Raw genomic sequence first — 57191 nt, 5'->3', positions numbered from 1 at the left:
CGAGGAAGGCATGACCATGATCTGCGTGACCCACGAGATGGGCTTCGCGCGGCAGGTCGCGGACCGGGTGATCTTCATGGATGCGGGACAGATCGTCGAGCAGAACAAGCCGGAGGAGTTCTTCCGCAACCCACAGCATGAGCGCACCAAGCTCTTCCTGTCCCAGATCCTGCATTAGCCACCAGCGCTCGCCGGGAACCAACGCCCGGCGAGCGCGTCCGTCCGCTATCCATCGCCCGTGCGAGCGAAAAGGAACGCACGGTTCTCGCGGCAGTTACCTTCGAGGTCATGGAGGGTACCCGTGTGGTGGAACAAGTCGGCGTACGGGCGGTCTCGCAGTCTCAAACGGCATCGCGCGAGCCCATCCCGGACCTTCAGTCTGTCGAACTGCTCAAGGTTCACTCGGGCCGCCATTGGGCAATCACCGGGATCTTCTTCATCCTGTTGTTCGGCGCCCTGTATCTTGCCGCCAGCTTCGTCCTGCCGGTCGTGTTCGCGCTCCTGTTCATGCTGGTGCTCAGTCCGGTCGTGCGCTTCGCCAAGCGGCGGCTGCACATTTGGGAGCCCGTCACGGCCGGGGTTCTCGTCTTCGGAACGCTGATCGCGATCCTCAGCGCCTTCTATCTCACGAGCGGACCGCTGACACAGATCGCGTCGAGCGCACCGACTTACATCCGCGCTGTGAACGACGAGATCTCGCACGTGCGCGACCGCCTTGCTCGGTTTGCGGATGCGCGGGAGACCGCCCGGGAGGCGACCGGGGCGCCGGCACCTGCGGCGGCCGCACCGGAAAACGTGGTTCTCAACGGGCCAGGACTCCTCGATAACGCCGCCAGCGTCGTGCCGCAGGTCATCGCCAGCATCGGCTTCGCGCTGATCTTCCTGTTTTTCCTGCTATCGTCGGGCAACCTGTTTTATCAGAAGCTCATCGAGTCGATGCCGACCTTCTCCGACAAGCGAAAGGCACTGGCGATCGCCCACGAGATCGAGCGTGAGCTGTCGCGCTACCTCCTGACGATCACGCTGATCAATGCCGGGCTCGGCGTCGCCATCGGAACGGCCATGTGGGTGGCTGGCCTGCCGATGCCCGCCGTGTTCGGCGTCCTCGCCTTCGTTCTCAACTTCATTCCCTATCTCGGCGCGATCGTCGGTATCGGCCTCGTCGGGGTGGTGGGCCTTGCCGATAGCGGCATGTTGAGCGGCGCCATCCTGCCAGCGGTTCTCTATCTCGGCGTCACCTCGATCGAGGGGCAACTCATCACTCCGGTCCTCGTCGGCCGGCGCCTGGAAATGAACGCCGCTGCCGTGTTTCTGGCTGTTGCCTTCTGGGGCTGGATCTGGGGAGTGGTCGGCATGTTCCTCGCCGTTCCCCTGATGGTCGGTGTCAAGGTCTTCGCCAGCTACGTCGACGGCCTGCATCCGCTGGCGAACTTTCTCTCCGCCGAAAAGCAGGATCCTCCGGCCAGCGAGAGCGAATGAAACGCTGCGTCCGTGCGGCCTGACGCGTCCATCACCGATCCGAGTGCGTTCAAGACAGCAATAAGCCGGCCAGCGCTAAGCGTTGGCCGGCTTCTTCATTCGTTGCGGCTTAGTTGGCCTGCGATGTCTGGACCGGCTTCACCAGCGGCGTGATCCGGCGCAGCGTCACCCGGCGGTTCTCGCGGTTTTGCGATTGCGTGGCGACCTTCAGGTCCTCTTCGCCATAGCCCTGCGTGACCAGATTTTCCGAGGGGATCTCGAAATACTCGGTCAGCGCCGACGCGACGGATTCGGCGCGCCGATCCGACAGCGCGAGATTGGCGACATTGCTGCCGACAGCGTCGGTATGCCCCTCCAGAAGGAAGACTTCCGACGGGTTCTTGTCGATCACACGCTTCACGGCATCGGCCAGCGCCTGCAGGTTGTCGACCTCGGCCTGATCGATGTCGGACGATCCGAACCCGAAATTGATCGTGTTCAGGTCGATCCGGCGAACCTTGTCGCGGATGCGCGGCGAGCGCCGCACCTCGTCCAGCGAGTAGATGCGCTCGACCGTCTCGACCGGCGGTGCGACGATCGTATCGTAGTACAGGTCCTCGTCGGGCTCCGCGATGTCGACGATGTAGCGGTCGCGCGGGATCGTCAGCTCGATCGGCGGGAGATCCGCGCCGGCGTCCACATAATAGTCCGGACGCTGCGTATCTTCGGCATAGGGGTCGTAGAAGAGGACGTCCTCGCGGCCGTCCGGCAAAATCCGCGAGCGCTGGATCACGTCGCCGTACTCGTTCTCGATCGTCACGATCTGGACACCGTTCGGACGATCGATCGTCTGGCGCGTCAGCCCCCGGGGGAGCTGCTCGTAGCTGACGTCGCTCGAACCGCGGGCGAGTCGATCATTGTCGTTCGAGCGGATGAAGTAAGCCGCGAGGCCGCCGGCGGCAGCGCCCGCGACGCCTGCACCGACGAGCGAAAGGATCTTCCGGTTGCCGACCTTCTCGACCACCTGAACATTGGGCGGCAGGACCGCGACGGGTGCTGCCTCGACGCGCTGGCCCTGGACGGCCGTCACCGGCTGGATCTGCACGGGCTGTGCCAGTTGCTGCACGCGGGCGTCATTCGCGCCGACCTGTCCTTCCGGAACGGGCGCCGTCTGGATGTCGGCTGCCACCGGGCGCGGCTGCTCGGGCGGTTGAGGCGCGGCCGCCTGTGGCGCCGGGGCGGTCGGCGCAGCAGCGGGCGCTGGCGTGACGCCAGCGGGAGCCGGAGCGGGAGCCGGAGCCGTACCGGCGGGCGCCGGGGCGGTGGGCGCTGCCGGTGCGGGAACCGCCGAACCCGGAGCCGGGATGGGCGGTGCCGCCGGGGTGCCGGGAACCACAGGGACGGCATCGGGCGTTTCCGGTGCCACAGGGCTGACGGGGGCCGTCGGGGGAGCGGCCGGGGCAGCCGGCGCCGAAGGATCGGCATTCGGTGTTGCCGGCTCGGTGCCCGGAGCAGGTGGCGTCGGCGGCACGGGAGCCGTCTCGGCCGACGGCGCTGCGGGCGGTGTGCTTGCGCTGGCTGGCGGCGCCGGCGGCGTCACCGGCTCGGGGGTGGCGGCGGGCGCCGGGCTCGCGTCGGGCGCAGGTGCCGGGGCGGTCTTGCTTCGGGCGGCGGGCGGCGGGGGCGTTTCGGCAGCGGGAGCGGGAGGCGCTTCCACGGCTGGCGCCGGGGGTGCCTCCGGCTGCGGGGCCAAAGCCGGTGCCGGCGCGTCGGCATCGTTCTGTGTGCCGGCATCCACCGGAAGCTCGGCGGGGTCGCCCGCCGGCGCGTTGCGCGGTGCGCCCGTGTCGGGTGCCGACTGGACGCGCGCGGGCGCTTCGTCGGCAGGCGCTGGCGCTGCTGGCGGTTCGTCGGCCGGTGGCGGGGCTTCAGGCGCTGCGGGTTCGGGTGCCGGCGGCGCGGGCTCTGCCGGTGCTTCAGGCGCAGGCGCCTCAGAAGCAGGCGCCTTCGGTGCGGGGGCTTCCGGTGCCGGCGCGGGGGCTGCCTCGGGCGCCGGGATCTCGGGCGGCGCGTCCTGGATCTGCGGCGGCGGCTGCTCGGCCTCCTGCGCCAGCGCGGCCATAGGCCCGCTCAGCGCGGTGGAGGCGGCCAGCGCCGTCACCGTCAGGAAGCGGCTCGTTCTCTTCAAGTTCAACATCAGTCGACCTTTCAATCTGTCCCTTACAGATCCGGGGTCGGCGGTGGGCGTGGTCGTCTGCGACATCGTTCCCAGCGCCGGTCCGCCGAGCGATCGGCGGGCCACGGCCTCGTTTGCAAACTAGGCCGGCGATAGGGGAAGGGAATGACGGCCGCCGCAGCCTCGGCTCGTCAGGTGGGCCCGCCATCGAGCGGCGCCGCGGTCCAGTCGTAGAGCCAACCGAGGTCTGCCCGCAGCGAGGCCGGCGATCGTGCCGCCATCGCGGCGTTGCGGGCCCACGAGGCCGGCGGCGGCAGGTGATACACGAAGCGGTGAAACGCCGCGCGCTTCACGACCTTGGCGATGCGCGGCGCGCGAAGCGCGGCGAAGGCGGGTAGCGCCACTTCGGGCGGCGATACGAAAAGCTGGCAGGCAAGCACCCAGGCATCCTCGATCGCCATCGCCGCCCCCTGCGCCGCATAAGGCGGCATGGCATGAGCAGCGTCGCCGACGAGGACGATGCGGGCGCGAGGCACCATCCGCTCGGCATGATCGACGTCGAGGATCGGCCAGACGCCGACGGGATCGGCGCGTTCGAGCATGCTGCGGAGGCGCTGGTCCCACAGAGAGAAACCGTCGAGCCGCGTTTGGCCATCGGGCTGCAGGACAACGAGATTGCGAGAGCCATCGCGGCGGATCGTGTAGGAGACCGCATGGCGCTTCGTCCCGAGCCACGCTTCGATCTCGCCGGTCGCGGAGCCGTCCGTATCGGGCGGGACCGCGAAGCGCAGCGCTTGAACGCCGGTGTTCCGGGCAGGCGCGTAGTCGAGGAGCGCGGCGCCGGCCGAATGGACGCCATCTGCGATCACCAAGAGATCGGCGCTGACCGTGGAGGCGGTTCCGTCGATCGAGCGGAACGACGCGCAGACGGTCGGACCCTCGTCCTGCAAAGCCGATAGGTTTTGGCCCAGATGCAGGCGTATCCAACCGACCCGCTCGACCGCGTCGAGCAAGACCCGTTGCAGGTCTGCGCGATGTACGGACAGATACCCGCGGCCTGCCGTGCTCTCGACGGGGATGCGCGCCAGCACCGTGCCCGTTCGTCCGCTTCGAAGCGTCACGGAGCGCGCGGCGACTGCGACCTGCGTCAACGCATCGAGAACGCCGAGGCGAGCGAGCACGTCCAGTGCGTTCGGTGAGAGTTGGAGCCCGGCGCCGACTGCTTCGAGGCGAGGCGAGCGCTCGAAGATCTCGACCTCGTAGCCCGCGAGCGACAGGGCGAGTGCGCTCGACAGGCCGGCGATCCCGCCGCCCGCGACGATCGCGGTTCGGGATACAGACGCCCGCAAGCCGATGGCCTCGTCAGGCCGCCTTGTCGTGGAAGGCGCAGCCTGCCGGCAGCGTGTCGTGGCGGCCGAGCGTCCGGTTGAAGCGATAGAGGGTGGAGCAGTAGGGGCAGACCTTTTCGCCCTCGTCGCCCATGTCGAGATAGACATGCGGGTGGTCGTAGGGCGGGTGCGCGCCGACGCACATGAACTCGCTGACGCCGATTTCGATCACGTCATGCCCCGCGTCGTTCTGGAAATGGGGCGTTCCATAATCGGCCATGTGGAGGTCTCCGAGGGCATGTCGTTCCTGATCGCGGCGGACATTAGCGGGGCGATCGGCAAAAGAACAGGGTGGTTTCGGGGTCCCGCTTCGAGATAAGCGGGACGCATCGTTTTGCAGGAGGCCAGGACATGGCGCAGTTCAGCAATGCCGGCTTCCGGCTCGATTTCCTCGACGAAGGCGAGAGGGAGGCGCCGGCGATCGTGCTGGTGCACGGCTTCGCGTCGAACATGCGCGTCAACTGGATCGACCCAGGTTGGGTGCAGACGCTGGTGGCTGGCGGCTGGCGGGTGGTCGCCTTCGACCATCGCGGCCACGGCGGCAGCGACAAGCCGCACGATGCGAGCGCCTACACGCCCGATGCTATGGTGTCCGACGTGGTGGCACTCTGCGACACGCTCGGCATCGCGAGGGCGGCGCTCTTCGGCTACTCGATGGGAGCCCGGGTGTCCGCCTTTGCGGGGATCGCGCATCCCGACCGCTTTCCGCTCCTCGTCTTCGGCGGGCTCGGCATCGGTCTCGTCGACGGCGTCGGCGACTGGGACCCGATCGCCGCAGCGCTGCGGGCGCCTTCGCTCGACGATGTCACGCACGAGCGGGGCCGCATGTTCCGCGCTTTCGCGGACCGCACGCGCAGCGACCGGATCGCGCTCGCCGCCTGCATCGAGACCTCGCGGCGCGAGCCGAGCCGTGAGGTGGTGAGCACGCTGCGCCAGCCGGTGCTCGTTGGGGTCGGCACGCGCGACGACATCGCGGGATCGGCCGAAGAGCTCGTGGCGCTCCTGCCCCATGGCGAGGCGTTCGACATCGCAGGACGCGACCATATGCTCGCGGTCGGCGACCGGACGTTCAAGGCGGCGGTGCTGGCCTTTCTCGACCGGCATCGCGGGCGGCTCATGGGCTAGAAGGGCCCGGCATTTTCATCGTCGCCCCAATCGGGTAGGGACTAGGGCAACTGGCGCGGCGTCGATGCGATCCTATCTGTCGTGTGGACCTTTCGGGACGGCGCTTGCGAAGGCGGAACGACGATGACGATTTTGGGCATGGCGCAGGTGGATCGCTTTCCGACTCTCGACCCGATCTGGGTCCAGATCCAGGACGAGGCGATGGCGGCGAGCGAACGCGAGCCGGCGCTGAGCGGCTTCCTCTATGCGACCGTCGTCAACCAGCGTTCGCTCGAAGCGGCCGTCGGCCATCGCATCGCCCAGCGGTTGGATCACTCCGACGTGCCCGCCTGCCACATCGAGCAGGCGTTCGCCGACATGACGGCGGCGCAGGCCGACTGGCAGGGTGTGCTGCGGAGCGACCTGCAGGCCGTCTACGACCGCGACCCTGCCTGCGAGCGGATGATCGAGCCTCTGCTCTACTTCAAGGGCTTCCACGCGATCCAGACGCATCGGCTGGCGCACTGGCTCTGGTCGGCCGGTCGCAAGGACTTCGCGCTCTATCTGCAGTCGCGCTCTTCCTCCGTGTTCCAGACGGACATCCATCCGGCTTCGCGCATGGGCCGCGGCATCTTCCTCGATCATGCCACCGGGCTCGTCGTCGGCTTCACGGCGGTGATCGGCAACAACGTGTCCATCCTGCAGGAGGTGACGCTGGGGGGCACCGGCAAGGAGTTCGGCGACCGTCATCCGAAGATCGGCAACGGCGTGCTGATCGGCGCGGGGGCCAAGATCCTCGGCAACATCCGCGTCGGCGACTGCTCGAAGATCGCCTCGGGTTCCGTCGTGCTGAAGGAAGTGCCGCCGAACTCGACGGTGGCCGGTATTCCCGCCAAGATCATCGGCACGTCCGGCTGCGCCGAGCCGGCGCGTGCGATGGATCAGGATTTCAGCCGGGGCGACTGACAGTCTGTTCTGCTTTGCGCCGCCGCCCACGGATTTCGCCTCCGGGGCGGTATGCCTTTGCGACCGAGTAGGATACTGACCGCCTCCAGACGCCCAAGGAGCATGATGACGTGAAGCCCGACGAGATCCGCAAGCTGGAAGCCTATCTGAAGAAGACCTTCACGGGGGTCGAACTGCAGGTGAAGCCGCTGCCCCGACGGAACGATACGGCCGAGGTCTACATCCGCGGCGAGTTCGCAGGCCTCATCGCGAAGGACACGGAGGAGGGTGAACTCTCCTACCACTTCACGATGACGATCCTCGACATCGACCTCGACTGAACCGGTCCAACGGACCGACAAGACAGAAAAGGCCGGCTCTCGCCGGCCTTTTTTCGTTTCGAGGTCAGCGAACGCTGCCGACGAGCATGTCGCGGTCGTCGTCGATCGAAACCCAGCGCGAGGAGTCGGCCTCGGACTGGCGCTTGAGATAGCGGTAGGGCGTCAGGGTCCAGTCGAGCGCGCGCTGATCGAGATTGTCGAGAATGATGTCGCCGCGGCTGGTGCGGATGGTCAGGACGGCGTGGCCGTCGCCGTTGGGCTGGCGCACCACGGTGAGGAGCAGCGCCGAGCGGGGAAAGCCTTCGCGCTCCAGCATGAACTGCTTGAGGAGGGCGAAGTCCTCGCAGTCGCCTTCAGTGGTCGGGTAGGTCCAGAGCTCGGGAACGCCAAAGATCTCGTCGTCGGTGCGCGGCGTGATGCCGACGTTCACTGCCGAGTTGATCTCGATGATCGTCGCCCAGTTGCGATCGGTCATCTGGATCTGGGCGACCCCGCGGTTGGGACCGCATTCGCTCTTGTGCAGCTTGCAGAAGTCGTAGTGGCCGACCGGCTGCGATGTCGGCGTGCCCAGAAGCATGCCCGCCTCGGCGTCGACCATCGGCAGAGCGGCGAAGAAGACGCCGGCAACCAACAGCATCGAGCGAATGAATTCTGGCACGTTCGGTCTCCCATCGCGGTGATGGGAGATTGGCACAGGGCTTTTACTGCCAGTGGAAACGCGAGTAGACGATTTTCAGCAAAGAAGACTCGATGTGTTTAGACATCATACTTCCAGTTTTCTGAAAATTCGAGGTAAACGAGAGCTTGGGCTCGTTCATGCTTTGCTCACCGCGTTGCATCGGTGGTCATAGGCGTAAAGGACGCGGCCGGCCGATGCCCGATGGGGCGGGCTTGCGACGGCGACAGGTTAACGGCGGTCGTGGAAGGTCTTAACGGGCGATCGGGGCGCGGCGCGAAACAGCCTTACACCGGCGTTCACACCCGTGAACGAAGCGTCGCCGAGGCGTTAAGGGGCGCGGCTTGGTCGCAAGAGGGAGCGGGCGATTTGTCCCCGTTATCCACAGGGCGTCCGGCGGATCGGCCGGCTCGGCGGCCTTAGCGGAAGCGTTCGTCGAGGGTTTCGCGCGTCTGGAGCGTCGCGAACTCGACGGCGACGCCGTCCTCAAGCTGGCGCACCACGCGTCCCTGCATCGTGCCGAGCGTCAGGCGCGAGCCGATGGCGGGGCGCACGGCGCAGGCGACGGCGGCGCCCGACAGCGACAGATCGATGATGCGCACCTGATAGCGGCGCCCGTCGTCTAGGATCATCTCGAGGATGGGATGGCGCGGCTGGATGCGCTCGTGGCGCCGGTCCTCGGGCAGCGACAGCTCGTGGCGGTTGGCGAGCCAGGTCAGCTGCGCCGCCAGCTTCTCGCGCTTGCGCTCGGTCGCCTGCAGGATCATCGCGAATCCGCCGGGATAGGCACGGACCACGGAGCCTTCGAGCCGGCCGACATGATCTGCGTAGAGAATGACGCGCTCGTTCGCCCTGGGCTCGACCGGCGAGACGACACCGACATCGCCCGGCGACATGTTGTCGACGCGGCAGGGATACTCGGTCTGGTTCTCGAGCATGAAACGACCGAGCAGGTCGATTTTGACGCGCTTGAAGTGGCGGCGGTCTTCGACGACGAGCGGCGTCTTGGGCAAGGTGTTCAGCATGGGTCGCCGCGTCGGTTCCGTTCGTATCCACCTGCAGATTAGGCAAAGAGAGTTAACGAGCCCCTTTGTTTCCCGTCTTTTCGAAAGAGGTCGGCAAGGTTGAGGTGGCTCCCACCGTTGCTATCCCGGCCGCCGGCGATAGCTTGGCCTCGAAACAGGAGAAGATGCGTGTCCCCCGATCCCATGCCAAGATTGCAGGAGCCGACGCCGCCGCCGCGCGTGCGCGCCATCAACGTCCCCGGCGTCGTGCTGGCGCTGATCGCTCTTTTCGCCTTGGTCCACTGGGTTCGAACGAGCGTCCTGTCGGACGTGGATGCTGGCTGGGTTCTCCTGAACTTCGCCTTCATTCCCGGCTGCTACGGCGGCGGCGACGAGATCTGTTCCCTGCGCGACGCCTGGGCCGGCGTGGTGTCTCCGGTCTCGCACGCCTTCCTTCACGGCGATTGGACGCATTTCGGCGCCAACGCCATCTGGCTTCTCGCCTTCGGAACGCCTGTGGCGCGCCGGCTCGGCGTCCTTCGCTTTCTCGTCTTCTCACTCATCGGCGCGGTGGCGGGCGCGGGGCTCTTCTACCTTCTCAACACCGATCTCGTACAGCCGATGATCGGCGCCTCCGGCGTCGTCTCCGCCCTGATGGGAGCGGCGTCGCGTTTCGCGCTGGGTTCCACGGCCCGGCCGGGTTTGCGCGACGTGGCGTTTGCGCCCCGGCTCAGCATCGGACGCAGCCTCACCGACCGCACCATCCTCTTCTTCATCGCGATCTTCTTCGCCACCAACGTCGCGCTCGGCTCGGGCGCCGCATTCCTGTTCGGGGAGGTGGGATCGATCGCCTGGGAGGCCCATCTCGGCGGCTTCCTGTTCGGCTTCCTCTGCTTTGCCGCCTTCGATCCGCGTCACCAGCACGAGATCGGCCTGTCGGGCGGTCCGACGGCCTGACGGGGGCCGGAAACCCGATGTTTTCTGTTGCCAGCGTCGCGGTCCGGTCGCACGATGCGCCACAAGAAGACGACAAGGGAGGCTCGCATGTCCGTTCGCCTGATACTCGAGAGCAAGGGCCGGGAGGTCGCGACGATCGACCCCAGCGCCACGCTGGGCACTGCGGTGAAGACGCTGGCCGAGCGCCGGATCGGCGCGCTCGTGTCGGTGGGCGAAGGCGGCACGGTAATCGGCATCCTGTCGGAGCGCGACATCGTCCGCCGTATCGCGGAGGACGGAGCCTCCTGCCTCGACGAGCCGGTTGCCTCCGCGATGACGCGAAACGTCAAGACGGCGCAGGAGGACATGACGATCGACGAGGCGATGGATGTCATGACGCGGAACCGCTTCCGCCATCTGCCCGTCACCGAAGGCGGGCGGCTGGTCGGGATCGTGTCGATCGGCGACGTCGTCAAGCTGCGGATCGAGACGGTGGAGCGTGAGGCGGAAGACATGCGCAGCTATATCCACGCGGGCTGAGGTCGACCCTGGTCCCGTTCAGCGCGGGACGAGCGACTGGCACAGCCGCTCGATCTCGGCCATGCCGCGCATCGTCTCCTGATAGCCGTAGGCGATGCACTCCTTGGCCCGGAAGAACTCCGACAGGCCGATGTCGCGCACGCGCGGATGGATCGAATAATCAGGCGGGTCGCCCGCCAGCCGCGAACGCGAGATCCGGTCTTGGATGATGTTGAATGCATCGACCATGGACCGGGCGATGCCGACCTTGTCGCGCCAGCTTTCGGCCATGTTTTCCGAGCCGATCAACGGATCGGAAAGGTTGGCGGCGATCGTCTGCGCGGGCGATGACCCTTCCGCCTTCATGCGTAGCACCGCCGCCCGGCCGAACAGGTCGTAGTGCAGGTTCACCGCGACGACGAGCGGCTCCTCGAAGGCGCGGCAGACCGAGACCGGCACGGGATTGACCAGCGCGCCGTCGAACAGGCGCCGTCCCGCGCATTCCACCGGCTGGAAGACGCCGGGCAGGGCGTAGGACGCCCGCATCGCCAGGACGAGCGAACCCGAATCCAGCCAGACCTCGTGGCCGCTGCGGGCCTCCGTCGCCACGCAGACGAGCGGTCGGCTGAGGTTTTCGATGCGGACGTCCTGAAGCGTCGAGACCAGCCGCCGGTTGAGGCGCGCACCGCCGATGAGTCCGGCGCCGCCGAGGCGCAGATCGAGAAAGCGCATCATCCCGCGGCGCGTCAGCGACAGCGCGAAGGCTTCGAGCTCGTCGAGCCGTCCCGCCAGATAGCAGCCGCCGACGAGGGCGCCGATCGAGGTGCCGGCGATCATGGAGATGGGAACCTGCGCCTCGTCGAGCGCGCGGATCACGCCGATATGGGCCCAGCCGCGCGCCGCGCCGCCGCCGAGTGCCAGCGCGATGCCGCGCGGCTTGCGCGGTGCCGGCTGTTGCACGTCGATGACCGGCACGCCGGAGGGCGTCGCCGAGAGGCCGGCGGACCGTCTGAAAACCCTGTCCAACATCGTTGAGCGATCCCGTGCGGCCCAAGCCACGCGCATCTTGAGCGGGCCGACCTTTCGGCTCTGCTGCCGTTTATGGTGAAGACTTCGAAAACCTGCGCTGCGGCGCACGCGGGCGGGTGGTCAATCGAAGAGCAGCGCGCGCCCATCCCCGGCGGTGTCGATGCGCCGATAGAAGCACGTGGCGCGTCCGGTGTGGCAGGTATCCTCTGGCTTGGCGACGTCGACCTTCAGCCAGACGGCATCCTGATCGCAGTCTGTGCGGATCTCGCGCACGCTCTGCAGCGCGCCCGACGTCTCGCCCTTCTTCCAGAGGGTGCCGCGCGACCGGCTGTGATAATGGGCAATACCGGTGCGGATGGTCAGGTCCAGCGCCTCTGCATCCATATGCGCGACCATTAAGAGCATGCCGCTCTCGGCGTCGGTAACGACGGCCGTCACCAGTCCGGCCGCGTCGAAGCGGGGCCGCAGCACGGAGCCTTCCTCGTCGGCGGCTTTCGTCGTCGGGGCCTCGAAGGGCACGAAGGCTGCCGCGCTCACTTGATCATCGACAGGAAGCGCGCCTGCTCCGCGCGGTCGTCCTTGAACGTGCCGAAGAAGGACGTGGTGATGGTCGAGGAGCCCTTGGTGCGAATGCCGCGCATCGACATGCACATGTGCTCGGCCTCGATCATCACGGCGACGCCCCTCGGCGTCAGCGCGGCATCGATGACGGCGGCAACCTGTTCGGTCATCGCTTCCTGCGTCTGCAGGCGACGGGCGTAGATGTCGACGACGCGCGCGATCTTCGACAGGCCGAGAACCCGGCCGTCCGGCTGGTAGGCGACATGCGCCTTCCCGATGATCGGCACCATGTGGTGCTCGCAGTGCGAGATGAAGTCGATGTTGCGTACGAGAACCATCTCGTCGTAGCCCGCAACCTCCTCGAAGGTTCGCGTCAGGATCTCGGCGGGTTCCTGATCGTAACCGCCGAAGATCTCCTCGTAGGCCTTCACGACCCGGCGCGGCGTATCGAGAAGACCCTCGCGCGACGGCGTCTCGCCGATCCAGCGCAGCAGAACCTCGACGGCGGCTTCGGCCTCCTCACGGCTCGGCCGGGCGGTCACGGAGGAGGCGCTGGCCTCCTCGACGATTTTCCTGACGGTGGCGTCCATCTCAAACCCTGATCTTGGCGTCCGGCAACGCTGGACCGGCCGCGGGGCGTCCAAGGTAAGGATGCGCCCGAGCCGGTTGATGTTATATAGTTACAGCGCGGTCAAGTCGCGCGGCCGGCGAAGTCGGACGGATGCGCTTTCGACGCGGGACCGACGTCCCTATATACAGAACCCGAAGGCCGGTTTGTAGATCGCACCGACCGGAACGGACCTTCAACGGACACGGCCATGATCGACGATCTCTACAACACCCGCATTCTCGAACTCGCCGGCAACATTCCGCGCATCGGGCGGCTGGCCGCGCCGGACGGAAGCGCCACCGCCCATTCGAAGCTCTGCGGATCGACCGTGGTGGTCGACATCGCCGTCACCGACGGCGTCGTGACCGATTTTGCCCATGAAGTGCGGGCCTGCGCGCTCGGGCAGGCATCGTCGGCCGTCATGGCACGCCATGTCGTGGGTGCCAGCGCCGGGGAACTACGCGCGGTTCGCGATGCGATGCTGCGGATGCTGAAGGAGAACGGCCCACCGCCGACCGGTCGCTTCGAGGAACTGCGCTATCTCGAGCCGGTGCGCGAGCACAAGGCGCGGCATGCCTCGACGATGCTGACCTTTGACGCCGTCGTCGCCGCGCTTGAAAAGGCGGAGCTACGCGAGGCGGCATGAGCGCTGGGAGGCCGGTTGCCGGCCGCAACTACGATGGGCCCTGGCGGCGCACGCCGGGTCGGCTCCTCGGCGTCGGCTTCGTGCGCCTCTATCAACTGACCCTGTCGCCGCTCGTCGGCAGCCATTGCCGGCACGTCCCGACCTGCTCTGAATATGCCTACGAGGCGGTGGCGCGGCACGGCCTCTGGCGCGGCGGATGGCTGAGCGCCAAGCGCGTCGCGCGGTGCGGCCCGTTCGGCAAGGCCGGTCTCGATCCCGTGCCGCACGATCACGACTGACCCCGTTCCCACGCCATTTCCAACTTGCACGCTGTCGGGGCGCTGGTAGAAGTCGCCGCTTCGTGGCCCGAAGCGCCGCGACCTCGATCGAGACAGCTTTCCCGCATGGTAGGCGGGGGTGAGCGCGAAAGGACAAGCCATGGTCGACCTGACGTTTCCCGACAATTCCGTGCGATCCTACGAGCCCGAGACGACCGGCGCGCAGATCGCGCTCGGCATCTCCAAGTCGCTGGCGAAGAAGGCCATCGCCTACGCCCTCGACGGCGAGGTGCGCGACCTGTCGGATCCCGTGGGCCGTGCCGGCCGGGTCGAGATCGTCACCCGCGACGATCCGCGCGCCATCGAGTTGATCCGCCACGACGCCGCGCATGTGATGGCCGAGGCGGTTCAGGAACTGTGGCCGGGCACGCAGGTGACGATCGGTCCAGTGATCGAGAACGGCTTCTACTACGACTTCGCCAAGGAGACGCCCTTCACGCCCGACGACCTGCCGGTCATCGAGAAGAAGATGCTCGAGATCATCCGCCGCAACGCCGCCTTCACGAAGGAAGTCTGGTCGCGCGACGAGGTGCGCCGCGTCTTCGGCGACAAGGGCGAGACGTATAAGGTCCAACTCGTCGATGCGATTCCCGAAGGCCAGGATCTGAAGATCTACCGCCAGGGCGACTGGTTCGATCTCTGCCGCGGTCCGCACATGGCCTCGACGGGCCAGATCGGCGAGGCGTTCAAGCTGATGAAGGTGGCCGGCGCCTACTGGCGGGGCGACTCCAACAACCCGATGCTGACGCGCATCTACGGCACAGCCTGGGCGACGCCCGAGCAGCTGAAGTCCTACCTGACGATGCTGGAGGAGGCCGAGAAGCGCGACCATCGCCGCCTCGGCCGCGAGATGGACCTCTTCCATTTCCAGGAGGAAGGACCGGGCGTCGTGTTCTGGCACCCGAAGGGTTGGTCGCTGTTCCAGGACCTCACGGCCTACATGCGCCGCCGCCTGCTCGGCTCCTATCAGGAGGTGAATGCGCCGCAGGTGCTCGACAAGTCGCTCTGGGAGACCTCCGGCCACTGGGGCTGGTACCGCGAGAACATGTTCCAGGTGCAGTCGGCCGGCGACGAGACCGAGGACAAGCGCGTCTTCGCGCTCAAGCCAATGAACTGTCCAGGCCACGTGATGATCTTCAAGCACGGCTTGAAGTCCTACCGCGAACTGCCCATTCGCTTTGCAGAATTCGGCCTCGTGCACCGCTATGAGCCGTCCGGCGCCATGCATGGGCTGATGCGGGTGCGCGGCTTCACGCAGGACGATGCGCACGTCTTCTGCACCGAAGACCAGATGGCTGACGAGTGCCTGAAGATCAACGACCTTATTCTCTCGGTCTACGAGGATTTCGGCTTCGAGGAGATCGTCGTCAAGCTCTCGACGCGCCCCGAGAAGCGGGTCGGCTCGGACGAGCTCTGGGATCATGCGGAAGAGGTGATGACGAAGGTGCTCGGCCAGATCGAGGCGCAGTCGGGCGGGCGGATCAAGACCGGCATCAATCCGGGCGAGGGCGCCTTCTACGGGCCGAAGTTCGAATACACGCTGCGCGACGCGATCGGCCGCGAGTGGCAGTGTGGCACGACGCAGGTCGACTTCAACCTGCCCGAGCGCTTCGGTGCCTTCTACATCGACGCCAACAGCGAGAAGAAGACGCCGGTGATGATCCACCGCGCGATCTGCGGCTCGATGGAGCGCTTCCTCGGCATCCTCATCGAAAATTTCGCCGGCCACTTCCCGCTCTGGATGTCGCCGGTTCAGGTCGTGGTCGCGACGATCACCTCGGAAGCCGACAACTACGCGGTGAAGGTGGTCGAGGAGCTGCGCGAGGCCGGCCTTCGCGTCGAGCTCGACGTCCGCAACGAGAAGATCAACTACAAGGTCCGCGAACACTCGCTGGCCAAGATCCCGGTCATTCTCGTCTGCGGCAAGCGCGAGGCGGAAGAGCGTTCGGTGAACGTGCGTCGTCTCGGCTCGCGCGATCAGGAGGCGATGAGCCTCGACGCCGCGATGACGATGCTGGTCGACGAGGCCGTGGCGCCGGACCTGAAGCGCAAGTCGAAGGGTAGCAAGGCGCTCGCCGCCTGAGACGCAGCGAGAAGCGAACACAGTTGCCAAGCCCGGTCGGAGACGACCGGGCTTTTCTCGTTCGGTCAGTCGCCGGTACCGCCTTCCGGGCTGTCGGCGTCGATGAGGTCGCTGGTCAGCACCTCGACTTCCGAATCCTTGCCGGCCGTCACCTGAAACGGCCGCTGGAAGATGCGGTCGCGGTTCTTGGCGGTGATGATGTAGCCGCCTTCCTCCAGAACCATGGACGCGAAGGCCCCGACGCTTTCTCGGATGAGATCGCCCTGGTCCGAGGTGATCGACCACGCCGTATCGGCGAGGGCCTCGCCGCCATGCTCGCGAACGAGCTTCAGCGTCAGTTCGGCCGCATGGTGGGCGAGGGTCGCATCGGTGATCCGCGCGGCCTCGACGCGTACATCCGCGCGCACCACGGCGTTCACGTCGCCGAAATGCGAGATGATGTGGTAATCGCCGGCATTCAGGCGCACCACCACGCCGGGCTTGATGTCGGAGGCGATCAGCTGCCGATCCTGTTCGTCGGTCGCTTGCGCGTAGACGTCGAAGGTCAGCTTGTCCTCGATGAGGTGGTCGTCGGCCGACGTTGCGTGGAGGCGCAGCCCCCCGGCCTCGATCGCCACCATCTCGTGCGTCAATTGGCCCGTGAACTGAATGCGCTTCGTCATGCCGGCGCGCCCATAGCCGACATGCAGCAGGTAGTCGCCCGGTGGCACGTCGAACATGGCTTCGCCGCCCTTGGCCACCGCGATCACCGGCAGCTTGCCGTCCGGCGCGGGATTGGGCGAGAACAGGCGCCAGACCAGATCGCCGGGGATCTCCGGCCCATCCTTGCCGAGGCGCGCCTTGAGGATCAGCGCATTGAGCGGTCGGACCAGGCTCGGCGGCGCCTTTGGCTGGGGCGCCAGCGCGGGAAGGGCGGGAAGCGAGGTGGTCGTGGGCAGATCGCGGCCGGGATCGCGCGGCAATTCGATCGGCTCGAAGCGCTTGATGCCGCGTGCCGTGGGAATGCCGAGATCGACCGATGCCGGATCGTCGGGAATGGCGGACGGCGAGGCGTAAGCGCCCGGCATGTCGGGTCCGCCACCACCACCGGCGGGGCCACCGTCCTGCGCCAGTGCTGGCCCGGTCACGAGAGCAAGCAGAAGGGCACCGGATGTCGTCCAACTCCTCGTTCCCAACCGATTCCCCTTCTATCCGGCATCCATCGTCGCGTTGAATGACATCGCATGGACGATTTGATGGCGGAAGACGGGCCAAGCTCAGGTTACCCACCGGCGCGCTTTGCAAACCGGCCGCGCTGGACTAGCTCTCACCCAGACGACGAACAGGACCGAGTATCCCCCGTGACCGATGCCAAGACGCTTCTCGCCACCCGTCGCTCCGTGCCGATCCCGGCGCTCGTCGAGCCGGCGCCGACGGCCGACGAACTGACCGCGATCCTCACGGCGGCGACCCGCGTGCCCGACCACGGCAAGCTCGCTCCCTGGCGTTTCATCCTGTTTCGCGGCGAGGCGGCGGCGGCGATCAGCCTGAAACTGGCCGATCTCGCCGACAGCAAGAACGGCAGCCCGCTCGGCGAAGGCCGGCGCGCCTTCGAGGAACAGCGGTTCACGCGAGCGCCGCTCGTCGTCGGCGTGGTCTCCACCGCCAAGCCGCATTTCAAGGTTCCGGAGTGGGAGCAGGTCCTGTCGGCCGGTGCGGCGACGATGAACCTCATTCACGCCGCCCACGCCCATGGCTACGGCGCCAACTGGATCACCGAATGGGTGGCCTACGACGAGGACGCCAAGGCGCTGATGGGCATCGCGGCGGACGAGAAGGTCGTCGGCTTCATCTATCTGGGCACCCCAAAGGATGCCCCGAGCGACCGGCCGCGCCCCGAGCTTTCGGCCGTCGTCACCGAAGCCGCGATGCCGGGCGCCTGAGATGTTCTATCGCACCGACACGAACGATCACGGCCTGCCGCACGATCCCTTCAAGGCCATCGTCAGCCCGCGTCCTATCGGCTGGATCTCGACGCGCGCGCTGGACGGGCGCGTCAACCTCGCTCCCTACAGCTTCTTCAATGCGATCTCCGACAAGCCCAAGCTTGTGATGTTCTCGTCGGTCGGGATGAAGGACAGCGCCAGCTTCGCGATCGAAAGCGGCGAGTTCGTCGCCAACCTCGCGACGGCGCCGTTGGCCATGGCGCTTAACCGCTCGTCCGCGCCGGCACCTCGCGGGGGCAGCGAGTTCGCGATCTCCGGCCTGACGGAAGCGGACTGCGAGATCGTCGCCGCGCCGCGCGTCCGCGAATCGCCCGCCGCGCTGGAATGCCAGGTGACGCAAAGCTTCACGCCGATCGGGCTCGACGGCCGGCCGTCGGAGAACGTCATGGTGATCGGCGAGGTCGTCGGGATCCACATCGACGAGCGGATCCTGCGCGACGGCATGGTGTCCATGGAACTCGCCGAACCCCTCAGCCGTCTCGGCTATCTCGACTATGCCGTGACGCGCGAGGTCTTCCAGATGCGCCGTCCGCGCGAAGCGGATGCCAGCGATCTCCCGACCGCGCGGTAGAGGACATGGCCGGCTGCGCCGAGCCGGTGAACGATGCGCTTTGCCCAATGAAGCGCATCGGGGGGAACAATTGACCGGATAGGAGGGCGGGCGAACGGCAGCGGGCGACGCGCTGGACAGCTCGGGTGCCTTCAGCGACCTCGCATTTGCGTTGCCTGAATGGGTCCGCGGCCATTGGCATGTCCTCGCTCCGACAAGCGTACCGGTACGGCCCGGCGATCACCGTTCGCGAAAGACGCAATGCTCGCAAAAGCCTCCACAGCTTTTATCGCGTGTAAAGGACACGCTCCGCGACGATCGTTAAAATTTGATGTATTTCGCTGGGCCGTCCGAGACGAATTTCGAGGCTGGCCTGAGCATGATGCGTACTCGATTCCTGCGCTCGTTGAGCTGGGCACCGACCATTTCGCTGTCCTGGATGTGGGGGCTCGGGTTCTTCTACTCGATGCACATCGTCTGGATCCAGGGTTGGACCGGCTTCTGGGTCTTCGCCCTCGCGAACGCGATCGGCCTGGCCCTTTTCGGCTGCGTCCTCGGATCGGCCCGCCGCGATCCCGAAACGGTGTTCGGCCGGATCGGCCCGCGCTTCGTCTCGATCTTCCTGCTCTGCCAGATCGGGGCCGTTGCGATCACCCTCTTCTCCATCGGCGCCTATGTCTGGCCTCTTCTGCTGCCCGGCGAGAGCGCCAGCACGGGGCTCGCTCTGACCGCGCTCATGGTCGTCTTCGGCTGCGCCGTGGGGCACACGAGCACGCTCCGCCGATTGCGGTTCCTGCATATCGGTTATCTGGCGCTGGCCCTCGCTGCGATCGCCGTCGCCTGGGGCTTCATGCCCGAAGGCGGCGCTTCGCCCGTGGCGATCGAACCGCCCGCGACCCTGTCGGTCTGGACCTTCCTCCTACCGACCCTCGTCGGCTTTGCGCTCGGTCCCTGGGGTGATCTCCAGCATTGGCAGCGGGCGATCGAGATCCGCCGGAGCGGGGCGTCGCCGGCCATCGCCTATGTCGGCGGCGGCGTTATCTTTCTCGGCTTCCTGATCGCGAACGCGGTGCTGGCGCGATCGGCGGGGGCGTTCATCCAGGTTGGGACGGACGGGGCGATCGGCGCGCAGGCTTCGGTGGCCGCTCGCTTCGCGTCCGAAGGGTTCGGCATCGGCATGGTCGCGTTCGTGGTCTGGGTGGCGATCGCCGCGGTGACGACGATCGACAGCTTCTATTGCGCCACGCGCTGGTATCTCTCCTCGCTGTTGTCCGGCAGCATGCACCCGGCGCTAGCCTTCGTTCCCGTGGCGGCCGCGACCTCGCCGCTCTGGTTGCTCGCTGTCGCCGTCGCCGCGACCGGGGTGATGAGCGCGTTCGGCCTTTCGCAGACCGCCTACATGATGCCCTACGCGACGCTTCTCGTCGGAGTAACGGTATGCCTCTTCGCCGAGTGCCTCGGGCGGCCGACGCGGTTCGACGCGCTAACCTGCTATCTCTGGGGACTGGCGGCCGCCCTCGTGTTCTTCGTCGGCTACCGGGGCGATCTCCCGCTTCTCGTTCCCGTCTCGACCTTAATCGCGCTCGTCGGCACGATCCGCCCGCTGCAGGCGATCGTCGGTGGGCGTTCGCAGGCGCCGGCCGGTCTCGCAACTGTGCGCGATGGCCCGACCCCGCATCCGATCGCGGCATCGCCGTCGAACGCCGTGCTCGCCCGACCCGCATCCGTCATCACGACGGCCAACAGCAATGGCGGGCCTGCCCACGGCTTCGACGGACAGTGGTTCGTCATGCAGATCACGCCGACCTACGACGACACCAACTCGGTCGGAAACGTCTATTTCGCCAACTATGTGCGATGGGTCGGCAAGGCGCGCGAGCTGTTCTTCAACGCCTGCATGCCTGCGTTCGAGCTGGAGACCACGCGCTACTATGTCCTGACGAAGTCGTTCCAGCACGACTTCCGGCGGGAGATCGCGGAGTTCGAGCCTGCGACGATCCGCATCCGGATCGCCAGCCACAATCGAAAGTTCGTCACGCTCGGGCATGAGATCGTCAGCGAACGCCATGGCCTGCTCGGTCGGGGCGAGCAGGATCTGATGTTCGTCGACCGGGAGAGCTTCAAGCCGCTCGACATTCCTGCCGACATCATCCGTGGGTTCCTGCCGTTCTGGCCATCGAGCCGTCCGCAGGACGTGGCGGTGCCGGTTCCCGACGAGGTCCGCAAGGCGAGCTGACCGTTCCGCGTCCGGGGAGGGGTCTCAGGCCACCACGCGCGGCTCGAACCGCTTGGATTTGCGGGCGATCACCTCCAGCGTGACCGCCTCGGATTCGGGCTTGCCGAACAGGTAGCCCTGCAGTTGCGGGCACCCGAGTTGGCGAAGACAGTCGCGCTGCTCGATCGTTTCCACCCCCTCGGCGATCGTCGTCATGTTGAGCGTGCGGCCGAGGTCGACGATGGTCTTGACGATGCTGATGTCGCTCTCGGCATCCGGCAGGTCGATGATGAAGCTGCGGTCGATCTTGATCTTGTCGACCGGAAACTTCTTCAGGTAGCTCAAGCTGGAATAGCCCGTTCCGAAGTCGTCCAGCGCCAGCCGCACGCCGAGCCGGCGAAGGTTTTCGAGGACCGCCGTCGCCTCGCTCGTCGTGGCAAGGAACGCCGTCTCGGTGATCTCGAGTTCCAGCCGAGACGGATGCAGGCCGAAATCGGAGAGCGCGCGCGAGACGACGCCGACGAGGTCGGAGTGCCGGATCTGGACGGTCGAGACGTTGACGGCGATCGATAGGCTGGGGTCGGGCCAGGTCGCGGCGAAGCGGCAGGCGGTGCGTAGACCCCACTCGCCAAGCGCCAGAATGGTGCCTGTCTCTTCCGCCAGAGCGATGAACTCCGAGGGCGGCACCTGCCCGTGCACAGGATGCTGCCAGCGCATGAGCGCCTCGAAGCCGCAGAGTTCTCCGTCCACCGACGAGACGAGCGGCTGGTAGTTCAGCGTGAATTCGCCGCGCTCGAGCGCGCCGCGCAGTGCGCCCATCAGGGTCGCACGCTCTTCCTTGTGCTCGTCCATCGCCGGCACGTAGAAGCGATAGCCGCCACCGCCGTCGCCCTTCATCCGATAGAGCGCGGCGTCCGCCTTCCGCAGGATCCCGTCCGACGATGCCTCGTTGGTTGCGATGGCAATGCCGATGCTCACGCCGACGTCGAGATAGAGCCCGTCGAAGACGAAGGGCCGCCGCAGACTGTCGACGATGTGCTCCGCCAGCGCCGAGTTCGACGCCCCGTCCGACGTCGTGTGGAGCACCGCGAACTCGTCGCCGGCAAAGCGCGAGACGATGAGGTCGGGGCCGACGAAGGCCTGGAGCCGTGTTCCGATTTCCCGCAGCAGATCGTCGCCGACCGCATGGCCGAACGTGTCGTTGACCTGCTTGAAGCGGTCGAGATCGAGGCAGAGCACCGCGTAGCCCCCCGCGCTCGGCTGCGCGAGAAGAGCGCGCCGCGCCTCCGCGACGATCTCCTCGAACCGGCGGCGGTTGGGCAGGGTCGTCAGAGTGTCGTGATTGGCGAGATGGTCGAGTTCGGCCAGATATTCGTTCTGCAGCGTCACGTCCGAGCCGATGCCGCGAAAGCCGATGAAGCGCTTCTCCCGGTCGAGGATGGGCTTGCCGGTGAGAGCCCACCAGCGTCGCTCCGCGCCGATCCGGACGGGAACCACGAGGCGTTGGAACGGCCGACGCTCGCTGATCGCGCCCAGAAGAGTCTGCAGCGGTTCGCTCGGGAGCATGATGTCGGGCGTCAGTAGCGCCTCGAACCACGACGACGACAGGGTCTTGCGATCGGTCTGCAGAACTTCGGCGAACCGGCTCGAAGGCGCCTGGACGCGACCGTCGGCATCGGTCTCCCAAAGCCAGTCGCTGGAGTTCTGTTCGAAGTCGTTGAGGAGCAGGCTGCTGACCTCGCGTTGCCGGTCGAGGTCGTGCTGGACGATGGCGCGAAGGCTGACCAGCCGGCTGATCTGGATGATCGTCGTGAAGATGAAGAGGGTGTAGATCGCCAGCAGGATCGCGATGGTGATGTAGAAGGGCTGGCCGGTCATTGCGAGCGCGGCGAAGGACCCGACGATGATGCTGCCGGAATAGGCGATGCCGGCAGCGGGAACGAAGCCTATGCAGATGCCCGTCGCGATGAGGCCCGCGCAGGTGGCTGCGATGAGCAGACGCCCGTCGGCGTCGGCGCCACTGAAGAGCATGACCGGGATCGATGCCAGGGCGATGCCGGCCAGCGCGGCGACGCCGATCAGCCGGTAGCGCACGAGGCCGATCGTCCGGTTCGGCGTGACCAGGCGTCCCCGCCGCCACGATGCGCAGCCCTGGAACGCGACGCAGCCCAGTGCGATGATCACCGCCTGCAGCCCCAGAACGTAGGCGAGCGGCGCCGCGCCCCAGAAATAGTAGCAGACGATGTTGGACACCGTCAGGCCGGTCAGGATCGCGAGCGGCGCCAGCCGAAGCGCGAGGTCGGCCTGATCCAGCCAGACCTTCTCGACGATCTCGCGGCGAGTTTCGGATCGCGCGTTGCCGGCCAAGAGGGCCCTGTCGGTCTTCAGCATCTCGGATTCCACGTGTCGTCGCCAACAGTAGGATCATAACCGCGGAGAATAAAGAGATGTGGCGTTCGAAGCGTTAATTTGCGTAACGAGCGCTCGCTGGGCGCCGGTCGGCTGCGCTATACATCACCATTTAATAATATTGAATAAATAAAAATCATAGGAAGGGTTGAATATGAGCTTGGACTGATAGTCCGGGAGGAAAATTGTAAATATCACCTATAAAAGTGTGTCATGAAGGGCTGCGGAAGCTGCGTAGGCCGCCGAGGCAAATTTTGCAGGTTCACGATACGAATTCATAGCAATCAGAATCGGGCGTAGACGGTGCTCTCTCATCAAAAAGGCGGCGGAAATCATTTTCTGATGAGGCGAGAAAGAGGATGGCGTGATTAGAAATTGACAGCCGAATAAAGAGGACTGCACTCAATCACGGTTCATCGATCAGTATCCGAAAAATATTGTGGTAATTCAGATGTCGATCTGAGATTCTCAGGCCGTCATAATGTGAAAATTTACTGAGTGATGCAAATCTCACGTGCGTTCATGTTAACGATGGCTACAAGCTGAGTTTCCGACGGTTTTCGTCAACGAGACCCGTGTGATCGCGTTCTGCCTTGGTTGGGCGGAGATTGAAGCCCTGTTCAATCCACCGTTCGCTGGTCCAATTCGTCAGTCAAGCCTCAAATAGTTCGCCGACTGTCCCCTCTGGCTTGCGGCAGGAGGCTCGCTTGGGCACGGGACCTGAGTTTGTGTGCAGAGGCGAAGCCCAAGTTGGCCAGATCTGATCGGCAAGTTTGATTTCAAGGCTCAAGAGCGAAAGTTCCAGCCGGAAAGTGCGACACGATGACGCATATTCTGGTCCTAGATGCGGTTTTGGGGCCGAAAACGCATCGCGCCTCGTGTTGCGTTGCCACAGGATCGCCTCAATCCAGCATGGCCTTTGATCTTCAATTGTCTCGAGATTGGCGATGCCGGGGCCGTGATCGGCGTCGACGGAAGCCTTGAGCGCCCGAACAATGACGCGATCTGACAGCCGACCGACGTGTTCGCCCCGACACAAATCCATCAATATTGATTAAAATTGCGCTAGTAAGAATTTCTCATTTTGGCTTGATTCAGGCGGACTGTGCCGAAGGTCACGAGCCGTCTCGATACGCAGGCGGTTAACGATGTGGACGGCGATATGCTTGTGACACAACCTCACGTCGGGTAGGTTTACCCAACGTCACGTGCCGCCCTGTCCAGGCTGTCCTCCCCGAACCGCTCCGTCGGTCGGGGCGTGGCTTCCGTGTGTGTGTTTCTAACCGAGATGGAGTCATCCCATGCGCATCACCGCAATGGGCGTTCTCTGGCTGCTGACTGCGATCGCGGGACTTTTCCTGATCAGTCAGCCGGTGAGCGTCGACGCGCAGCTCTTCGTGGCCTCGACCGCGATCGCACTGGCTGCCGTGATCTATCTGCTGCGGCTGCAGGGGCCCTGGCGCTTCGTCTTCTTGGCGATCTCCACCACCGTCGTGCTGCGCTATGCCTACTGGCGCACCACCGCGACGCTGCCTTCGCCGGACGATCTGGCCAACTTCATCCCGGCCGTCATCCTCTATCTCGCCGAGATGTACTACATCGTCCTGCTGGCGATGAACCTCTTCGTCGTCTCCGACCCGCTGTCGCGAGGGCAGGCCCCGCAGCTCGAAGACGCCGATCTGCCGCGCGTCGACGTGTTCGTGCCGTCGTATAATGAAGCGTCCGACATTCTGGCGCTGACCCTGTCGTCGGCGAAGGTAATGGACTACCCCGCCGACAAGTTGCGCGTCTTCCTGCTCGACGACGGCGGCACCGAGCAGAAGCGCCTGTCGCGCGATGCGAAGGCGGCCGCCGCCGCACTGGCCCGCCACGAGGAACTCCAGCGCCTCTCGGCCGATCTCGGCGTCACCTACGTCACCCGCGCCCGCAACACACATGCGAAGGCCGGCAACCTCAACGCAGGCCTTGCGGCCTCGAACGGCGAGCTCGTCGTCGTCTTTGATGCCGACCACGCTCCGGCCCGCGAGTTCCTGCGCGAGACCGTCGGATACTTCCGGCGCGATCCGAAGGTCTTCCTCGTCCAGACCCCGCACTTCTTCTCCAATCCCGATCCGATCGAGAAGAACCTGCGCACCTTCGAGACCATGCCCTCCGAGAACGAGATGTTCTACGGCACGATCCAGAAGGGGCTCGACAAGTGGAACGCGGCCTTCTTCTGCGGCTCGGCCGCGGTGCTGCGTCGCGCCGCGCTGGAGCAGGTCGGCGGCTTCTCGGGCGTCACCATCACGGAGGACTGCGAGACGGCTCTCGATCTCCATTCGCGCGGCTGGAAGAGCGTCTATGTCGACAAGCCGATGGTCACCGGCCTGCAGCCTGAGACGCTTTCGAGCTTCATCGGTCAGCGCTCGCGCTGGTGCCGCGGCATGCTGCAGATCCTCTTCCTGAAGAACGCCGCGCTCGTTCCAGGCCTTACCGGGGCGCAGCGCATCTGCTACCTTTCGTCCTCGCTCATCTGGTTCTTCCCGGTGATGCGCATGATCTTCATGGTCGCGCCGCTGCTCTTCATCTTCTTCAACCTGAAGATCTACGACGTCTCGACCGAAGAATTCTTCGCCTACACGCTGACCTATCTCGCGATCTCGTCGCTGATCCGCAACTACTTGTACGGCCGGGTTCGCTGGCCGTGGATGTCGGAGCTCTACGAGTACGTCCAGTCGGTCTATCTCTTCCGCGCCATCATCAGCGTCATCCTAAACCCCCGCAAGCCGACCTTCAACGTCACCTCGAAAGGCGACACGCTTCAGGACGATCGCCTCTCGGAGATCGCGCTGCCCTACTTCGCCATCTTCGCGGTGCTGCTCGGCGCCATGGGCTATGCGATCTACCGCTACCAGACGGAGCCCGAGATCGGCGGCATCCTGCTCGTCGTCGCCGGCTGGAACCTGATGAACCTGCTTCTGGCTTCCGCCGCGCTGGGTGTCGTCACCGAGCGTCGCGAGCGTCGCCTCTCGCCGCGCCTCGTGTCCAACCGCCGCGCCGAACTGGTGGTGGACGGGCATGTCATCCCCGTCACCGTCGAGGACATCTCGATGGGCGGCGCCAAGGTCTCGCCACATGGCGTGCTGCCGGCGCTCGCCGCCCAGGCGGCGGCGGAGCTGAAAGTCTCCACCAAGACGGGCGAGGTGCTCGGCATGCTGCCCGTCAGCATCCGCTCGATCGGCACCGAGGGCGATGCGACGATGCTCGGGCTGCACTACGAGGCCAATGCCGGTCAGTACCGGCTCATCGCCGAGCTGATGATGTCGGACATGGATCCGGTGCGGGCCAAGCGGAATGGTCGCCAGCGCCGGCGTGGTCTGATCGCGGCCAACGCCGCGCTCGTCACCTGGGCGCTGATCTACCCGCTTCGCGCCTTCCGCCACCTCGTCTTCGATCGTGATCCGGCGCCGGTCCTGCCGCAGCAGGATGTCCTGACCACCCATCTCTCCGCACCCGCGCTCACCGAGCGTACCGCAACCCCGTCCTGACGCAGGAGGTCGAACCGATGCCGATTGATCGAATGAACATCTGCCGGGGTTTCCTCGCGGCCACCACCCTCGCGCTCGTCTCGCCTGTCATCGCGCAGGCCGCCGGTCCCGCTTTCGACATCGCCGCGCCCGCGTCCGGGCCGGCGACCGCCGATGCCCCGCAGGCGGGTGCGGGGATCACTGAAGTCCGCGATCCCAACCTCCTGTCGTTCCCGCTCGCCGCGCCGCGGCTGAGTCTGGCCGGCGAGAACCCGCACGAGACCTTCGCGGTCTTCCTGACGGGGAGCCAGAGCACGCGCGCGGCCAGCATGGTGCTCTCCTATGTCAGCGCGGTTTCCGTGGCGCCTGAAACCTCGATGCTGCGGGTGCTGATCAACGACGTCGCCGTCAGCGAGAAGCCGCTGCAGCCGGGCGGCGCGCAGCAATTGGTGGTGCCGGTTCCCGTCGGCCTGCTGCAGCCCGGCTTCAACTCGGTGCGCATCCTCCTCAGCCAGAACCACCGCGTCGACTGCTCGATCGACGGCACGTACGAGCTGTGGACGCAGATCGACCCGCGCACGAGCGGCTTTCGTTTCGCCGCGGCGCCGAGCGGGGTCGGCGACATTTCCGAACTGCCCGCCCTGCCGCGCGACGAGACGGGCGCGGTTCAGATCGACGGACGCCTCGCCGCCGGCGCGACGCCCGCCGAGATCGACCGCACGCTCAACGCCATCCAGTCGGCTGTGCTGCTCGGCGCCTTCGAGACGCCTGCGGTTCATCTCGGCACCGAAAGCCGTGACGGCCCAGGTCTCGACGTCGCGGTCGGCACCTTCTCGGAGCTGCCGGATGCGCCGCGCACCGGCAACACGGCCTGGCCGAACGTCAGCTTCCTGCCCGGCCGCGACGGCAGCCGTCCGCGTCTCGTCGTGTCCGGTGCGACGTCCGACGAGGTGCAGGCCGCGCTGGCGCAACTGCGCAACGCCGCACAGAGCACCAAGCTGATGGGCACGGCCTCGGGCCTGCGCGCGCTCGAGAACGGACGCGGGCGTCGCATCGCCGACGGGCAGTCGATCAGCCTCTCGGAATTCGGCAGTGACGACCGGCCGTTCACCGGCCGTTTTTTCCGCGAAAGCCTGACGCTCGCCCTGCCGGCGGACTTCTATGCCGCCGACTACGACTACGCCTCGATCCTCCTCGACGCGGCCTATGCCAAGGGCCTGTCCGACAACGCCCAGTTCATAACCCGCGCCAACGGGCGCATCGTCGCGACGCTGTCGCTCAGTTCGCCGCGCGCCGGCACGATCGAGAAGCAGCGCCTCCGCCTGCCGCTCGACACGCTGAAGCCGGGTCTCAACACGATCAGCTTCGAAGCGATCGTGCCGCGCGCGTCCGACTCGGTGTGCGACGCCAGCGCCCAGCAGAATGCTTCGGCCCGCTTCATGCTCGGCGGCTCGTCGACGCTGGAAATGCCCTCGCTCGCTCGCGTCGGCCACTATCCCGACCTGTCGGCCACGATGGCCGGCATCGGCCAGCAGGCGCCCGAGATCGACCGCGCACTGGCGGTCTACGTTCCCGGCGCCGATCCGAGCGCGCTCGATGCGGCGGCGACGATCGTCGCCAAGATGTCGATCGGCTCGGGCACGGTGCGCGACACCCACATGGTCAGCGCGATGCCGCATGAGGAAAGCGGCAATCTCCTGGCTGTCGGCGCCTACGCCGCGCTGCCGCCCGAACTCCTCGATGCCGTGCGCGTGCGCAGCGGGTCGGACGAGCCGTCGCCGGCCGACGAGCCGGTCCAGCTCGGCGCCTGGACCTCGATCGAGGCGGAGGCGGCGACCGGCGAGGTGGTCGGCGACGATCCGGCGACGCCGGCAGCCGGCGATGGCGGGATCCTCTCGTCCTTCGCCGAACCCGTCGACTACAGGCAGCGATTCGTTGAACTGACCCGCCCCTTCGTCACCTCGATCGCCTCGAAGCTGCGTCGCGAGGCTTCGTCCGACCCGACGCGCTTCACGGCGCTGCCGGACGAGGCGTTGCTGGTGGCGCAGGCGCCCGCGCCGCGCGCTGCGGCCGCGGCCTGGACGCTCGTCGCGGCTCCGACCACCGAAGCGCTCGCCAGCGGTGTTCGCAGCCTGACGGGCGGCGACAACTGGAGCGCGCTCGCTGGCGCGGTTTCGGTGGTCTCGAAGACCGACGGCTCGATCACCGCGACGCCGAGCTCCGAGGAGCGCCTCTTCGAGACGCAGCCGCGCTCGATCGGCAATGCGCGTCTGGTGCTGGCCGGCTGGTTCTCGCGCCACGCGCAGAGCTACATGATCCTGCTCCTCTCGGCTTCGATCCTCCTCGGCCTGACCACGCTGGTCTTCCTGCGCGGCCTCGGCGAGAAGGACCGGTGATGGCGCGTCTGTCCATGATCGTTGCCGCGGCCGGTCTCCTTGCCGTGCTGACGCCGGGGCTCGCTGTCGCCGCATCGCCAGCGGTTGCGGCGACCCGGGCTCAGCCCGAGATCCTGCCTGAGGACTACATCATCGGTTCGTGGCCGCTTTATCAGAGCCGCTTCGTGTCGCCCGAAGGGCGCGTCATCGACGACGACAACCAGTCGATCAGCCACAGCGAGGGGCAGGGCTACGGCATGCTCATCGCCGTGGCGGCGGGCGACCGGCAGGGCTTCGAGCGGATCTGGGACTGGACCGACCGCGAGCTCTTCGTGCGCGACGATGCGCTCGCGGCGTGGAAGTGGGAGCCGGCCGCCGAGCCGCGCGTCACCGATCGCAACGACGCCACCGATGGCGACCTTCTCATCGCCTGGGCGCTGCTGCGCGCCTCGGAACGCTGGAAGGAGCCGGACTGGCGCGCCCGCGCCCGTCTCATCGTCGATGCGGTGGTGGCCCAGGCTCTGGTCGACGGGCCGAACGGCAAGATGCTTCTTCCGGCGGCGCAAGGCTTCGCCAAGGGAGAGCAACCCGACGGTCCGGTGGTCAACCTGTCCTACTGGATCTTCCCCGCGCTCCTCGAACTGGAGACGATCTCGCCGTCCCTCGAGGAGGCGAGGCTGCTGAAGAGCGGCCTTCGCCTCGCCAAGGCCGCGCGCTTCGGGGAAGCGGAACTGCCCACCGACTGGATCTCGCTGGCCGCCGAGACGCCCGCGCCGGCCGCGGCCTTCGCGCCCACCTTCGGCTACAACGCCATCCGCGTGCCGCTCTACCTCGCCTGGCTCGGGCGCGACGAGAACCGCCTGCTGCGTCCCTATCTCGACCGCTGGCAGGCCGCCAATCCGCCGACGCCCGACGTCGCCGACGTGACCGTCGGCCTGTCGATCAACCGGCTGAGCGATCCCGGCTATCTCGCAATCGCGGACCTCGTGGCCTGCAGCCTCGGCAAGGGGCACGTGAGCGAGGCCACGAAGCGCTTCGTGCCGACGACCTACTATCCCAGCACCCTCCATCTCCTGAGCCTCATGGCTCTCGCCGAAAGGTATCCCCAATGCCTGTGAGGATCGTTCTTCTCGCCTCCGCGAGCCTGGCCTTCGCTCTCGCCGCCCATGCGGAAACCCCCGTTGCCGCGCCCGATTTCGGCGCGGCGGGATGGGGCGCGCCGCAGGCCGCGGCACCGGGTGCCCCTGCACCGTCGATCGCCGTGCCGTTGGCGCTGCAGCCGGCGGCGTCCGCGCCCGTGACGTTCGCGCCAGCGCCGGTGGCGGCTCCCGTAGCTGCCGCGCCGACGGCCGCAGGAGTCAATCCGTTCGCCGTGATGGTGCCGCCACCGGCGGCCAAGCCGGCGGCTCCGGTCAATCCGTTCGTGACCGCCGAGCCGGCGCCCGCTGCTGCCGCGCCGAGCGCGCCCGCCGCGGCCTTCTCGATCGAGCCGGCCAAGCCTGACGCGCAAGCTGCGGCGGCGGCCGCGCCCCAGGGGGCCGACGACGGCGCGCTTCGCTACTACGCCTCGCAGCGTGACATGGTCCGCGTCGGGGCCGAGATCCGCCGCCTCAAGAGCCTCTATCCGGACTGGCAACCGCCGGCCGATCTCTTCGGCGCCGTGGTCAAGGTCAACGAACAGCCGGTCTGGGATCGCTACGCGCTGAAGGATTTCACCGGCGCGCGCGAAGTGATCGAGACGCTGCGCACGCAGAACCCGGGCTGGGAGCCCTCGGGCGACCTGACCGAGAAGCTCGCCGATGCCGAGATCCGCACTGCCGTCGATGCCGCCTATGCGCGGCAGGATTGGCAGGGCGTGCTCGACACCGCGCAATCGCGTCCGACGCTGCTGACCTGCGCCAATGTCGACATGCTCTGGAAGGTCGGGGAGGGCTTCGCCCGCGCCTCGAACCTCGCCCGCTCCTACGATCTCTACAGCTACATCCTCGCCCATTGCGACAATCCCGGCGAACGCCTTGCGACGGTGCAGAAGGCGTCCGCCGTGCTGCCGCCGCAGGGCGTCGACGCGCTTCTCGGCTTCGGTCGGCCGACCGCGGCGGGCCAGCGCGAGTTCGACGGCCTGCGCTTCGATACGTTGCGCGGCCAGATGGGCAAGGTCGCCGCACGCGAGGCGGGACTCCCCATCGATGCCGCACAGCTCTCGAGCTTCGCGACCTATGTCGGTGCCACGCGCTCGGCCAACGACGCCGCGCTGTTCGGCTGGTACTATTACGGTCTCGAACAGTGGTCGGACGCGGCGAACTGGTTCAAGGCTGCCGGGCAACTCGATCCCGATCCGAAGAACCTCGAAGGCTACATCCTGGCGCTGCGCAATGGCGGCGATCTGAAGACCGCCGAAGCGCTCGCCTACGACAATCGCGCCCGCACGCCCGAGATCGCCAAGATCTATGTCGAGATCGTTTCCGACCAGCTGACCGGCGACGATCCGGTGGCGCTGGACGATGCCGCCCTTCGCCGGATCGCGGCGGTGGTCGAAACCTCGAAATCCCCGCTCGGCGCCCAGTCGATCGGCTGGAACCTCGTGGCCGCGGGGAAGGTGGACGAGGCGAAGGGCTGGTTCACCAAATCCGTCGACTGGGAGCCGACGCGCGAGGGCGTCGTCGGTCTCGCCGTGGTCGCGGCGCGGCTGAAGGATACGGCGGGTCTGCGGGACCTGCGCACGCGCTATACCGAAAGCTTCCCCGAGCTCGCCTCCTTCAAGGAAAGCGCGCCGCCGACCTCGCTGCGCACCACGTCTCCGGCACCGCGCCAAACCGCCGCAAGGTCCGGTAACAACACCCGCACGGCCGCCCGCAGCAACGGCTCGAACGCCGGCGGGGGCGGGGGCGGCAACGCCGTTCTGCGCGAGGCGCAGAAGGCGTTCGACTCCGGCGACTACAAGGGGGCGCTCGCCACTCTCGACGAGCACGAACGCCGCTTCGGCCAGAATCGCGGCGCATCGCTCCTGCGTGGCTGGACAAACTTCAAGATGCGGCGCTTCAGCGAGGCGCGCGAGATCTTCAAGGCCGAAGACAAGCGGCAGTCCACGAAGGACACCCGTTTCGGCATCGGCGCAACGTTCAACTCGCAGTCCAACGCTTGGCGATGAGCCGGCCGGTCGCGGACACGGCCTCGTGTCCGCGACCCCGCACCGGTCTCCCGGTCCTTTCCCGTTCAGGAATTTCCCGATGACAACGACATCCGCCATGGCGACGCTCATCGCCGGTCTCTCCCGCCTCGGGACCTCCGCCTCGGAAGCCCTGTTCGGCAGCGCCGGCGACGATACGATCGCCAGCGCATCGGGCAACGACACGATCACCGGCGATCTTGGCCGCGACACGCTGTCGGCGATGCCGCTGGCGGGCGAGCATGTGCTGATCTACGGCGGCCGCGGGCCATCCGACACCGAGGATGCCGCCGACACGATCACCGTGACGGGCGAAGGCTCGGGCTCGATCTACGCCAATGCCGGCAACGACGTCGTCCTCTACCGGGCGCTCGGCGCAGGCCAGATCTATGCCGGCATCGGCGACGACGACGTGACGATCCTCAACCTTGCCGACAATCTGGTGGCGGGAGGCGGCGGCAGCGATCGGATCACCATCGACAGCAACGGCAACAACACGGTCGCCGGAGGTTCGATCGCTGGCGACCCGTTCGACGGCTCCGACGGCATCACGATCCGCGGCAGCGGCAACAACAGCGTCTTCGCCAATGGCGGCAACGACGCGATTTTCATCGGCGGCTCCGGCAACAACGTCGTATACGCAGGCGTCGGCGACGACGTTGTGCGTATTCAGGGTGTCGGCGCCAACGTCGTTTTCGGCGGGCAAGGCAGCGACAGCCTGACCGTCGAGGGCAGCGGCAACAACACGATTTATGGCGGCGTAGGGCCGGGCGATGCCAGCGACGCCGGCGACGTCATCACCATCGTCGGCGACGGACACAACACGATCTACGCCAATGGGGGCGACGATCTCGTGCGGATCGTCGGCAGCGTCGGGGCGACGATCTTCGGGGGCGTCGGCAACGACACGATCCAGGGTGGTGACGGCCTCGACCTCATCTTCGGTGGCAGCGGCACGAACATCCTGACAGGCGCGGCGGGTGCCGATACGTTCGTCCACGAAGCCGGCGCGATCGATGTCATCACCGATTTCGACTACTATCGCGGCGACCGTCTCGCCGTCGGCGGACAGCCCTACCAGTTGATCCGGATGCCCGACTCGACCCTCTTCGTCGCGTTTGCCGACGGGACTTACGTCGCGATCCAGCACGCGACACCCGAACTCGGATCGCAGGACTTCATCCTGTAGGCCATCGTCCTGCTCGCGGCCACGGCTGCGGCTTCGAGTCGAGATCGGCCAGGGTTCTGTCCCCGACGGCAAGCATCGCGAGCCATCGGGATGTTTATGCTTTCAGGCGTCGTCGAGCGTGACGACGACCTTGCCCTTGGCGCGCCCGGTCTCGAGATAGGCCATCGCCTCGTTCGTCTGCGCGAAGGGAAAGGTGCGGTCGAGAACGGGGCGGATGCCGCCGTCCTCGACCAGCGATGCGATGCAGGCGAGCTGTTCGCCATCGGCGCGCATAAACAGGAACGAATAGTCGATCCTTCTGGCCTTGGCTTTGCGCCGGATGCCGAAGCTGAGGGCCCGCATGACCTGCCGCAGCCCCCAGTTCAGCCTTTGCGTGCGGGCGAATGCGGGATCGGGCGGTCCGGAGATCGAGATCAGCTTGCCGCCGGGCTTCAACACGGCAAGGGATTTGCGCAGCGTCTTCGCATCGAGGCTGTTGAGGACGACGTCGTAGCCGGACAGGACGTCTTCGAACGCCTGCGTCTTGTAGTCGATCACGACATCGGCGCCGAGGCTTCTGACCAGATCGATGTTGGCCGTGCTGGTCGTCGTCGCCACGGACGCGCCGAGATGTTTGGCGAGCTGGATGGCGATCGTGCCGACGCCGCCCGATCCCGCGTGGATGAGCACCTTCTGGCCCGGCTTCAACGTCGCCGTCTCGACCAGCGCTTGCCATGCGGTCAGGGCGACGAGCGGAAGCGAGGCCGCTTCTTCCATGCCGATATTGCCCGGCTTGTGGGCCACGTCGGCCTCGTCGACCGCGATGAACTCGGCGAACCCACCGATGCGCCCGTCGCGGGGGCGCGCATAGACCTCGTCGCCCGGCTGGAAGCGCCGGACATTCGCGCCGACGCGAACCACGGTGCCCGCCACGTCGTGGCCGAGAACCAGCGGCATGCGATAGGGCAGGAAGAGCTTGAACTCGCCGTCGCGGACCTTGGAGTCCAGCTGGTTGAGGCCGGCGGCACGCACCGCGATCACCACGTCGTCAGGCAGGGGCGAGGGCTCCTGTCTGTCGCCGAAACGGAGTGCGCCCTTCTTCCGGTAGCGGTCGAGAATGAAGGCCTTCATGGGATGGGCTCTTTCGTGCGGGGTGTCGCGAAGGTCGGGAACGGCTCGAAGCGGTCGCCGCAGGATAGTCAGTATAGGCGGCAGCGCCTCCGCCGTAGAGGGCCGAGGGGTCGAAAGCGGCCAAGGGCGTCTCGGTTCTCAACCGGTCCACGAGGTCGGGATTGGCGATGAAAGGGCGACCGAAGGCGAAGAGGCCCGCCTGATCCTGCGCCAGCCGCGACGTCGCCAGTTCGAGATCGTAGCCATTGTTGGCGATGCAGGTTTTCCTGAGTCGCCGGCGCAGCGATCCGTACCCGAACGGCGCGACGTCGCGCAGCCCGCCCGTCGCGCCCTCGACGACCAGAGCGCATCGGGTTCGAACAGGGTCTTGATGGTCATGGCGAAGATTCCAGCCGGGAAGGGACGTGCGTCTTCGACGGTCGCGACCGCTGCGAAGGCCGCTCAGGACCGGTAGCGCTCGGCCGGCAGGACCGCGCCGAAGCCCGGCAGCATCGCCCGCCGCGCGGCGTCAAAGGCATCCCACTGTGCGGCGTCGTGAAGGGGCGGGATCGTCACGGCCTCGCGACGGTCGAAACCGACGAGGGCGGCGTCCACGAGGTCGCCGACCTCCATCAGCGGTGGCAGCGCTGCGGGGTCGGCGCCCGCGCGTTCCCAGATCTCTGTACGCGTTCCCGCGGGCAGCACGGCCTGCACGTAGATGCCCTTCGGCCCGAGTTCGAAAGCGAGGCCCTGCGAGAAGAAGAGCACGAAGGCTTTGGTGGCGCCGTAAACGGTCTGGCCGAATTCCGGCATCAGGCTGACGACGGAACCGATATTGACGATGGCGCCTTCGCCGGCCTTCACGAAGCGCGGGGCGACGGCGCTGGCGAGGCGAGCGAGGGCGGTCGTGTTGAGCGCCATGAGACGCTCCACCGCGTCGGCATCCTGCGTCTCGTATCCGCCGGCCATGGCCGCGCCGGCATTGTTGACGAGAATCCCGATGCGAGGATCGTCGCGCAGACGGGTTTCCACCAAGGCCCGCTCGCCGGACTTCATCAGATCCGCCGGGATGACGTCGATCGTGACGCCGGTCTCTTGGCGCAGGTGTTGGGCCAGAATCTCCAACCTGAAGCCGTCACGCGCGACCAGGACGAGGTCGTGGCCGCGGCGCGCGAAGCGATCCGCATAGGTCATGCCGATGCCGCTTGAGGCACCTGTGATCAGAACGGCCGGTTGAGTCGCCATGGGGTGGCTTTCCTTCGAGACGTCGCTATAATCATGACGATCATCATGTATGGCCGTAAATATGACCGTCATCATGTAACTGTCAACGGGAAATGCGAGGAGGCCGTGATGAAGGTCAGCCGGGAGCAGATGGCACAGAACCGCAACGGCATCTTGGACGCGGCTGGACGCCTGTTTCGCCAGAAAGGCTTTGATTCCGTCGGCGTCGCCGAGGTGATGAAAGCTGCTGGCCTGACGCATGGCGGTTTCTATGGGCACTTTCGGTCGAAGGACGACCTGATCGCGCAGACGATGGCGCACGTGCTGGGCGCCGAAAGCGTTAGCGACAGTGGGCTCGACGCGTTTCTGGACGCCTATCTATCTCGCAAGCATCGCGACAATCCGGCCGGCGGCTGCCCGACCGCCGGTCTCGCCGCCGATCTCCGTCATCAGACCCCCGCGGCTCGGGCGGCCATGACGCAGGGGCTTCGATCCCAGATCGACCGGATGAGCACTGCGTTCCCCAACCTCGACGAAAAGGCCCGTCGTCAGGCCGCGATCGCCTCCTGGTCGGCGATGGTCGGGGCGCTCATCCTCTCACGCGCGACCGATGACGCGGAGCTGTCGGACGAGATCATCGGCGAGACGCGGTCGTTTTTCGGATCGAAGGACATGTAGGTCCGGTTCACGCGAGCTGATCGCGAAAACTGGTATTCCGAACGACGACGAGATATTCGACGCTGGCCTTCGTGAGCGGTTTTGCGCGAGTCGCCGGTGCATATCAGCGAGTTCCGTGAGCATCCGGCCATCATCGCCGAAGCGCGCGCATCAGGCCCTCCCATCAGCACTCTGATCACGCGCAAGTCTGGCTCGTCGCCAATCCGCATGGCGATTCCAACGTGGCCCATGCTCGTTGAACGCAGATCCATCAATCGAAGTGGAAAGCCCTACGAGGTGCGCCGGCCCGGGCTTTGCCGGAAGGGATGCCCATCGCTGGCCGCGGCCGCGAACGACTTACACCGAGATAAGCTGGCCCCAGCCTGGTGGATGGCATGGTGGGCGATGACAGGCTCGAACTGCCGACATCCTCGGTGTAAACGAGGCGCTCTACCAACTGAGCTAATCGCCCGACGCGGCAAGCCATTAGGGGATGACGAGGGGGAACGCAAGTCGCCGCCGATGGCCACGGCGCTGCTTCGACATGAGGCGATTCGGGCTCGATGAAAGTTCGCGCCCCTCAGACATCCGGCTATGGCGTTGATCCCGAGCGTTTTAAGGCGAGGTCCGAAATGCCGGTTGACACTCCGATGACCAGCTTCTAAACGACCACTCATGCCGCTGACGGACACGTCGGCGGCAACAAGCGCGGGTGTAGCTCAGTTGGTTAGAGTGCCGGCCTGTCACGCCGGAGGTCGCGGGTTCGAGCCCCGTCACTCGCGCCATTTCTTCTTCGGGACCTTCGGGTCCGTTGCAAGAAATGTGACATCAAGGCCCCCGAAAGGGGAGGTAATGCGCTTCCGGTGGAAGTGATGGTACGCGGGTGTAGCTCAGCTGGTTAGAGTGCCGGCCTGTCACGCCGGAGGTCGCGGGTTCGAGCCCCGTCACTCGCGCCATTCATCTGAGACCTCCAGAACTTAGCGAGACGAATAAGCATAGTTTCCATAGCTCGTTTTCGTCAGCGAGTTTGGTTCATGAGCGCGAAAAGATCGCAGTCTCCGGTCGCCGGTGTCGCCTTGCGTCCAACTTAGGAAGGGTCTAATCCTCGCCGCAATGCGGGAGATCGGGCGTGGCTGTTGGACGCATTGTTGCGGTCGACGATCCTCTTATCTCACTTTGGAATCGACTGGTTGACGATCCGAAACGGCGAGGAAATCCTCGACCACGGGTCCGATCCGACACGGGGACGTCGGCTTTTGAACGAGCTTCTGGGATCCTACCTTCCGATCATCATCTTCTTCGGCGTCGCCCTGTTCATCGGCCTGGCGCTTCTGGTTTCTCCGTTTCTCCTCGCCTTCAAGGCGCCGGACGACGAGAAGCTTTCGGCTTACGAATGCGGCTTCGACGCGTTCGACGACTCCCGCATGAAGTTCGACGTACGCTTCTATCTCGTGTCGATTCTCTTCATCATTTTCGATCTGGAAGTGGCATTTCTCTTCCCCTGGGCGGCCTCGTTCGGTGAACTCGGATGGGCCGGTCTCTGGTCGATGATGGTATTTCTCGGCGTGCTGACCGTCGGCTTCATCTATGAATGGAAGAAAGGTGCTCTCGAATGGGATTGACCCCCGGATCCGCGCCGTTCGCATCGCGTTCGGACCTGCAGGTCGCTCCGGCGGCCGATCCCTTCGTGACCGACGTCAACGATGAGCTGGCCGACAAGGGCTTCATCGTCACCTCGACGGAAGACCTGATCCAGTGGGCCCGCACCGGCTCTCTCATGTGGATGACCTTCGGTCTGGCCTGCTGCGCCGTGGAAATGATGCAGATGTCGATGCCGCGCTACGATGGGGAGCGCTTCGGCTTCGCACCTCGTGCTTCGCCGCGTCAGTCGGATGTGATGATCGTCGCGGGCACGCTGACGAACAAGATGGCACCGGCGCTGCGTAAGGTCTACGACCAGATGCCGGAACCGCGCTACGTGATCTCGATGGGATCGTGTGCGAACGGTGGCGGCTACTACCACTATTCGTATTCGGTCGTGCGCGGCTGCGATCGCGTCGTTCCCGTCGATATCTACGTTCCCGGTTGCCCGCCCACGGCGGAAGCCCTTCTGTATGGCGTTCTTCTTCTCCAGAAGAAGATCCGCCGCACCGGTACGATCGAGCGCTGAGGATCTGATGGACGAGCTTTCCGAGTTTCTCGGTGAAACGCTGGGTGGCAAGATCGCAGGCCGCGAGATCGCGTTCGGCGAGCTGACCATCGTGGTTTCTGCAGCCGACATCGTCGAGGTCATGATCTTCCTGCGCGATGATCCGCACTGCCAGTTCAAGTCGTTCGTCGATATCTGCGGCGTCGACTATCCAGGTCGCGTCGATCGCTTCGACGTGGTCTACCACCTCATGTCGCCCCGGCTGAACCATCGGATCCGCATTAAGGTGCGCACCAGCGAAGATGCGCCGGTTCCGTCGATGACAGGCGTGTTCTCGGGTGCCGACTGGTTCGAGCGCGAAGCTTATGATCTATATGGAATTCTCTTCACAGGGCATCCCGATCTGCGCCGGATCCTCACCGACTACGGTTTCGAAGGGCACCCGCTGCGCAAGGACTTCCCGTTGACGGGGTTCGTCGAGGTTCACTACGACGAGCAGCTGAAACAGGTCGTCTACGAGCCCGTCGAACTTCGCCAGGAGTTCCGCAATTTCGACTTCCTGTCGCCATGGGAAGGTACGGACTACGTGCTGCCCGGCGACGAAAAGGCCAAGGCGAGCTGAGGCGGCCATGGGTGAGGGACCCCTGCGCGCTGGTGGCTGTCTCTGCGGCGCGGTTCGCTTCGAAGCGGCGCCGTCGAAGTTCGAGATGGATGTCTGCCATTGCTCGATGTGCCGGCGCTGGAGCGGCGGTACATTCATGGCGGTGCCGTGTGGAAGCTCGTTGTCCTTCACCCTGTCCGGCGGCCTTTCAGTGTTTCGGTCGTCCGATTATGGCGAGCGGCTCTTCTGCAAGGCTTGCGGCTCGAGCATCGCATGGCGCATGCAGGACGGCTCGGCCGCAGCCGTTTCGATGCAGGCGTTCGACGATCCGGAAGAGTTCGTCTTCGCGGAGGAGATCTTCGTCGACGACAAGCCCGACACCTACGCCTTCGCCAATCATACCCGTAAGCTGACCGGCGCCGAAGTCATGGCGCAATTCGCCAACGAACAAGGGGCCTGACCGTGGCCGAGATCGACGTCCGCAACTTCAACATCAATTTCGGACCGCAGCATCCGGCCGCTCACGGCGTTCTCCGTCTTGTGCTGGAACTCGACGGCGAGAACGTCGAGCGCGTGGATCCGCATATCGGTCTCCTGCATCGCGGCACCGAAAAGCTGATCGAGCAGAAAACCTATCTGCAGGCGATTCCGTATTTCGACCGACTGGACTACGTCGCGCCGATGAACCAGGAGCACGCCTTCTGTCTGGCGATCGAGCGGCTGGCGGATGTCGATGTGCCGATCCGCGGGCAGCTGATCCGCGTTCTCTACTGCGAGATCGGTCGCATTCTTTCGCATCTCCTCAACGTCACGACGCAGGCGATGGACGTCGGCGCGCTGACCCCGCCGCTTTGGGGCTTCGAGGAGCGCGAGAAGCTGATGGTGTTCTACGAGCGCGCCAGCGGCGCTCGTCTACATGCCGCCTATTTCCGTCCGGGGGGCGTCCACCAGGATCTGACGCAGCAGCTCGTCGACGATATCGGTGCCTGGTGCGACCCGTTCCTGAAGGCGCTTGCCGACATCGACGAGCTGCTGACCGAGAACCGCATCTTCAAGCAGCGCAACGTCGATATCGGCGTGGTCGATCTCGACGACGCCTGGGCGCTCGGTTTCTCCGGTGTGATGGTGCGCGGTTCCGGCGCCGCATGGGACCTGCGCAAGTCGCAGCCCTATGAGTGCTACGACCAGATGGAATTCGACATTCCCATCGGCAAGAACGGCGACTGCTACGATCGCTATCTCATCCGCATGGAGGAGATGCGGCAGTCCACCCACATCATGAAGCAGTGCATCGAGCGTTTGTCAGGCCGCGAACGCGTCGGTCCCGTGTCATCGACCGAGGGTAAGGTCGTGCCGCCCAAGCGCGGGCAGATGAAGCGTTCGATGGAAGCCCTGATCCATCACTTCAAGCTCTACACCGAAGGCTTCCACGTTCCGGCGGGCGAGGTCTATGCCGCGGTCGAGGCACCGAAGGGCGAATTTGGCGTCTACCTCGTGGCGGACGGGACAAACAAGCCTTACCGCTGCAAGATCAAGGCGCCAGGGTTCGCCCATTTGCAGGCCATGGACTTCCTCTGCCGCAACCACATGCTGGCCGACGTGTCCGCGATCCTTGGATCCTGCGATATCGTGTTCGGCGAAGTCGATCGGTAGGCTGCCGGCCCGCTGAGGCGGGGCGGCGGAAGGAATACGGGAACGGTGCGAAACCGCTCTCATCGACGTGATCGGCATCGTGCGGATCGCTGGCGTTTTGTGCAGTCTATGTTAGAACGCGCCGCAGCATGAGCATGCTGGAACCGTTCTGAAATCGAGGTCCGATGTCCGTCAGACGTCTTGCGGAAGATACCGTTCAGCCGAAGGGCTTCGCCTTCTCGACAGAGAACGCGGGCTGGGCCGAAGACGTGATCCGCAAATATCCCGAAGGCCGGCAGCAGTCCGCCGTGATTCCGCTTCTCATGCGGGCGCAGGAGCAGGACGGTTGGGTGACCAAGGCTGCCATCGAGTATGTCGCGGACAAGCTGCGCATGCCGATGATCCGGGTCCTCGAGGTCGCGACGTTCTATACCCAGTTCCATCTGAAGCCGGTGGGCACGCGCGCTCACGTGCAGATATGCGGCACGACGCCCTGCATGCTGCGGGGTTCGGATGAGCTGAAAGCCACCTGCCGCAAGCACATCCATCCCGAGCCTTTCCATCTGAACGAGAGCGGGACGCTGTCGTGGGAAGAGGTCGAGTGCCTCGGCGCCTGCGTCAACGCGCCGATGGTCATGATCTTCAAGGACACTTACGAGGATCTGACGGGCGAGCGTCTTGCCGAGATCATCGAGGCGTTCGATCGGGGCGAGGGGGCCGGCGTCCGCAAGGGGCCGCAGGTCGACCGCCATCTCTCGGTTCCGATCGGCGGTTTGACGACGTTGAACACGTTCGACGATGACGACGATATCGACCAGGATGCGCCGACGACGTCTGCTGCCGGTTCGGCCCCCGCTTCGGGTGCGGCGTCTCCGTCTCAGGCAGGTCGCGTGAACACGGCGGCACCCGAGACCGATGCTTCGATCGAGGCACCCGGCAAGGCGCCAGCATCCCAATCGCGCGAGGCGGCGGACAAGGCTGCCAGCTTCGATCCTGCAGCCGGTGCCGATCGGCCCGGTTCCGGACAGACCGGCGGCACCCAGCAGGGTCCGACGGGATCGGCCGAGCGGGACAAGGCCGAGTTCGGCGCGGCCTCCGGTTCGACGGATGGCGAACCTCGCTCGGACGGCCCACTAAAAACCAAGGGCGAGGCGGCCGACAAGGCCGTCGTCGACGACACCAAATTCGTCGGTGACGAGAAGCGCCCGTCGCCTGCCGGTGCGGACCTTTCGAACAAGACGAGCGGCGCGAGCGATACGCTTGAAGGCCAGCGCTCGAACACGTCGGACACGACGGGAACCGATGCCGCGACGGATCGCCCGAAGGGCGACGCCGACAAGGTGGATTGAGGCGGAGAGGTTACATGCTGCAGGACCAGGACCGCATCTTCACCAACATCTACGGCCTTCGGGACAAGAGCCTGAAGGGCGCCATGAAGCGCGGCCATTTCGACGGGACGGCAGGTCTCATCGAAAAGGGCCGCGACTGGATCATCAACGAGATGAAGGCCTCGGGCTTGCGCGGACGCGGTGGCGCCGGCTTCCCGACCGGTCTGAAGTGGTCGTTCATGCCGAAAGAGATCGGCGAGCGTCCGCACTATCTCGTCGTCAATGCCGACGAATCCGAACCCGGGACTTGCAAAGACCGGGAGATCATGCGCAACGACCCGTTCACTCTGGTCGAGGGCTGCGTGATCGCCGGCTGCGCGATGAACGCGCACGTCGCCTACATCTACGTACGCGGCGAATACATCCGCGAGCGCGAGGCGCTTCAGCTGGCGATCGACGAGTGCTACGACGCGGGACTGCTCGGTCAGGGCAACAAGTGCGGCTGGGATATGGACATCTACGTCCATCACGGCGCGGGAGCCTATATCTGCGGCGAGGAGACCGCACTTCTCGAAAGCCTCGAGGGAAAGAAGGGCCAGCCGCGCCTCAAGCCGCCATTCCCGGCGAACATGGGGCTCTACGGCTGCCCGACGACGGTCAACAACGTCGAGTCGATCGCCGTGGCGCCAACGATCCTGCGCCGGGGTGGCGCGTGGTTCGCCGGCATCGGTCGTCCCAACAACACCGGCACCAAACTGTTCTCGATCTCGGGCCACGTGAACCGGCCCTGCACGGTCGAGGAATCGATGGGCATCCCGTTCCGCGAGCTGATCGATCGCCACTGCGGCGGCGTGCGCGGTGGCTACGAGAACCTTCTGGCGGTGATCCCCGGCGGTTCGTCCTGCCCGCTGGTCCCGGGGGAGCAGATCCTCGATGCGCCGATGGATTTCGACGGCATGCGAGAGGTCAAGTCGTCCTTCGGAACGGCGGCCGTGATCGTCATGGATCGTTCGACCGACATCGTCCGTGCCATCGCGCGACTCGCTTACTTCTACAAGCACGAGAGCTGCGGCCAGTGCACGCCATGCCGCGAGGGCACCGGCTGGATGTGGCGCGTGATGGAGCGCATGGTCGTCGGCAACGCGCAGAAGCGGGAGATCGACATGCTGCTCGACGTGACGAAGCAGGTCGAGGGCCACACGATCTGCGCCCTTGGCGATGCGGCAGCTTGGCCGATCCAGGGTCTCATCCGCCACTTCCGCGCCGAGATCGAACGGCGCATTGACGAATTCTCCCGCAACGCCGATCTCGACCGGCGTCCCGTCCTCCAGGCTGCCGAGTAGTCGGTCACGAGAGTTCCGAGCGCTCCTAAAAGCGCTCGGTCCGTCTGGCAGGGTCCGGAACGAAGAAGAAGCACATGGCAAAGATCAAAGTCGACGGCAACGAGATCGAGGTTCCCGACCACTATACGCTGCTCCAGGCGGCGGAAGAGGCTGGCGTTGAGATCCCGCGTTTCTGCTTCCACGAGCGGCTGTCGATCGCCGGCAACTGCCGCATGTGCCTGATCGAGGTGAAGGGCGGACCGCCCAAGCCGACGGCATCCTGCGCCATGGGTGTCAAGGATCTGCGGCCGGGGCCGAACGGCGAGGCGCCGGAGATCTTCACCAACACGCCGATGGTGAAGAAGGCCCGCGAGGGCGTCATGGAATTCCTCCTGATCAACCACCCGCTGGATTGCCCGATCTGCGATCAGGGCGGTGAGTGCGACCTGCAGGACCAGGCAATGGCCTTCGGCGTCGACTCGTCGCGCTATCAGGAAAACAAGCGCGCGGTCGAAGACAAGTATATCGGCCCGCTCGTCAAGACGATCATGACGCGGTGCATTCACTGCACGCGCTGTGTCCGCTTCACCACCGAGGTTGCCGGCATTTCCGAGTTGGGTCTCGTCGGTCGCGGCGAGGATGCCGAGATCACGACTTATCTCGAGCAGGCGATGACGTCCGAGCTGCAGGGGAATGTCATCGACCTTTGCCCGGTCGGCGCCCTGACCTCGCGTCCTTATGCGTTCCAGGCGCGCCCTTGGGAGCTGACGAAGACCGAGACGGTCGACGTGATGGATGCCGTCGGCTCGTCGATTCGTGTCGACACGCGCGGCCGTGACGTGATGCGCATCCTGCCGCGCACCAACGACCTCATCAACGAGGAATGGATCTCCGACAAGACGCGCTTCGTCTGGGACGGCCTGCGCACACAGCGTCTCGATCGGCCCTACGTGCGCCGCGACGGACGCCTGCAGCCGGCGAGTTGGCCTGAGGCGTTCGACGCGATCAAGGCGCGTATCTCGGCTGCCGAGCCGACCAAGGTCGGCGCGATCGCCGGCGATCTCGCCGCCGTCGAAGATATGTGGGCGCTGAAGCGTCTGGTCGGTTCGTTGGGTTCGGCCAATATCGATTGCCGGCAGGACGGCTCCAAGATCGATCCGGCCGACGGTCGCGCGTCCTACGTCTTCAACACGTCCATCCCCGGCATCGAAGACGCCGACGCGCTGCTGATCATCGGCGCGAACCCACGCTTCGAAGCGCCTGTCCTCAACGCCAGAATTCGCAAGCGCTGGCGCCGCGGTGATTTCCCGGTGGGCGTGATTGGCGAGAATGCGGACCTGCGCTACGCCGTGACCTATCTCGGTGCCGGGCCGCAGACCCTCGGCGATATCGAGGGGGCCAATGGCGCCTTCTTCGATGCGCTAAAGGCGGCGGAACGCCCGATGATCATCCTCGGCCAAGGCCCGCTGGCCGGCGCCAACGGCGCGGACGTCCTCTCCTCGGTCGCAGCGCTGGCTCGCGAGATCGGTGCGGTGACCAACACGTGGAACGGGTTCAACGTCTTGCACACCGCCGCCTCGCGCGTCGGAGGCCTCGATATCGGCTTCGTGCCGGGGGAGGGCGGATCGTCGGCCACTGAGATGGCGAACGGGGCTGTCGATGTCCTGTTCAACCTCGGCGCCGACGAGATCGAGATCGCTCCCGGGGCGTTCGTCGTCTACATCGGAACACATGGCGACCGGGGCGCCCATCGCGCCGACGTCATCCTGCCGAGCGCCGCCTATACCGAGAAGTCGGGAACATGGGTCAATACGGAAGGCCGCGTCCAGACGGGGTCTCGCGCATCCTTCCCGCCGGGTGATGCCAGAGAGGACTGGGCGATCTTCCGGGCGCTCTCGGCTGTGCTTGGAAAGCCGCTTCCGTTCGACACGCTGGCCGCCCTTCGTCGTGAACTTGTGGCTGCTGTGCCGGTGCTGGCCGAGGATGGCTTGACGAAGGCTGATTCGAACGCGATCACGACGTTGGCCGATCGGTCCGGCGCTCTCGCCGGCGACGCTTTCCGCTCCGGGCTCGGCGACTTCTATCTTACCAATCCGATCGCACGGGCCTCCAAGGTGATGGCCGAGTGCTCGAAGCTCGCGCGCACCGAGCACCTCGAAGCTGCCGAGTAGGGGCGACTGGAACACATGGATATCTTCTGGTCCTACATCTGGCCGGCCATCGTCATCATCGGACAGAGCCTGCTCTTCCTCGTGGTGCTGCTGATCCTGATCGCCTACATCCTGCTGGCCGATCGCAAGATCTGGGCGGCCGTACAGATGCGCCGCGGTCCCAACGTCGTCGGTCCGTTCGGCCTGTTCCAGTCCTTCGCCGATCTCCTGAAGTTCGTTCTGAAGGAGCCGACCGTCCCGGCCTCGGCCGACAAGATCGTCTTCCTCCTGGCGCCGCTCGTCGCGGTGACGCTGGCGTTGGCGACGTTTGCCGTGGTGCCGGTCGCCGAGGGTTGGGTGATTGCCGATATCAATATCGGCATCCTCTACATCTTCGCGATCTCGTCGCTCGAGGTCTACGGCGTGATCATGGGTGGTTGGGCGTCCAATTCGAAATACGCCTTCCTTGGCGCGCTTCGCTCGGCGGCGCAGATGGTGTCATACGAAGTCTCGATCGGCTTCGTCATTGTGACCGTTCTGCTCTGCGTCGGCTCCCTGAACCTGACGGATATCGTTATGGCGCAAATCGACGGTCCTGGCACGATGGTGGGTTTGCCTTCGTCTTTCCTCGACTGGCACTGGCTGTCGCTTTTCCCGATGTTCGTCATCTTCTTCATCTCGGCGCTTGCCGAGACGAACCGGCCGCCTTTCGATCTGCCGGAAGCGGAATCCGAACTCGTCGCTGGCTTCATGGTCGAGTATGGCTCGACGCCGTACATGATGTTCATGCTCGGCGAGTACGCCGCGATCACCCTCATGTGCTCGCTGATGACCATCCTGTTCCTCGGCGGCTGGCTTCCTCCGTTCGGCTTCGTTCCGTTCACCTGGGTTCCCGGCGTGATCTGGTTCCTGCTGAAGGTGGCGCTCTGCTTCTTCATGTTCGCGATGGTCAAGGCGTTCGTGCCTCGCTACCGGTACGACCAGTTGATGCGGCTCGGCTGGAAGGTCTTCCTTCCGATCTCGCTCGCCATGGTCGTCATCGTCGCCTTCGTTCTGCAACTGACCGGTTGGGGCAACGCGTGAGCGCGACCCTCGCGTCTTTCATCGGCCTTGGCGCCGGGCTCGTGCTCGGGCTCGTGGACTATGTCGTCCTTGGCCGGGCAGCCGATGCGGCCGGGCGCGGCGGGGCGCGCACGATCGCCAAGATCGTCCGACTGATGCAACTTATCTTCTTCCCTGTAGCGGGCTGGTTCGTCGGCCCCCTCGTCGCCTCGAACATCGCAGGCTGATCGCTTATGAACGCCATCTCGCAATCCATTCGTTCGCTCTTCCTCATCGAGTTTATCAAGGCGTTTCGCCTGTCGATGCGCTACTTCTTCGCGCCGAAGGCGACCGTGAACTACCCGTTCGAAAAGGGTCCGCAGAGCCCTCGTTTCCGCGGCGAACACGCCTTGCGCCGTTACCCGAACGGCGAAGAGCGCTGCATCGCCTGCAAGCTCTGCGAGGCCATCTGCCCGGCACAGGCGATCACGATCGAAGCCGGTCCGCGCCGCAACGACGGCACGCGCCGCACGGTGCGTTACGACATCGATATGGTGAAGTGCATCTACTGCGGTTTCTGCCAGGAGGCCTGCCCGGTCGACGCGATCGTCGAGGGGCCGAACTTCGAGTTCTCAACGGAAACCCGCGAAGAACTCTACTATGACAAGGACAAGCTTCTCGCGAACGGCGATCGTTGGGAGCGAGAAATCGCGCGCAACATTGCGCTGGACGCCGCGTACCGCTAATCCGCCGCCAACCGCTCGTGTATCGCGAACGGCTCAAAACGTTGCGACTCAAAGCCGGCACCGGACGCATCGAGCGCATCGGGCCTGCAAGACGACGATCTGATCAGGGGAGCCCGGCATGTTGGGGCTGCAAGCCTTCTTCTTCTATGTGTTCGCGCTGATCACCGTCGCCGCCGCGATGATGGTGGTGCTGTCGCGAAACCCCGTCCATTCCGTGCTGTTCCTGATCCTCACCTTCGTGAGCGCCGCCGGACTGTTCCTGCTGACGGGCGCGGAGTTCCTCGCTCTGATCCTCATCGTCGTCTATGTCGGCGCCGTGGCGATCCTCTTCCTCTTCGTGGTCATGATGCTCGATCTCGATTTTGGGCGTATCAAGCATGGCGCGCTCGAATACGCACCGATCGGCGCGATCATTGCAGCGGTTCTCCTGGCCCAGCTGATCATTGCGGTGAGCGGCAACTACTACAATCCCGAACTCTCCGCTGCGACCGTGCTCCCGACGCCTCCGCTTGAGCAGATGTCGAACATCCAGGCGCTGGGGCAGGTGCTGTACACCCGCTACATCTTCTTCTTCCAGATGGCCGGTCTCATCCTCTTCGTCGCCATGGTCGGCGCGATCGTCCTGACGCTGCGCCACAAGCCGGGTCTGAAGCGCCAGTCCATCCCGACGCAGGTCGCCCGCGATCCGAAGACGGCGATCGAGGTCGTCAAGGTCGAGACCGGCAAGGGCGTCTGAGGCGCATCGAAGGAACATCACATGGCAGTCGGCCTCGGACATTTTCTCACAGTCGCCGCGATCCTGTTCGTTACGGGGGTCTTCGGCATCTTCATGAACCGGAAGAACATCATCACGATCCTGATGTCGATCGAGCTGATCCTCCTCGCGGTGAACCTGAACCTCGTGGCGTTTTCGGCCTTTCTCAACGACCTCGCCGGCCAGGTCTTCGCGCTGTTCATTCTGACCGTGGCCGCCGCCGAAGCTGCGATTGGGCTCGCTATCCTCGTGGTCTTCTTCCGCAATCGCGGCTCCATCGCCGTCGATGACGTCAATACGATGAAAGGCTGAGTGCGACGATGTACACTCTGATCGTCCTTCTGCCGCTCATCGGCTTTCTGGTTGCGGCGCTCTTTGGCAACGCGATCGGGCCGAAGGCTTCTGAATACGTCACGTCCGGCCTGCTCATTCTCGCGGCGGTGCTGTCCTGGATCGGCTTCATCTCGTTCGGCTTTGGCAACGGCGAGACGCTCCGGATCACGGTCCTGCACTGGATGCAGGCGGGTGATCTCGACGTGTCCTGGTCACTGCGCATCGACCGGCTGACGCTTGTGATGCTCGTGGTCGTCAACACCGTGTCGGCGCTCGTCCACGTGTACTCGATCGGGTACATGCACCATGACGACTCCCGCCCGCGCTTCTTCGCCTACCTGTCGCTCTTCACATTCGCGATGTTGACGCTGGTGACGGCGAACAACCTCGTCCAGATGTTTTTCGGCTGGGAAGGCGTCGGTCTCGCGTCCTATCTCCTCATCGGTTTCTGGTACAAGAAGCCGTCGGCGAACGCTGCGGCGATGAAGGCCTTCGTCGTCAACCGCGTCGGCGACTTCGGCTTCCTGCTTGGTATCTTCGGCCTCTTCGTCGTCTTCGGTTCGGTCAACCTCGACACGATCTTCGCAGGCGCCGGCCAACTGCTGGCGACGATGGGCGGCGAGCATGCGGAAGCGGCGGGCGAGGGTGCCGCACACGCTGCGCCGCTCCTGCAGTTCGCGGGCTACTCGCTTTCGGCTGGCGGCGCGATGACCGCGATTTGCCTGCTTCTGTTCATGGGCGCCATGGGCAAGTCCGCGCAGATCGGCCTGCACACGTGGCTACCGGACGCGATGGAAGGCCCGACCCCGGTTTCGGCGCTGATCCACGCGGCGACGATGGTGACGGCAGGCGTCTTCATGCTCGCACGCATGTCGCCGGTCTTCGAGCTCAGCCATTCGGCTCTGACCTTCGTCACCTTCATCGGCGCGACCACTGCGTTCTTCGCGGCGACGATCGGTCTGGTGCAGAACGACATCAAGCGCGTCATCGCCTATTCGACGTGTTCTCAGCTTGGCTACATGTTCGTGGCACTCGGCGTCGGTGCTTATGGGGCGGCCGTGTTCCATCTCTTCACGCACGCCTTCTTCAAGGCGCTGCTTTTCCTCGGCGCCGGCTCGGTCATCCATGCCGTGGACGGCGAGCAGGACATGCGGAACATGGGCGGTCTGCGGAAGCATATCCCGAAGACCTACGCCATGATGCTCGTTGGCACGCTCGCGCTGACGGGCTTCCCGTTCACCGCGGGCTACTATTCGAAGGACGCGATCATCGAAAGCGCCTTCGCCGGTGAGAACGCGTTCGCGATGTACGGTTACATCATGACGGTGATCGCAGCGTTGCTGACCAGCTTCTACTCCTGGCGTCTCGTGTTCCTGACCTTCCATGGCAAGCCGCGCGCTTCGCATGAGGTTATGCATCATGTCCACGAGTCGCCACCGATCATGCTGGTGCCGCTCTACGTGCTCGGCGTCGGCGCGCTTCTGGCGGGTCTCGTCTTCTACCCGTTCTTCCTTGGCGGCTCGTACGACGCGTTCTGGAACGGCGCGCTCTTTGCCGGTCCCGAGAACCATATCCTTCACGAGTCCCACGAGGTTCCAGGACTGGTCGTATGGTCGCCGACCATCATGATGGCCCTCGGGTTCTTCCTCGCTTACGTCTTCTACATTCGCTCGCCCGAGCGGCCGAAGCAGATGGCGGCGCGCAACCCCGGCCTCTACCAGTTCCTGCTCAACAAGTGGTACTTCGACGAGCTCTACGACTTTCTGTTCGTGCGTTCGGCCAAGTGGCTCGGCCGCTTCCTGTGGAAGAAGGGTGACGTTGCGGTCATCGATCGGCTCGGGCCGGACGGGATCTCGGCGCGGGTGCTCGACGTCACGAACCGCGTGGTCCAGCTGCAGACCGGTTATCTCTACCACTACGCCTTCGTCATGCTGATCGGCGTCGCCGCGCTCGTCACCTTCATGATGTTCTGGGGAATGATCTGATGTCCGGCTGGCCGATCCTATCGACCGTCACGTTCCTGCCTCTGGTCGGCGTCCTCATCATCCTCTTCACCCGGGACGATAGCGAACTGGCGCGGCGGAATATCCGCAACGTCGCTTTGCTCGTCACGGTCTTCACCTTCTTCCTGTCGCTCTTCATCTGGATCGGCTTCGACAAGGGCGTCGCCGGTTTCCAGATGGTCGAGGAGGCCGCATGGCTTCCGGGCGGGATCTCCTACCGGATGGGCGTCGACGGCATCTCGATGCTGTTCGTGATCCTGACGACCTTCCTCATGCCGATCTGCATCCTAGCCAGCCGGGATTCGGTGACGGTCCGGGTGAAGGAATACATGATCGCGTTTCTCGTTCTGGAGACGCTGGTCGTCGGCGTGTTTTGCGCGCTCGACATTGTTCTCTTCTACCTCTTCTTCGAGGGCTCGCTGATCCCGATGTTCCTCATCATCGGCGTCTGGGGCGGCAAGCGTCGCGTCTACGCGTCCTACAAGTTCTTTCTGTTCACATTTCTCGGTTCGGTCCTGATGCTCGTCGCCATCATGGCGATGTACTGGACGGCGGGTACGACCTCGATCCCCGAGCTTCTGGCCTACCAGTTCCCGGCACAGATGCAGACGTGGCTATGGCTGGCCTTCTTCGCTTCGTTTGCGGTGAAGATGCCGATGTGGCCGGTTCACACCTGGCTTCCGGATGCGCACGTCGAGGCCCCGACGGCAGGTTCCGTCATCCTCGCCGGCATCCTGCTGAAGCTCGGCGGCTACGGCTTCCTGCGCTTTTCGCTGCCGATGTTCCCGCTGGCCTCGGCCGACTTCGCGCCGCTCGTCTTCACGCTTTCCGTCGTCGCGATCATCTACACGTCGCTCGTCGCGCTGATGCAGGAAGACATCAAGAAGTTGATCGCCTACTCGTCGGTGGCGCATATGGGCTTCGTGACCATGGGCATCTTCGCGGCCAACGAGCAGGGCGTGCAGGGCGCCATCTTCCAGATGCTCAGCCACGGCTTGATCTCCGGCGCGCTGTTTCTCTGCGTCGGCGTCGTCTACGACCGCATGCACACACGTGAGATCACGGCGTATGGCGGTCTGGTGAACCGGATGCCCGCTTACGCGGCGATGATGCTGCTCTTCACCATGGGCAATGTCGGATTGCCCGGCACGAGCGGCTTCGTCGGCGAGTTCATGACGCTGATGGGCGTGTTCCGGGTCAATTCGTGGGTCGCGATCTTCGCCGCGACGGGTGTTATCCTGTCGGCCGCCTATGCGCTCTGGCTGTATCGCCGCGTCGTGCTCGGCTCGCTGGACAAAGAGAGTCTGAAGGCGATCCTCGACCTGACGCCGCGCGAGAAGGTTCTGCTCTATCCGCTCGCGGTCCTCACCGTCTTCTTCGGCGTCTATCCGATGCCGGTCTTCAACGTGACCACGGCCTCGGTGCAGCACATGCTCGGCAGCTACACCGCGGCTATCGAGGCGGCGTCCAGCGTCGCGTCGGCGCATTAATCGAACAGGCAAGGCGACCCGATGTTCTCTCAGTTCGTAGCCCAGAGCCTGCCGATCGTCGGACCGGAGTTGATCATGGCGGTCGGCGCCATGATGCTTCTGATGATCGGAACGTTCCGTGGTGAGCGTAGCGGTGGCCTCGTCGTTTCATTGGCGGTCGGGCTGATCCTGTTCGCAGCGTTCTGGCTCGTCGTTGTCGCGCCGGGCGGATCGGCCTTCGGCGGATCGTTCATTCTCGATCCGTTCGCCCGGTTCATGAAGACGCTGGTCTTGGTCGCGTCCGCGGCAGCGCTGTTGATGTCCACCGCCTACATGAAGCGCGAGAAGCTCGACAGTTTCGAGTTCCCCGTGCTGATCGTCCTCTGCACCATCGGCATGATGGTGATGGTCTCGGCGGGCGATCTCATCGCGCTCTATATGGGCCTCGAGCTTCAGTCTCTGGCGATCTACGTGATCGCCGCGATCGCGCGCGATCAGGTGAAGTCGACGGAAGCCGGCCTCAAGTACTTCGTTCTCGGCGCGCTGTCGTCGGGCATGCTGCTCTACGGTGCGTCGCTCGTCTACGGCTTCACCGGCCAGATCGAGTTTCAGGCGATCGCGCGCGCCGTGGCGACGGGCGAGGGGCGGTCGATCGGTCTCTTGATCGGCCTCGTCTTCGTGCTCGTCGGTCTCGCCTTCAAGATCTCGGCCGTTCCGTTCCACATGTGGACGCCGGACGTCTACGAGGGCGCTCCGACGCCGGTGACCGCTCTCCTCGCCGGTGCGCCCAAGGTGGCGGCCGTCGCGCTGCTGACGCGCTTCACGATCCAGGGCTTCGGCCCGCTGACGCACGACTGGCAGCAGGTCATCATCTTCCTGTCGCTGGCGTCGATGCTGTTCGGCGCTTTTGCGGCCATCGGCCAGCGCAACATCAAGCGCCTGATGGCCTATTCGTCGATCGGGCACATGGGCTACGTCCTCGTCGGTCTGGCAGCAGGCGACGAAGCCGGCGTTCGCGGCGTGCTGATCTACATGGCGACCTATGTCGCCATGACGCTCGGTACCTTTGCGGTCATCCTGTCGATGCGCCGTCGCGACGGGATGGTCGAGGAGGTCAGCGAACTCGCGGGACTCTCGCGCACGCAGCCGATCATGGCTCTTGCGCTGACAACGTTGATGCTTTCGCTGGCGGGCCTGCCGCCGCTGCTTGGTTTCTGGGGCAAGTACTACGTGTTCGTCGCTGCGGTCGGTGCCGGGCTCGTGCCTCTGGCGGTGATCGGCGTGATCGCCTCGACGATCGGCCTCTTCTACTATCTGCGCATCGTCAAGGTGATGTGGTTCGACGAGCCGGTCGGTGGCTTCGAACCGGTGGGCCTGCCGCTGAAGCTCGTGATGGGCGCGGCGACCATGCTGGTCTTTCCGGTCTACATCGTGCTGGCAGGACCGCTCTTCGCGGCCGCCGCCGCGGCGGCCCAGACGTTCTTCTGACGGCGAATGAAGGCAGGCAGCCCCGCGCAAAGACGACGGATCGCGTTCGACGAGGTTGGTTCGACCAACACGCTGGCGTTCGAGGCGGCGCGGGCTGACGACCCCGGCATGCTCTGGATCACCGCGGAATGCCAGTCCGCGGGGCGGGGCCGAAGGGGCCGCGCCTGGTTGTCGGAGCGCGGCAATCTCTACATGTCTCTCCTTCTCCTGGATCCTGCTCCGCTGGCCGATCTCGGCAACCTGCCGCTGGTGGTCGCGGTCGGCGTGCGAAACGGGATCGCGGGGCTGGCGGGCATCGACGATGACCGCGTGCGGATCAAGTGGCCCAACGACATTCTCGTGGGCGGTGCCAAGACGGTCGGCATCCTCATCGAAAGCGAAACCTTGCGGTCGGGTCGCCAGGCGGTGGTCATCGGGCTCGGCGTCAACGTTGTGCATTGGCCGGACGACGCGCCCTATGCCGTGACCGGGTTGCGACGCGAGGGCGTCGAGGCTTCGCTGGAAACGATCTTTCAGGGGATCGCTGCGGGCGTCGAAGCCGCCATCGGACTGTGGGACCGCGGCCAGCGGTTCGCTGCCGTGCGACGCGACTGGATTCGCTTCAACACCGGAATGGGCGGCCCGTGCCGCGTCAACCTTCCGGGCGGGCATTTCGCGGAAGGGCGGTTTGCCGATCTTGACCTGCAGGGACGGCTCGTTCTCGAGCGTCACGACGGCGTTCGCGAAACCTATTCGGCGGGCGATCTCTTCCTGCTGCCGCGTGCGGCGCAGGACGATGGCGCCGCCTTTCCTCATCCGTCGCGACCTTAGCGTCGCGCAGACATTCGAACGAAGACTTCGGCAGGCCGCGGCCTTGGCCGATCATGGGAAAGCAGTAAAGTTTTGAACGATTTGGTGTTCGTGCCGCTCGGCGGCCTCGGCGAGATTGGAATGAATCTCGCCCTCTATGGCTACGGTCCATCCGACAACCGCGAATGGATCATGGTGGATTGCGGCGTGTCCTTCGCAGGCCCGGATTTTCCGGGCGTCGATCTCGTGCTCCCCGATATCTCCTTCATCGAGAACCGGCTGAGCGCGCTGAAGGGCATCGTGATCACGCATGCCCATGAGGACCATTACGGCGCGGTGCTCGATCTCTGGCCGCGGCTGAAGGCACCCGTCTATGCGACGCCCTTCACCGCCGCCTTGCTGCAGGCAAAGCGCGAAGGCGAGCCCGGCGCGCCGAAGGTTCCGGTGACGATCTTCCGGGCTGGCGAGACCTTCCAGGTCGGCCCGTTCTCGATCGAGGCCGTGAACGTCACGCACTCGATCCCGGAACCGGTGGCACTGGCAATCCGCACGCCGCTCGGCACCGTCGTTCACACGGGCGACTGGAAGATCGACGCGACGCCGGCTCTCGGCGACCCGACCGACGAGGCGCGTCTGCGCCAGATCGGCGAGGACGGCGTTCTCGCGCTGATCTGCGATTCGACGAACGCGATGCGCGAGGGTGTCTCGCCGAGCGAGCGTCAGGTCACGCAGTCGCTGCAGGAGATCATCGCGGCGGCCAAGGGACGCGTGGCGATCACCACGTTCTCTTCCAATGTCGGCCGAATCCGGTCGATCGCGAAGGCCTCCGACGATGCCGGGCGGCAGGTCCTGCTGATGGGGCGCTCGATGAAGCGGGTCGCGGACGTCGCGGGCGAGCTCGGCTATCTCGACGGGCTTCAACCGTTCGTGGGCGAGCAGGACTTCGGCTATCTGCCGCGCGACAAGGCGGTGATCGTGCTGACCGGCAGCCAGGGCGAGCCGCGTGCCGCTCTTGCTCGCCTATCGCGGGACGAGCATCCGACGGTCGCGCTGTCGAAGGACGATACGGTCATCTTCTCCTCGCGCTCCATTCCGGGCAACGAGAAGGCGATTGGCGACATCAAGAACGCGCTGATCGAGCGCGGCGTCCGGATCATCGAGGACCAGGACAAGCTCGTCCACGTCTCCGGCCATCCCCGGCGCAGCGAGATGAAGCAGATGTACGAGTGGATCCGCCCGAAGATCGCGGTGCCCGCGCACGGCGAGTCGGCGCATCTTTCGGCCCATGCCCAGTTCGCTCGGGATCTGGGCGTGCCCGAGGTCGTCTCGTTGCGTAATGGCCAGATGGTGCGGCTTGCGCCGGGCGCGGCGACGGTCATCGACGAGGTGCCGTTCGGCCGTCTCTACAAGGACGGCTATCTCGTCGGCACCGCCGAGCAGATGGGCATCAACGAGCGTCGGCGTCTATCCTTCGCGGGTCAGGTGTCCGTGCTCATCGAACTGACCGCCAAGCTCGAACTCGAGGTGGATCCCGAAGTCGTCTGCATGGGCCTTCCGGCCAAGGACGAGACGGGCGAGGAAATGTCCGAGGTGCTGATCGACGCCGCTGCCGGCGCGGTCGAGAGCATTCCGAAGGGCCGCCGCAAGGATCTCGAACTCGTGCGCGAGGCGGTTCGTCGGGCAGTCCGGGGCGAGGCGAACGACGCCTGGGGCAAGAAGCCGGCCGTGACAGTGTTCGTCACCCGCGGCTGAGAGGTGCAATCCGGCCGCCGCGATGCGGCCGGATTGCCCTGCGACCATCAAGTGGATGCCGCAAACGGGCATCTCCAGCGAAGGGAAGACATCATGGGGCTCATCACCTCGATCGCCATCTACTTCGTGATCTGGTGGACGGTGCTCTTCGTCGTCCTGCCGTTTGGAATGCGCTCGCAGATCGAGGATGGCGAGATCGTCCTCGGAAGTGCGCACGGGGCGCCGAGCCGGTTCTCCTTTGGGCGGATCGCGCTGATCACGACGGTGGCCGCCGCTGGTGTCTTCGCGCTGTTCTATGTTGTCACGGAAGTTCTCGGTTATGGTCCCGACAGCTTCCCGCATATCGTGCCGGGCACCTGAGGGTTTGCTTTTAATTTAAGCAAAAAAAATGCGAGGCCGAAGCCTCGCATTTGAGATAACCCGATCTGGATCTTAACACCGGATCATGTCCGGGGCAGCGCTTGCGCGCGCCGAAGATCGCGTCCTCCCTGACTCGATCGAGTTGACTCTGCGTCGTTCTGACGCTGTTTTGATGTTTCCACCCTAGGATGAAATCGCAGTTCTTGTCGACAAGATTCGCGCAAGGCTGGAAGAAATTTAGGCGGGACCGCCGCCAAAAGATGCAGACGTCCCATGGGGCTTTCGGAGGCTGCGAGAAAGCTCCCACGCGATCCTTGGCGCCTTCACTTTTCATGGCAGCATCGAACGGTTAAGAAGCCGACACTGGGTCGGCTTCGAGCCGGTGCCGTTTCTCATCCCTTGCCACGACAGGTCTCCATGCGCCTCTCCCGCTACTTCATGCCCATCCTCAAGGAGACGCCGAAGGAGGCCGAGATCGTGTCGCATCGCCTGATGCTGCGCGCGGGGATGATCCGGCAGCAGGCATCCGGCATCTACACGTGGCTGCCGCTCGGCAAGCGGGTTCTCGACAAGATCTCGCAGATCGTGCGTGAGGAGCAGAACCGCTCCGGCGCGGTCGAGATGATGATGCCGACGATCCAGAGCGCCGACCTCTGGCGCGAAAGTGGCCGTTACGACGACTACGGCAAGGAAATGTTGCGGATCGAGGATCGCCACGAACGCGATCTCCTGTTCGGGCCGACGAACGAGGAGATGATCACCGACATCTTCCGGTCCACCGTCCGATCCTACAAGGATCTGCCGCTGAACCTCTACCACATCCAGTGGAAGTTCCGGGACGAGGTGCGACCCCGCTTCGGCGTGATGCGCTCGCGCGAGTTCTTGATGAAGGACGCCTATTCCTTCGATCTCGACTACGAGTCTTCGAAGGTCGCCTACGACCGCATGTTCGTCGCCTACCTGCGGACCTTCGCCCGGATGGGGCTGAAGGCGATCCCGATGCGCGCCGACACCGGGCCGATCGGCGGCAAGCTCAGCCATGAGTTCATCATCCTCGCCTCGACCGGCGAGAGCGAAGTCTTCTGCCACCGCGACTATCTCGACATGGCGGTTCCC

Annotated in this window: 50 protein-coding genes, 3 tRNA genes and 2 pseudogenes (1 of these 55 running past the window's edge); 41 read left to right on the top strand and 14 right to left on the bottom strand. The window is 65.3% G+C overall.

The window, feature by feature from the left end; genetic code table 11:
* On the top strand, nucleotides 1–178 hold the 3' end of the coding sequence (locus tag AUL33_RS01830; RefSeq protein ID WP_062203374.1) for an amino acid ABC transporter ATP-binding protein. Its footprint begins 611 nt before the window's first position; 178 of the gene's 789 nt are visible here — the last part of the coding sequence; the start codon falls outside the window, past its left edge; its stop codon occupies nucleotides 176–178.
* Between the two features lie 128 nt (nucleotides 179–306).
* Nucleotides 307–1479, top strand: a complete 1173-nt coding sequence (locus AUL33_RS01825; RefSeq protein ID WP_244491881.1) for an AI-2E family transporter — start codon at nucleotides 307–309, stop codon at nucleotides 1477–1479.
* A gap of 109 nt (nucleotides 1480–1588) precedes the next feature.
* On the opposite strand, the gene AUL33_RS22915 is transcribed toward AUL33_RS01825, so the two are convergent.
* From AUL33_RS22915 to AUL33_RS01810, 3 genes are all read right to left on the bottom strand, one after another.
* Nucleotides 1589–3655, bottom strand: coding sequence for an OmpA family protein (locus AUL33_RS22915; RefSeq protein ID WP_280137793.1), 2067 nt, complete (start codon nucleotides 3653–3655; stop codon nucleotides 1589–1591).
* A gap of 170 nt (nucleotides 3656–3825) precedes the next feature.
* Nucleotides 3826–4983 (bottom strand): FAD-dependent monooxygenase, encoded by a 1158-nt coding sequence (locus AUL33_RS01815; RefSeq protein WP_062203063.1) that lies wholly within the window; start codon nucleotides 4981–4983, stop codon nucleotides 3826–3828.
* A gap of 13 nt (nucleotides 4984–4996) precedes the next feature.
* Complete coding sequence (locus tag AUL33_RS01810; protein WP_062203061.1) at nucleotides 4997–5242, bottom strand: zinc-finger domain-containing protein; 246 nt, start codon at nucleotides 5240–5242, stop codon at nucleotides 4997–4999.
* A 131-nt stretch (nucleotides 5243–5373) separates the two neighbouring features.
* Here AUL33_RS01810 and AUL33_RS01805 point away from each other — a divergent pair, with 131 nt between their 5' ends.
* The 3 genes from AUL33_RS01805 to AUL33_RS01795 all read left to right on the top strand — a co-directional run bounded on the left by AUL33_RS01805 (nucleotide 5374) and on the right by AUL33_RS01795 (nucleotide 7412).
* Entirely contained in the window at nucleotides 5374–6147 is a 774-nt protein-coding gene (locus tag AUL33_RS01805) for an alpha/beta fold hydrolase (RefSeq protein ID WP_062203060.1), read from the top strand.
* Nucleotides 6148–6270: 123 nt separating this feature from the next.
* Nucleotides 6271–7092 carry a serine O-acetyltransferase gene (cysE, locus tag AUL33_RS01800; protein WP_062203058.1) on the top strand — a complete coding sequence of 274 codons (822 nt, stop codon included), beginning with the start codon at nucleotides 6271–6273 and terminating at the stop codon, nucleotides 7090–7092.
* A 110-nt stretch (nucleotides 7093–7202) separates the two neighbouring features.
* A complete protein-coding gene (locus AUL33_RS01795) occupies nucleotides 7203–7412 on the top strand; it encodes a DUF3126 family protein (RefSeq protein WP_062203056.1) in 210 nt (69 codons plus the stop codon).
* Between the two features lie 64 nt (nucleotides 7413–7476).
* Here the strand turns inward: AUL33_RS01795 and AUL33_RS01790 are convergent, their stop codons facing one another.
* Nucleotides 7477–8070, bottom strand: coding sequence for a transglutaminase-like cysteine peptidase (locus tag AUL33_RS01790; RefSeq protein WP_244491878.1), 594 nt, complete (start codon nucleotides 8068–8070; stop codon nucleotides 7477–7479).
* A 437-nt stretch (nucleotides 8071–8507) separates the two neighbouring features.
* Nucleotides 8508–9113: a PilZ domain-containing protein gene (locus tag AUL33_RS01785; RefSeq protein WP_062203052.1), complete on the bottom strand. Its 606-nt coding sequence runs from the start codon at nucleotides 9111–9113 to the stop codon at nucleotides 8508–8510.
* A 168-nt stretch (nucleotides 9114–9281) separates the two neighbouring features.
* Here AUL33_RS01785 and AUL33_RS01780 point away from each other — a divergent pair, with 168 nt between their 5' ends.
* Together AUL33_RS01780 and AUL33_RS01775 are read left to right on the top strand one after the other, a co-directional pair.
* Nucleotides 9282–10049, top strand: a complete 768-nt coding sequence (locus tag AUL33_RS01780) for a rhomboid family intramembrane serine protease (RefSeq protein ID WP_244491876.1) — start codon at nucleotides 9282–9284, stop codon at nucleotides 10047–10049.
* 87 nt (nucleotides 10050–10136) lie between these two features.
* Nucleotides 10137–10568 (top strand): CBS domain-containing protein, encoded by a 432-nt coding sequence (locus AUL33_RS01775; RefSeq protein ID WP_062203048.1) that lies wholly within the window; start codon nucleotides 10137–10139, stop codon nucleotides 10566–10568.
* An 18-nt stretch (nucleotides 10569–10586) separates the two neighbouring features.
* On the opposite strand, the gene AUL33_RS01770 is transcribed toward AUL33_RS01775, so the two are convergent.
* From AUL33_RS01770 to folE, 3 genes are all read right to left on the bottom strand, one after another.
* Nucleotides 10587–11576, bottom strand: a complete 990-nt coding sequence (locus AUL33_RS01770; protein ID WP_062203046.1) for a patatin-like phospholipase family protein — start codon at nucleotides 11574–11576, stop codon at nucleotides 10587–10589.
* Between the two features lie 120 nt (nucleotides 11577–11696).
* Nucleotides 11697–12095 (bottom strand): phosphoribosyl-AMP cyclohydrolase, encoded by a 399-nt coding sequence (gene hisI / locus AUL33_RS01765; protein ID WP_156419232.1) that lies wholly within the window; start codon nucleotides 12093–12095, stop codon nucleotides 11697–11699.
* A gap of 14 nt (nucleotides 12096–12109) precedes the next feature.
* Entirely contained in the window at nucleotides 12110–12727 is a 618-nt protein-coding gene (gene folE / locus AUL33_RS01760) for a GTP cyclohydrolase I FolE (RefSeq protein ID WP_062203042.1), read from the bottom strand.
* Between the two features lie 228 nt (nucleotides 12728–12955).
* On the opposite strand from folE, the gene AUL33_RS01755 reads away from it, so the two are divergent.
* The 3 genes and pseudogenes from AUL33_RS01755 to thrS all read left to right on the top strand — a co-directional run bounded on the left by AUL33_RS01755 (nucleotide 12956) and on the right by thrS (nucleotide 15793).
* On the top strand, nucleotides 12956–13393 hold the full coding sequence (locus AUL33_RS01755; RefSeq protein ID WP_062203040.1) for an iron-sulfur cluster assembly scaffold protein: 438 nt from the start codon (nucleotides 12956–12958) through the stop codon (nucleotides 13391–13393).
* A pseudogene (yidD, locus tag AUL33_RS01750) lies at nucleotides 13390–13662 on the top strand (membrane protein insertion efficiency factor YidD); the annotation flags it as partial. The gene AUL33_RS01755 and the pseudogene yidD, both read left to right, overlap by 4 nt.
* 148 nt (nucleotides 13663–13810) lie before the next feature.
* Complete coding sequence (gene thrS, locus AUL33_RS01745) at nucleotides 13811–15793, top strand: threonine--tRNA ligase (protein ID WP_062203036.1); 1983 nt, start codon at nucleotides 13811–13813, stop codon at nucleotides 15791–15793.
* A gap of 65 nt (nucleotides 15794–15858) precedes the next feature.
* Here the strand turns inward: thrS and AUL33_RS01740 are convergent, their stop codons facing one another.
* A complete protein-coding gene (locus AUL33_RS01740) occupies nucleotides 15859–16860 on the bottom strand; it encodes a hypothetical protein (protein ID WP_062203034.1) in 1002 nt (333 codons plus the stop codon).
* 273 nt (nucleotides 16861–17133) lie between these two features.
* Between AUL33_RS01740 and AUL33_RS01735 the strand changes: the two genes are divergently transcribed.
* From AUL33_RS01735 to AUL33_RS01725, 3 genes are all read left to right on the top strand, one after another.
* The gene (locus tag AUL33_RS01735; RefSeq protein WP_062203033.1) at nucleotides 17134–17715 is read left to right on the top strand and encodes a nitroreductase; all 582 of its coding nucleotides are present in this window, start codon (nucleotides 17134–17136) and stop codon (nucleotides 17713–17715) included.
* A gap of 1 nt (nucleotide 17716) precedes the next feature.
* Entirely contained in the window at nucleotides 17717–18349 is a 633-nt protein-coding gene (locus tag AUL33_RS01730) for a flavin reductase family protein (RefSeq protein WP_062203031.1), read from the top strand.
* 358 nt (nucleotides 18350–18707) lie between these two features.
* A complete protein-coding gene (locus AUL33_RS01725) occupies nucleotides 18708–20564 on the top strand; it encodes a thioesterase family protein (protein ID WP_244491875.1) in 1857 nt (618 codons plus the stop codon).
* A 24-nt stretch (nucleotides 20565–20588) separates the two neighbouring features.
* On the opposite strand, the gene AUL33_RS01720 is transcribed toward AUL33_RS01725, so the two are convergent.
* On the bottom strand, nucleotides 20589–22934 hold the full coding sequence (locus tag AUL33_RS01720) for a bifunctional diguanylate cyclase/phosphodiesterase (RefSeq protein WP_062203027.1): 2346 nt from the start codon (nucleotides 22932–22934) through the stop codon (nucleotides 20589–20591).
* A gap of 1319 nt (nucleotides 22935–24253) precedes the next feature.
* Here AUL33_RS01720 and bcsA point away from each other — a divergent pair.
* The 5 genes from bcsA (at nucleotide 24254) to AUL33_RS01695 (ending at nucleotide 33188) form a co-directional block, all read left to right on the top strand.
* Nucleotides 24254–26479, top strand: a complete 2226-nt coding sequence (gene bcsA / locus AUL33_RS01715; RefSeq protein ID WP_062203025.1) for a UDP-forming cellulose synthase catalytic subunit — start codon at nucleotides 24254–24256, stop codon at nucleotides 26477–26479.
* 17 nt (nucleotides 26480–26496) lie between these two features.
* Nucleotides 26497–28854, top strand: a complete 2358-nt coding sequence (locus AUL33_RS01710; protein WP_082652244.1) for a cellulose biosynthesis cyclic di-GMP-binding regulatory protein BcsB — start codon at nucleotides 26497–26499, stop codon at nucleotides 28852–28854.
* Nucleotides 28854–29951 (top strand): glycosyl hydrolase family 8, encoded by a 1098-nt coding sequence (locus tag AUL33_RS01705; RefSeq protein WP_062203021.1) that lies wholly within the window; start codon nucleotides 28854–28856, stop codon nucleotides 29949–29951. The genes AUL33_RS01710 and AUL33_RS01705 overlap by 1 nt, the downstream gene beginning before the upstream one ends.
* Nucleotides 29942–31981, top strand: a complete 2040-nt coding sequence (locus tag AUL33_RS01700; protein WP_062203019.1) for a hypothetical protein — start codon at nucleotides 29942–29944, stop codon at nucleotides 31979–31981. Before AUL33_RS01705 ends, AUL33_RS01700 begins: the two co-directional genes overlap by 10 nt.
* A gap of 79 nt (nucleotides 31982–32060) precedes the next feature.
* Nucleotides 32061–33188, top strand: a complete 1128-nt coding sequence (locus tag AUL33_RS01695; protein WP_156419231.1) for a calcium-binding protein — start codon at nucleotides 32061–32063, stop codon at nucleotides 33186–33188.
* 102 nt (nucleotides 33189–33290) lie between these two features.
* Here AUL33_RS01695 and AUL33_RS01690 read toward each other — a convergent pair whose 3' ends face one another.
* The 3 genes and pseudogenes from AUL33_RS01690 to AUL33_RS01685 form a co-directional block, all read right to left on the bottom strand.
* The gene (locus tag AUL33_RS01690) at nucleotides 33291–34298 is read right to left on the bottom strand and encodes an NADP-dependent oxidoreductase (protein ID WP_062203015.1); all 1008 of its coding nucleotides are present in this window, start codon (nucleotides 34296–34298) and stop codon (nucleotides 33291–33293) included.
* A 43-nt stretch (nucleotides 34299–34341) separates the two neighbouring features.
* Nucleotides 34342–34638 (bottom strand): annotated as a pseudogene (locus AUL33_RS22695) (alkene reductase); the annotation flags it as partial.
* Nucleotides 34639–34739: 101 nt separating this feature from the next.
* The gene (locus tag AUL33_RS01685; RefSeq protein WP_062203013.1) at nucleotides 34740–35522 is read right to left on the bottom strand and encodes an SDR family oxidoreductase; all 783 of its coding nucleotides are present in this window, start codon (nucleotides 35520–35522) and stop codon (nucleotides 34740–34742) included.
* 108 nt (nucleotides 35523–35630) lie between these two features.
* Between AUL33_RS01685 and AUL33_RS01680 the strand changes: the two genes are divergently transcribed.
* Entirely contained in the window at nucleotides 35631–36179 is a 549-nt protein-coding gene (locus tag AUL33_RS01680; RefSeq protein ID WP_062203011.1) for a TetR/AcrR family transcriptional regulator, read from the top strand.
* 375 nt (nucleotides 36180–36554) lie between these two features.
* On the opposite strand, the gene AUL33_RS01675 is transcribed toward AUL33_RS01680, so the two are convergent.
* A tRNA-Val gene (locus AUL33_RS01675) sits at nucleotides 36555–36630 on the bottom strand.
* 236 nt (nucleotides 36631–36866) lie between these two features.
* Between AUL33_RS01675 and AUL33_RS01670 the strand changes: the two genes are divergently transcribed.
* From AUL33_RS01670 to proS, 22 genes are all read left to right on the top strand, one after another.
* Nucleotides 36867–36943: transfer RNA gene (locus AUL33_RS01670), tRNA-Asp, on the top strand.
* Nucleotides 36944–37037: 94 nt separating this feature from the next.
* Nucleotides 37038–37114, top strand: a tRNA-Asp gene (locus tag AUL33_RS01665).
* Between the two features lie 300 nt (nucleotides 37115–37414).
* Nucleotides 37415–37780 (top strand): NADH-quinone oxidoreductase subunit A, encoded by a 366-nt coding sequence (locus tag AUL33_RS01660; RefSeq protein WP_062203370.1) that lies wholly within the window; start codon nucleotides 37415–37417, stop codon nucleotides 37778–37780.
* Nucleotides 37771–38328, top strand: a complete 558-nt coding sequence (locus AUL33_RS01655; protein WP_062203009.1) for an NADH-quinone oxidoreductase subunit B family protein — start codon at nucleotides 37771–37773, stop codon at nucleotides 38326–38328. The genes AUL33_RS01660 and AUL33_RS01655 overlap by 10 nt, the downstream gene beginning before the upstream one ends.
* Before the next feature lie 7 nt (nucleotides 38329–38335).
* Nucleotides 38336–38929 carry an NADH-quinone oxidoreductase subunit C gene (locus AUL33_RS01650; RefSeq protein ID WP_062203007.1) on the top strand — a complete coding sequence of 198 codons (594 nt, stop codon included), beginning with the start codon at nucleotides 38336–38338 and terminating at the stop codon, nucleotides 38927–38929.
* Between the two features lie 7 nt (nucleotides 38930–38936).
* On the top strand, nucleotides 38937–39368 hold the full coding sequence (locus AUL33_RS01645) for a GFA family protein (RefSeq protein WP_062203005.1): 432 nt from the start codon (nucleotides 38937–38939) through the stop codon (nucleotides 39366–39368).
* Between the two features lie 2 nt (nucleotides 39369–39370).
* Nucleotides 39371–40561, top strand: coding sequence for an NADH-quinone oxidoreductase subunit D (locus AUL33_RS01640; protein WP_062203003.1), 1191 nt, complete (start codon nucleotides 39371–39373; stop codon nucleotides 40559–40561).
* A gap of 164 nt (nucleotides 40562–40725) precedes the next feature.
* Nucleotides 40726–41889 carry an NADH-quinone oxidoreductase subunit NuoE gene (nuoE, locus tag AUL33_RS01635; RefSeq protein ID WP_062203001.1) on the top strand — a complete coding sequence of 388 codons (1164 nt, stop codon included), beginning with the start codon at nucleotides 40726–40728 and terminating at the stop codon, nucleotides 41887–41889.
* Nucleotides 41890–41903: 14 nt separating this feature from the next.
* Nucleotides 41904–43211: an NADH-quinone oxidoreductase subunit NuoF gene (gene nuoF, locus AUL33_RS01630; protein ID WP_062202999.1), complete on the top strand. Its 1308-nt coding sequence runs from the start codon at nucleotides 41904–41906 to the stop codon at nucleotides 43209–43211.
* Nucleotides 43212–43285: 74 nt separating this feature from the next.
* Nucleotides 43286–45361, top strand: coding sequence for an NADH-quinone oxidoreductase subunit NuoG (gene nuoG, locus AUL33_RS01625; protein ID WP_062202998.1), 2076 nt, complete (start codon nucleotides 43286–43288; stop codon nucleotides 45359–45361).
* Between the two features lie 15 nt (nucleotides 45362–45376).
* Complete coding sequence (gene nuoH / locus AUL33_RS01620) at nucleotides 45377–46423, top strand: NADH-quinone oxidoreductase subunit NuoH (protein WP_062202996.1); 1047 nt, start codon at nucleotides 45377–45379, stop codon at nucleotides 46421–46423.
* Entirely contained in the window at nucleotides 46420–46629 is a 210-nt protein-coding gene (locus AUL33_RS01615) for a hypothetical protein (protein ID WP_062202993.1), read from the top strand. The genes nuoH and AUL33_RS01615 overlap by 4 nt, the downstream gene beginning before the upstream one ends.
* Nucleotides 46630–46635: 6 nt before the next feature.
* Entirely contained in the window at nucleotides 46636–47127 is a 492-nt protein-coding gene (gene nuoI, locus AUL33_RS01610; protein ID WP_062202991.1) for an NADH-quinone oxidoreductase subunit NuoI, read from the top strand.
* 118 nt (nucleotides 47128–47245) lie between these two features.
* Entirely contained in the window at nucleotides 47246–47863 is a 618-nt protein-coding gene (locus AUL33_RS01605) for an NADH-quinone oxidoreductase subunit J (protein ID WP_156419229.1), read from the top strand.
* 21 nt (nucleotides 47864–47884) lie between these two features.
* Nucleotides 47885–48193, top strand: a complete 309-nt coding sequence (gene nuoK / locus AUL33_RS01600; protein WP_062202989.1) for an NADH-quinone oxidoreductase subunit NuoK — start codon at nucleotides 47885–47887, stop codon at nucleotides 48191–48193.
* 8 nt (nucleotides 48194–48201) lie between these two features.
* The gene (gene nuoL, locus AUL33_RS01595) at nucleotides 48202–50199 is read left to right on the top strand and encodes an NADH-quinone oxidoreductase subunit L (RefSeq protein WP_062202987.1); all 1998 of its coding nucleotides are present in this window, start codon (nucleotides 48202–48204) and stop codon (nucleotides 50197–50199) included.
* The gene (locus AUL33_RS01590; RefSeq protein WP_062202985.1) at nucleotides 50199–51707 is read left to right on the top strand and encodes an NADH-quinone oxidoreductase subunit M; all 1509 of its coding nucleotides are present in this window, start codon (nucleotides 50199–50201) and stop codon (nucleotides 51705–51707) included. Before nuoL ends, AUL33_RS01590 begins: the two co-directional genes overlap by 1 nt.
* A gap of 21 nt (nucleotides 51708–51728) precedes the next feature.
* Nucleotides 51729–53174, top strand: coding sequence for an NADH-quinone oxidoreductase subunit NuoN (gene nuoN / locus AUL33_RS01585; RefSeq protein ID WP_062202983.1), 1446 nt, complete (start codon nucleotides 51729–51731; stop codon nucleotides 53172–53174).
* A 6-nt stretch (nucleotides 53175–53180) separates the two neighbouring features.
* Entirely contained in the window at nucleotides 53181–53984 is an 804-nt protein-coding gene (locus AUL33_RS01580; RefSeq protein ID WP_062202980.1) for a biotin--[acetyl-CoA-carboxylase] ligase, read from the top strand.
* A gap of 120 nt (nucleotides 53985–54104) precedes the next feature.
* Nucleotides 54105–55715 carry a ribonuclease J gene (locus tag AUL33_RS01575; protein ID WP_062203366.1) on the top strand — a complete coding sequence of 537 codons (1611 nt, stop codon included), beginning with the start codon at nucleotides 54105–54107 and terminating at the stop codon, nucleotides 55713–55715.
* A gap of 93 nt (nucleotides 55716–55808) precedes the next feature.
* A complete protein-coding gene (locus AUL33_RS01570; protein WP_062202978.1) occupies nucleotides 55809–56075 on the top strand; it encodes a DUF1467 family protein in 267 nt (88 codons plus the stop codon).
* Between the two features lie 417 nt (nucleotides 56076–56492).
* A partial coding sequence (gene proS / locus AUL33_RS01565) for a proline--tRNA ligase (protein ID WP_156419228.1) occupies nucleotides 56493–57191 on the top strand: 699 nt, incomplete at its 3' end.

The sequence above is a fragment of the Aureimonas sp. AU12 genome (genome assembly GCF_001463705.1).
Lineage (GTDB): Bacteria > Pseudomonadota > Alphaproteobacteria > Rhizobiales > Rhizobiaceae > Aureimonas.
The sequence above is the reverse complement of the archived record's forward strand: the minus strand, read 5'-3'. Positions and strand labels throughout refer to the sequence as shown.

What these genes read in the sequence shown, in the direction of transcription:
- AUL33_RS01730 (WP_062203031.1), top strand. Translation starts at nt 17,717, where the DNA reads ATGTTCTATCGCACCGACACGAACGATCACGGCCTGCCGCACGATCCC.
- nuoE (WP_062203001.1), top strand. Translation starts at nt 40,726, where the DNA reads ATGTCCGTCAGACGTCTTGCGGAAGATACCGTTCAGCCGAAGGGCTTC.
- AUL33_RS01690 (WP_062203015.1), bottom strand. Translation starts at nt 34,298, where the DNA reads ATGAAGGCCTTCATTCTCGACCGCTACCGGAAGAAGGGCGCACTCCGT.
- thrS (WP_062203036.1), top strand. Translation starts at nt 13,811, where the DNA reads ATGGTCGACCTGACGTTTCCCGACAATTCCGTGCGATCCTACGAGCCC.
- cysE (WP_062203058.1), top strand. Translation starts at nt 6,271, where the DNA reads ATGACGATTTTGGGCATGGCGCAGGTGGATCGCTTTCCGACTCTCGAC.
- AUL33_RS01685 (WP_062203013.1), bottom strand. Translation starts at nt 35,522, where the DNA reads ATGGCGACTCAACCGGCCGTTCTGATCACAGGTGCCTCAAGCGGCATC.
- nuoL (WP_062202987.1), top strand. Translation starts at nt 48,202, where the DNA reads ATGTACACTCTGATCGTCCTTCTGCCGCTCATCGGCTTTCTGGTTGCG.
- AUL33_RS01570 (WP_062202978.1), top strand. Translation starts at nt 55,809, where the DNA reads ATGGGGCTCATCACCTCGATCGCCATCTACTTCGTGATCTGGTGGACG.
- AUL33_RS01725 (WP_244491875.1), top strand. Translation starts at nt 18,708, where the DNA reads ATGATGCGTACTCGATTCCTGCGCTCGTTGAGCTGGGCACCGACCATT.
- bcsA (WP_062203025.1), top strand. Translation starts at nt 24,254, where the DNA reads ATGCGCATCACCGCAATGGGCGTTCTCTGGCTGCTGACTGCGATCGCG.
- nuoN (WP_062202983.1), top strand. Translation starts at nt 51,729, where the DNA reads ATGTTCTCTCAGTTCGTAGCCCAGAGCCTGCCGATCGTCGGACCGGAG.
- AUL33_RS01740 (WP_062203034.1), bottom strand. Translation starts at nt 16,860, where the DNA reads ATGCCGGGCGCTTACGCCTCGCCGTCCGCCATTCCCGACGATCCGGCA.
- AUL33_RS01710 (WP_082652244.1), top strand. Translation starts at nt 26,497, where the DNA reads ATGCCGATTGATCGAATGAACATCTGCCGGGGTTTCCTCGCGGCCACC.
- nuoG (WP_062202998.1), top strand. Translation starts at nt 43,286, where the DNA reads ATGGCAAAGATCAAAGTCGACGGCAACGAGATCGAGGTTCCCGACCAC.
- AUL33_RS01720 (WP_062203027.1), bottom strand. Translation starts at nt 22,934, where the DNA reads ATGCTGAAGACCGACAGGGCCCTCTTGGCCGGCAACGCGCGATCCGAA.
- nuoK (WP_062202989.1), top strand. Translation starts at nt 47,885, where the DNA reads ATGGCAGTCGGCCTCGGACATTTTCTCACAGTCGCCGCGATCCTGTTC.
- AUL33_RS01705 (WP_062203021.1), top strand. Translation starts at nt 28,854, where the DNA reads ATGGCGCGTCTGTCCATGATCGTTGCCGCGGCCGGTCTCCTTGCCGTG.
- nuoI (WP_062202991.1), top strand. Translation starts at nt 46,636, where the DNA reads ATGAACGCCATCTCGCAATCCATTCGTTCGCTCTTCCTCATCGAGTTT.
- nuoF (WP_062202999.1), top strand. Translation starts at nt 41,904, where the DNA reads ATGCTGCAGGACCAGGACCGCATCTTCACCAACATCTACGGCCTTCGG.
- AUL33_RS01655 (WP_062203009.1), top strand. Translation starts at nt 37,771, where the DNA reads ATGGGATTGACCCCCGGATCCGCGCCGTTCGCATCGCGTTCGGACCTG.
- AUL33_RS01770 (WP_062203046.1), bottom strand. Translation starts at nt 11,576, where the DNA reads ATGTTGGACAGGGTTTTCAGACGGTCCGCCGGCCTCTCGGCGACGCCC.
- AUL33_RS01695 (WP_156419231.1), top strand. Translation starts at nt 32,061, where the DNA reads ATGACAACGACATCCGCCATGGCGACGCTCATCGCCGGTCTCTCCCGC.
- AUL33_RS01605 (WP_156419229.1), top strand. Translation starts at nt 47,246, where the DNA reads ATGTTGGGGCTGCAAGCCTTCTTCTTCTATGTGTTCGCGCTGATCACC.
- AUL33_RS01810 (WP_062203061.1), bottom strand. Translation starts at nt 5,242, where the DNA reads ATGGCCGATTATGGAACGCCCCATTTCCAGAACGACGCGGGGCATGAC.
- AUL33_RS01575 (WP_062203366.1), top strand. Translation starts at nt 54,105, where the DNA reads ATGAATCTCGCCCTCTATGGCTACGGTCCATCCGACAACCGCGAATGG.
- AUL33_RS01645 (WP_062203005.1), top strand. Translation starts at nt 38,937, where the DNA reads ATGGGTGAGGGACCCCTGCGCGCTGGTGGCTGTCTCTGCGGCGCGGTT.
- AUL33_RS01775 (WP_062203048.1), top strand. Translation starts at nt 10,137, where the DNA reads ATGTCCGTTCGCCTGATACTCGAGAGCAAGGGCCGGGAGGTCGCGACG.
- AUL33_RS01755 (WP_062203040.1), top strand. Translation starts at nt 12,956, where the DNA reads ATGATCGACGATCTCTACAACACCCGCATTCTCGAACTCGCCGGCAAC.
- AUL33_RS01680 (WP_062203011.1), top strand. Translation starts at nt 35,631, where the DNA reads ATGAAGGTCAGCCGGGAGCAGATGGCACAGAACCGCAACGGCATCTTG.
- folE (WP_062203042.1), bottom strand. Translation starts at nt 12,727, where the DNA reads ATGGACGCCACCGTCAGGAAAATCGTCGAGGAGGCCAGCGCCTCCTCC.
- AUL33_RS01700 (WP_062203019.1), top strand. Translation starts at nt 29,942, where the DNA reads ATGCCTGTGAGGATCGTTCTTCTCGCCTCCGCGAGCCTGGCCTTCGCT.
- AUL33_RS01805 (WP_062203060.1), top strand. Translation starts at nt 5,374, where the DNA reads ATGGCGCAGTTCAGCAATGCCGGCTTCCGGCTCGATTTCCTCGACGAA.
- AUL33_RS01785 (WP_062203052.1), bottom strand. Translation starts at nt 9,113, where the DNA reads ATGCTGAACACCTTGCCCAAGACGCCGCTCGTCGTCGAAGACCGCCGC.
- AUL33_RS01650 (WP_062203007.1), top strand. Translation starts at nt 38,336, where the DNA reads ATGGACGAGCTTTCCGAGTTTCTCGGTGAAACGCTGGGTGGCAAGATC.
- AUL33_RS01590 (WP_062202985.1), top strand. Translation starts at nt 50,199, where the DNA reads ATGTCCGGCTGGCCGATCCTATCGACCGTCACGTTCCTGCCTCTGGTC.
- AUL33_RS01580 (WP_062202980.1), top strand. Translation starts at nt 53,181, where the DNA reads ATGAAGGCAGGCAGCCCCGCGCAAAGACGACGGATCGCGTTCGACGAG.
- nuoH (WP_062202996.1), top strand. Translation starts at nt 45,377, where the DNA reads ATGGATATCTTCTGGTCCTACATCTGGCCGGCCATCGTCATCATCGGA.
- AUL33_RS22915 (WP_280137793.1), bottom strand. Translation starts at nt 3,655, where the DNA reads ATGTTGAACTTGAAGAGAACGAGCCGCTTCCTGACGGTGACGGCGCTG.